This is a genomic window from Parvibaculum sp. MBR-TMA-1.3b-4.2 (genome assembly GCF_053628815.1).
On the sequence record NZ_JBRJHC010000001.1, the window covers coordinates 2134835 to 2192505 of the forward strand.

Genomic DNA, 57671 nt, shown 5'->3' on the forward strand with positions numbered 1-57671 from the left:
CATCGGTCGATGTGGGGCCTGACGGCTTGTCCACGATGACCCAGCCGGTGACGGGATCGCCCTTCTTGCGCCTGCCCATCGGGTTCTACTCCCCGCCGCCCTGCGCTTCATCGTCCTCTTCATCGTCATGCGACAGGTCGCGCGCGACTTCCGGCGAATGAAGCAGCTTGTCGACGGCGTCGGCCTGATCGAAAGAGGTATCGGGCTGAAAGGTCAGGTCGGGCGTGAATTTGAAGGTGACTTCCTTTGAAAGCTGGCCGCGCAGATAGCCCCGCACGCGGGTCAGCGCCTTTACCAGCGGTGCCGGATCCTGCGCGCCCAGCGGCGCCACATAGCAGGTGGCCTGACGCAGGTCGGGGCTCACGCGCACCTCGGTGATGGTGAAGCTGACGCCGGCAAGGTCCGGATCCTGGATATTGCCGCGCAAGACAATATCGGCCAGCGCGCGGCGCACGAGTTCGCCCGCTCTCAACTGGCGCTGGCTGGGGCCTTTCGCCCCGCCTTTATTGGTTTGGTGTCTGCGCATCGCTTTTCGAAGCCTGCCGGGAGCGTAAAGCTGAGCCCCCGCCGCTTCACGCGGCGAGGGCCAGGATGTTCTGGAAAAATGCGGAGGACGACCCCCGCTGTTCGAGCTCAATCAAGCGTGCGCTTGATCTCCTCGACATCGAAGCACTCGATGACATCGCCGGAGCGCATGTCCTGATAGTTCTCGAAGGCCATGCCGCATTCCTGACCGCTCTGCACTTCCTTCACTTCGTCCTTGAAGCGCTTGAGGGTGGACAGCTTGCCTTCGTGAACCACCACATCGTCGCGGATGAGGCGGACATGGGAGCCGCGGCGCACCACGCCTTCCGTGACACGGCAACCGGCGACCTTGCCGACCTTGGAGATGTGGAACACTTCCAAGATCTCGGCATTGCCGAGGAAGGTTTCGCGCAGTTCCGGCGTCAGCATGCCGGTCATGGCGGCCTTGATGTCGTCCACCAGGTCGTAGATCACCGAGTAGTAGCGGATTTCCACGTCTGCCTGACGGGCGGCTTCGCGGGCCTGCGCATTGGCGCGGACATTGAAGCCGATGATCGGCGCGCGCGAGGCGGTCGCCAGCGTCACGTCAGATTCGGTCACGCCACCCACACCCACATGGATCACACGGCAACGCACTTCGTCATTGCCGAGCTTCTCCACCGCCTGAACGATGGCTTCGGCAGAACCCTGCACGTCGGCCTTCACAAGGATCGGAACCTCCTTGAGGTCCTGCTCCTTGAGCTGGGAAAGCATCTGGTCGAGCGAGGTGCGCGCACCGGCGACCCGCTTGTCCTTCTCGACGCGCTGGCGGTAATCGGTGATCTCGCGCGCACGACCTTCGTTTTCGACGACGGAAAGCACGTCGCCCGCTTCCGGCGCGCCGCCAAGCCCCAGCACCTCGACGGGCTCGGAGGGACCGGCTTCATCGACATTCTCGCCACGGTCGTTGATGAGGGCGCGGACGCGGCCCCATTCACGGCCCGCCACGATCACATCGCCGACACGCAGCGTACCGCGCTGGATGAGCACGGTGCCCACGGGACCGCGGCCCTTGTCGAGCTTGGCTTCCACGATCACGCCTTCCGCGACGCGGTCGGGATTGGCCTTGAGGTCGAGCAGTTCGGCCTGAAGAAGGATCGTCTCTTCCAGCGTGTCGAGGCCGAGGCCGCTCTTTGCGGAAATTTCGACCGCCAGCACATCACCGCCGAAATCCTCGGTGATGACTTCATGCTGCAGCAGCTCGTTCTTCACGCGGCTCGGATCGGCTTCCGGCTTGTCCATCTTGTTGATGGCGACGATCATCGGCACGTTGGCCGCCTTGGCATGATCGATCGCTTCGATGGTCTGCGGCATGACGCCGTCATCGGCCGCCACCACCAGCACGACGATATCCGTCGCCTTGGCGCCACGGGCGCGCATGGAGGTAAAGGCGGCATGGCCGGGCGTATCGAGGAAGGTGATCTTCTTGCCCGATTCCATCTCGACCTGATAGGCGCCGATATGCTGCGTGATGCCGCCGGCCTCGCCAGCCGCGACGGCTTCCTTGCGCAGCGCATCCAGAAGCGAGGTCTTGCCGTGGTCGACGTGACCCATGACGGTCACGACCGGCGCACGCGGCCTCTTCATCTCTTCGGGATCGTCGTCGGTGACAAGACCTTCCTCGACGTCGGATTCGGCCACGCGGCGAACGGTATGACCCATTTCTTCCACGATGAGCTGGGCGGTATCGGCGTCCACCACATCGTTGATCTTCACCATCATGCCCTGCTTCATCAGGATCTTGATGACGTCCACGGCCCGTTCGGCCATGCGGTTCGCCAGTTCCTGAATGGTGATGGTTTCAGGCACGGTGACTTCGCGGAGGACCTTCTGCGGTGCCTCGCGCGGTCCGCCCTGGGCCTTCTTGCGCTCGCGCTCGGCGCGGCGGCGCATGGAGGCCATCGACCGCTGCCGCTCGCCGTCGTCGTTGAGCGCCTTGTTGATGGAGAGCTTGCCGGTACGCCGGCGCGGCTCGGTGCGCGTCGCGGCCGGCCGCTTGGTCGGCGCCGGCGCACCGGGACGCTTGGAGACGGTCTCCTCGTCCTGCTCGGGCTTTTCCTTCGCCTTGACCTTGGTCGCAGGCCGGGCCGCTTCGGCTTCGGCCTTGGCCACGTCGGGCTCGGCGGGCGCTGCCTCTTCGGCGGCGCGCTTGTTGCGCGTCGTCTGGTCCTTTTCAGCGCGCAGGGCTTCTTCCGCCGCGCGGGCCTCGGCTTCCTTGCGCTCGACTTCGCGCGCGGCTTCTTCCTCGGCACGCCGTTTGGCGTCGATCTCGGCCTGCTTGCGCTCTTCGACTTCGCGGATGCGCGCCTGGCCCAGCGCACGTTCGCGGGCCTGCTGTTCTTCGGCGGTGAGCGTGCGCAGGACGACGCCTGAGCGCGACTTGCCGCCGCCCTTTTGCGTATCGCGCGGTTCACGGGCTTCCCGGGGCGCTTCCTTCTTGGCGGGCGCCGCCGGCTTTTCAGCGGCGGGCGCGGGCGCGCTCTCGACTGCCGGTTTCTCGGCTGCCGGCTTCTGGGCGGGCTCCGCGGTTTTCGTCGTCGCAGCCGGCTTCTCGCCGGGCTTCACGACGCGGCGCTTCTTGCGCTCGACGACCACCGACTTGGAGCGTCCATGCGAAAAATTCTGGCGCACTTGCCCGGAATCCCCCGACCGCTTCAAGCTGAGCTTGCCGCCGGAGGTCTTCTTGCGTTCGCCTGTATCCGCCTGATCCGTCATTCCTGTCCTTCAATACCCGCGTGAGCCGCCCGAACCCGTATCCGGAACGGCCTCGTCCAGGCGATTTTGCCGCCCGAACATTTCCAGCCGGGCGAGATCCTGCCGCACCCGGTCTACCATAGGCCCCTGGAACAGGGCTGCATGTATCACATTTGCCCGTCCCAATGCCAAACTCATTTCATGCGCCCAAAGCGGCGCAAATACCGGCACGTCCTCATAAATGCCCGCTTCCACGGCCATTCTGACGCGTTGCTCCAGCTTCCGGCGGCCATCTTCGGCGCCGTCGCGCGCCTCGATCAGGCAGGCGGCGTCGCCGTCGGTGATGGTCGCCATGACCTTTTCAAAGCCGGCAACCAATGCGCCGGCCTTCTTTGCCAGGCCCAGCGCTTCGCCTGCGCGCCTGGCCAGCAAGTCCTCAACCCGGTCGGCCAAGTCGGGCGCGACCTCGAGCCGCATCCGCGCCGCTTTCGCGAAAAGGCCCTTCTTTACAGCCTTTTCCAACGCTTCCCGGCTGGCCGATACCCAGAGCCCGCGTCCCGGCAGCCTTCCGGCCAGATCCGGCACCACCTCGCCATCGGGACCGGCCACAAAGCGGATCAGCTCCGATTTCGGCCTGGTTTCACCGGTGACGATACACCGCCGCTCGGGCGTTTCCTCGCGTTTCAGAGCCTTGATCACTCAAATTTCTCCACGCGGGCCGCGCCCTCGGGCCGATGGGGTCGCCCCGATCAGGCCTGCGAGTCCTGCTCCACTTCGTTTTCGTCGACCGGATTGTCGACGCTGTCATCCTCTTCTTCGCCCTCTTCCGCCTCATGCGGCTTCACAAGGTCTTCCTCGGTGAGCCAGCCGGCCGTGACACGAGCGCGCATCACGATTTCCTCGGCTTCCTCGGCGGAAATGTCGAAACCTTCGAGAATGCCGTCCTCGTGGCGGCGCTCGCCATTCACCGTTTCGTTCCATCCCATGAGGTCGTCGGTGGCGCAGCCCGCCAGATCCTCGACGGTCTTCACATCGTTTTCGCCGAACGCCACCAGCATGCGCGGCGTCACGCCCGGCACTTCGCCCAGCTCGTCGGCCACGCCCAATTCGCGACGCTTCTCGTCATATTCGGCGTTCTGCTTCTCGATAGCCTCGACGGCGCGGGTCTGGATTTCCTGCGCGGTCTCCTCGTCGAAGCCTTCGATTTCGGCAATTTCGTCGAGATCGACATAGGCCACTTCCTCGATGGAGGAGAAACCTTCCGAGGCCAGAAGCTGGGCGATCATCTCGTCGACATCGAGCGCATCGGCAAACATCGTGCTGCGGCTCTGGAATTCGGCCTGGCGGCGTTCGCTTTCTTCCGCCTCGGTCAGGATGTCGATGTCCCAATGCGTCAGCTGCGAAGCCAGACGCACATTCTGGCCGCGACGGCCGATCGCAAGAGAGAGTTGGTCATCGGGAACCACAACTTCAATACGCTGCGCGTCTTCGTCCATCACGACCTTGACCACCTCGGCAGGCGCCAGCGCGTTCACGATGAAGCTCGCATTGTCGGGCGACCACTGGATGATATCGATCTTTTCGCCCTGCAGTTCGTTCACTACGGCCTGCACGCGGCTGCCGCGCATACCGACGCAGGCGCCGACGGGATCGATGGAGCTGTCGTTCGACAGCACGGCGATCTTGGCGCGGCTGCCCGGATCGCGCGCAACTTCGCGGATCTCGATGATGCCGTCATAGATTTCCGGCACTTCCTGCGCGAAGAGCTTGGCCATGAACTGCGGATGGCTGCGCGACAGGAAGATCTGCGGCCCGCGCTGTTCGCGGCGGACATCGTAGATATAGGCGCGGATCCGGTCGCCATTGCGGAAGGTTTCGCGCGGCAGCAATTCATCGCGGCGAACGATGGCCTCGCCCCGGCCGAGATCGACGATCACATTGCCGTATTCGACACGCTTGACGATGCCGTTCACGACTTCGCCGATGCGGTCCTTATATTCCTCATACTGACGTTCACGCTCGGCATCGCGCACCTTCTGCACGATGACCTGCTTGGCGGTCTGCGCGGCGATACGTCCGAAATCGACCGGCGGCAGTTCGTCTTCGATCAGGTCGCCGACGGCGGCGGCGGGATTGCGGCGCTGCGCCGATTTCAGGTCGATCTGCACGGCGTCGTTTTCGACGGCCTCGACGATCTCCAGAAGACGCACAAGACGGATGTCACCGGTCTTCGGGTCGATGCGGGCGCGAATTTCGTTTTCCTGGCCGTAGCGCGAACGCGCCGCCTTCTGAATGGCTTCCGCCATCGCTTCCAGCACCACTTCGCGATCGATCGACTTTTCCCGGGCCACCGCATCCGCGATCTGCAGAAGTTCAAGCCGGTTGGCGCTCACTGCCGTTGCCATGTCTTTTTCTCCGTCGGGGGGTCCGCGATCAGCCGCGGCCCTGCCTTTTCAGACTTTCCTTGATGAGATCGTCGTTCATGACGAGCTTAGCGTCTGCGACCTGCTCGAAAGCAAAGCCCAGAGTTTGCGGCTCGCTGAAACCTTCCACTTCGCAGGCCACGAGAACCTCATCGCTCTCGAAGCCCTGCAATTCTCCCCGGAACCGCTTGCGGCCATCCACCGGCTCGCCCAGTTCCAGCTTCACCTCGAAGCCTTCCCAGCGCTCGAAATCCTTCGGCCGCGTCAGCGGACGGTCGATGCCGGGAGAGGAAAGCTCGAGGTTGTATTCCGTCGAAATCGGGTCTTCCACGTCGAGCAAGGCAGACACGGCGCGGGACAGGTCTTCGCAATCCTGCACCACCATCGTGCCGTCGGGACGTTCGGCCATGATCTGCAGCGTGTGCCCGTCCTGCAGGCCGTAGCGCACGCGCACGATCTCATAGCCCATATCGGCCGCGGTGGGTCGGATCAGCTCGAAGATCCGCCGCGGAATGCCCGGCGCGGCAATGAGATGGGTGTCGAGACGCGGATCGTCCGTCCCGTTTTCGCCCTCTGCGTCGCCTGCTGCCGAATTGGCGGCTGTCGCGTTCATCCCGGCTCCAATTGCCAAAACGGGGCTCTAAAAACAAAAAAAGCGGGCCCCCGTTTCCGGAGACGACCCACTCTGTAAGAGCGCCATCAATTGGGCTCTTTATAGGCCCAAAAACCTTGCTCTGGCAAGGGCGGCCTACAAGGCCTCCAATCGGTGCAAAGCGCGGCGGTCCTGGTAGAACGCAACGATTTCCTCCGGGGAGAGTTCCCGGTCCGATTTGCTGCCGATGAAATATACGCCGCTTGCCCCATCGGCATTCATGCCGAAATCACCCAATCCATCGAAAAATCTCAGCCAGAAGAAGGCAAATCCGGTCAATTTCGCCAGTTTCTCACTCCGCGTGAGAGCCCGGATGAAATAGCGCAGCGACCAGTTGAGGCTGGTACCGACACCCTTTACCGGCCCGGCAGCAATGAGGTCGAACCGCCTGAAGAGCCAGCGATGGCCGCTCAACGTGAAACGCGAAAAGTCATAAGCGCCCTCGTGAACCTGCTGCATGAAGGGCGTATCGGCATAGACAAGGCCTTCCGGCTTCAAAACCCGGTGGATTTCCGCGACCACCATATGAGGCTCGAGGACATGCTCGAGAACCGCCTGAATCCAGACCCCGTCAAAACTCGCATCGGGGAAGGGCAGACGGTGGGCATCGGCAACGAGTAGCGTGTCGGGAGAGGCATAGACATCCGTACCGACGACATGAAAGCCGGGATCGGTGTAAAGCGCTTCCATACCGCTGCCGATCGTGCCGCCGCCAATCACAAGCAGCTTCGCATCAGGTCTGGATTTCAGCCGCCGGGAAAAATAGGCGGCGGCCTGATGAGCCACCTGATTGACACCCAGCAGCCGGGATTTCACCCGGTTCGGCAGGCTCCGGGGCCCCGAAACCCGCCGATCGTCGAGACCGCCTGCGGTCGAACTCACATCTTCGCGCGAGAAAATACTGTTCTCAAAATCGACCAGCACGGGTTGCCCACCCGTCTCCGGAAAACCTTCCCGACTCAGGGCGCAACCCGCATCGGTGCAGAAAATCCCGCCATCCCGGCGTTCGACACGCGAATGGCAGCGTGGACAGACCGCGAGGTTCAAAATGTCCATCTTGCTACTCCAAAGATCGCGATCACGGGCCCGAACAGACTGGCGCGGCGGCTAAAGTCTAGCGACAGGGCCGTAATCCACCAACCTGATAAGCGCGCGAAAGGCGGGTCATCGGTCTAAAGCGGAGATTGTTATGTGTGGCGCCGGAGCTAAAGGCGAATGAAGTCCAGATAGGCGGGCGTCCGGCCTTCGCGGACCGCTTTTTCCTCGTATCGGGTGCCTGGCCAGTCTTCCGGCGCGGTGCGCCAGTCCGCCGGACGCTCGGCCTGCCACTCGAAGGACCCCTGCCCGTTTTCCCTCTCCCGGTTGTGACGCAGGATGCGCGCGAGCGTCCAGCCGACATAGTCGGGAATATCGCTGGCGAAGCGCAAACGCCCGCCCGGCTTCAGCGCACGGGCGAGAAGGGACAGCGTTTCAGGATTGATAAAGCGGCGCTTGTTGTGGCGCTTTTTCGGCCAAGGGTCGGGATAAAGGATGAAGATGCGCGACAGGCTTTCCGGCTTCAACCTTTCGAGAAGAAAGCGGGCGTCGTCGCTCAGGACACGCACATTGGAAAGCTCTTGCGCCTCGATCTCGGCCAGCAGCTTGGCCACGCCATTGATGAAGGGTTCGCAGCCGATAATCCCGGCATCGCGGTTCCGCCCGGCCTGAAAGACCAGATGCTCGCCGCCCCCGAACCCGATTTCGAGCCAGATCTCCTTCGTCGCCGGCTCGAAAAGCGTTGCCGGATCGAGCGGCGCCTTGTCATCGAGCGGCACCGAAACGCGCGGCAGCAACGTTTCCATCAGATCGTTCTGATGCTCACGTAAACGTTTGCCCCGCCGCCGCCCGTAGACATGACGTCTCTCGGGCGAGGGGCGGGGCAAATCTTTCATATCGCGGTCGGCGCTTTTCATGGGCGCCGTAATGGCTCAATCGCCGGTCGCGATCAACCGCTTACTTAATGGCGGCTGCGATCTTGTCGGCAATGTCCGTCTTCTCCCAGGAGAAGCCGCCATCGCTGTCGGGCTTGCGGCCGAAGTGACCGTAAGCGGCGCTGCGCGCATAGATCGGCTTGTTGAGCTCGAGATGCTCGCGAATGCCGCGGGGGCTGAGGTCCATGCATTCGGCAACGGCCTTTTCGACCGCTTCCTCACCGACCTTGCCCGTGCCGTGCAGATCGCAATAGATCGACAGCGGCTTGGACACGCCGATCGCATAGGCGAGCTGGATGGTGCAGCGATCGGCCAGGCCGGCCGCGACCACGTTCTTCGCCAGATAGCGCGCCGCATAGGCCGCCGAGCGGTCAACCTTCGTCGGATCCTTACCGGAGAAGGCACCGCCGCCATGGGGCGCCCAGCCGCCATAGGTGTCGACGATGATCTTGCGGCCCGTAAGGCCCGCGTCGCCGTCGGGTCCGCCAATGACGAACTTGCCCGTGGGGTTCACGTAGAACTCGTCTTCCGGCGGGAACCAGCCATCGGGCAGAACCTTCTGGACGTGCTGACGCACGACTTCGCGAAGCTCTTCCTGCTTGGCTTCTTCCTTGTGCTGGGTCGACACGACCACGGAACGCACGCCAACCGGCTTGTTGTTCTCGTAGGTCATGGTGACCTGGCTCTTCGCATCCGGCTCCAGAAGCGTGCCGCCGGCGTGACGCGCCTCGGCCATGCTTTTCAGGATCTTGTGCGAATAGTCGATCGGCGCCGGCATCAGATCCGGCGTCTCGGTGCAGGCATACCCGAACATGATGCCCTGGTCGCCAGCGCCTTCGTCCTTGTTTCCGGCAGCGTCCACGCCCTGCGCGATATGGGCGGACTGCTCATGCAGCAGGACTTCGACGTCGGCGGTCTTCCAGTGGAAGCCCTCCTGCTCGTATCCGATGTCCTTGATCGCCTGGCGAGCCGTTTCCTCGATCTGCTCCTTGGTGATCGATTCCGGGCCACGCACTTCGCCGGCCAGCACCACCTTGTTGGTGGTGGTCAGGCATTCGCAGGCCACACGGGAATAAGGATCACCCGAAAGGTAAAGATCGAGCACGGAATCGGAAATCCTGTCGCAAACCTTATCGGGATGCCCTTCGGAAACTGATTCACTGGTGAACAGGAAATTTGACCGTGCCAAATTTATCTCCCTCGTTTCGAGATGAGTGTCATGCAGCGCAGGGGAAATGGCTCCGCCCGGCGCGCTCAGACCCGCTTCCGCGCCCATCCACTAGGATGGCCGCCGGGGGTACGGGCGTTATTGGTTCTTTCGATGCGGCCGGCGCAGCCAGATGCAGCGCCAGACACGCCATAGGTTCTTGCAAGGATCGCCTGCCGGGTCAACATCTGTGTAAAAAGATATGCACATAAGTGCATATCGATTTTGTGTCAGTCGCTCGCCAGAGCCGACGCCTGCTCAAGGGGAGAATCGATTTCTTCCCTATTTGCCAATAGCTTAATCAGGTCCAGCAGCCTTTTTCGCAGGCTCGGATCACTGATCGAAAAGAAAGCAGCGTTGAGCTGAATGCCCTCAGTCGTGGAGAGCAATTCAAAGTCGAAGCCCGTATCCGGGCCTTTATCGGCGGCGGATGCGGCCTCGAGCCCCTCGTAAAAATAGGAAACGGGGACGCCCAGAACCTGAGCGATCTGATAGAGGCGACTGGCTCCTACCCGGTTGGAGCCTTTCTCATATTTCTGGACTTGCTGAAAGGTGAGCTCCAGGGATTCGCCCAGCTTTTCCTGGCTCATGCCAATCAGCATGCGACGCATTCGTATTCTTCCGCCGACATGAATATCGACAGGATTCGGCGGTTTTCTGCTCACACAAGCCCCCAGATACCTTGCCTACATCCGTGTGCCCCACCCGGCCACGCTACAACCGATAGCACTGGGAAGTTGCGTCACGCAACTGGGGGTGGGGATAGACAGCGGCAAAGGGGGCTTTCATCACGCCTTTAAAGACGGACTCCGCCATGCGGAAAGCAGGAACAGCAAAATGCCTAGAAACAGGACAAATCCATCGCCGAGCCGGGCGTAGAGCGTTGGCGGCAAGGCCGCGGGCAAACGCGCATCGATGACGCCCTGCGTGTCCAGCGGCAGCGTATCGAGCAACCGCCCATAGGGGTCGATCATGGCCGAAACCCCGTTATTGGCCGACCGCGCCAGCGGCAACCCCTGTTCCACCGCCCGGAGGCGGGCCTGCGCGAGATGCTGATAGGGACCGCTCGTCGTGCCGAACCAGGTGTCGATCGTGATGTTCACCAGCCAGTCGGGACGGTCCCCCGGCACGACCGCTTCACGCGGAAAGATGACTTCGTAGCAAATCAACGGGCCGACCGGCGGCATGCCCTTCACATGAAGCGTGGCCGGGCCCGGCCCGGTATCGAAGCTGCCCCTGAAATGGGAGAGCTTCTCGAAACCGATCTTCGCCATGAAATGACGGAAGGGAACATATTCGCCGAACGGCACCAGGTGATGTTTGTCATAGACCGCCCGCACCTTGCCGTCGGAACCCACGACATAAAGGCTGTTGTAGAAACGGCGAAGCCTGTCGGGGGGACCGTCCGGCGCGGGCTCACCGCGATTGGCGCCGGTAATGAGCAGGGCGCCGGGCGGCAGCATGCGGGCAATGGCCGAGAGGACATAAGGCTCGCGCGCCAGCAGCACTTCCACGGCGTCTTCCGGCCAGACGACGATCGTGTCGCCATCGGGCCCGAGCGGGCGTTTGCGGGTCGCCTCAGCACTCATGCGCAAAAGCTTGCCGATGATCGAGACGATACGCTCGTTGCGGTTGTCCTTGCTGGTAGCAAAGGGCGTGTTGGGCTGCACGATGCGGATCGAATAATTGCCGTTATAGGCGGTGTCGGCGGAGGCGAGACGCACCGCACCGCCTACCCAGACAAGTGCCAGCACCACCCCGGCCACAACGAGCGGGGCGAAATGCTCCGCCCCGTTATGCGGCTTTGCGCCGACGCGCCTTGCCGGCATGCGCGTATCGAAGGCGGCAAGCGAACCCGCCGCCAGCATGACGATCAGGCTCAGTCCGGCCGCACCGACAAGGGCCGCTGCCTGCATCATGGCATCCGAGGCGACGAGGCTTTCGCCGACCCGGTTCCAGGGAAAACCCGTGAAGAGGATGCCGCGCAACCACTCGAAAGCGGTCCAGCTCACCGCCAGCACCGCGACGCGCCGATAACCCGCGAACCAGAAAAGCCGGGCGGTCATCGCCGCCAGCCCGACATAGATCGCCATGCCTGCCGGCAGGAGCGTGACCGCGAAAGGCAGGAAGACGGCAAACTTATCAGCTTGAACGAGAAAGGCCTCGCCAACCCAGTAGAGACCGAAAAAGAAATAGCCGAAGCCGAAGAACCAGCCCGTGAAGAAGGCCTTGCCGAGGACTTTGCGACGGCGGGCGCGGACCGGCTCCCCCACCCCGTCGAGCAACCAGACCAGCACGGGAACCGTCAACAGAAGGATCGGCCAGAACCCGAATGGCTGAAGAGCGAGGACACTCAGCGCGCCCGCGAGAAAGGCCGTCCCGAGACGGTGCCAGCGGCGCATTTCCGACAACCTGTCGGCAATCCGTTCGACATGGCGTGCCGCCCAGTCCAGACGTTCCTCGATCTTCATGAACCCGGCTCAGCCTTCCTGAAGCGGTTCGCCCGCGGCCCCGGGCGATGCGTTTTCCGGCTTGCCCGCCTCCGCCTCGGCAAGGCTCTTTTCCGTCGACCGGCGCGAGGCGAGATGGATGCGCAGTTTCTTGATGCGGCGCGGGTCGGCATCCTTCACTTCGAATTCGAGCCCGGCGGGATGGCTGATGAGTTCGCCGCGCAGCGGAACCCGGCCGACAAGCGAGAAGACGAGGCCGCCCAGCGTATCGACGTCGTTTTCCTCTTCCTCGTCGGTAAGCTTGAGGCCCAGCATTTCCTCAAGCTCCTCCACCTCGCAGCGTGCATCGGCGTCGATGGTGCCGTCGGGACGTTTGGTCAGCGTGGGCCCTGCTTCGATGTCATGCTCGTCCTCGATGTCGCCGACGATTTCCTCGACGAGGTCCTCGATCGAGACGAGGCCGTCCGTGCCGCCATATTCGTCGATGACCAGCGCCATATGGATATGCGTCGCCTGCATCTTCAGCAGAAGATCAAGCGCGGGCATGGAGGGCGGCACGAAGATCACGTTCCGCCTGATGTCGCGCAGCGCGAACCGGTTGCCGGAAAGAGCGATGGCCTTGTCGTTTCCGGCGCCGATCCCCTCGTCGTCCCCGGTCTCTCCATTGCCGTCCGCGGAGGTCGCGTTTCCTGTTCCGGGCCTCTCCGCGCAGGGCACGGCGAGATAGGCCATCACATCCTTGATGTGGACCATGCCGATCGGGTCGTCCAGCGTCTCGCGATAGATGGGCATGCGCGAATGGCTGGACTGGGTATAGAGCTGAAAAAGTTCCTCCAGCGACGCGCCTTCTTCCACCGCAACCACGTCGGCGCGCGGCACCATCACATCCTCCACCCGGAGTTCGCCGAAGCTCAGAATGTTGATGAGCATATGGCGCTCTTCTTCGGTCAGGCTGCGCCTTGTGTCGTCATGCTCTTCGATAACTTCTTCCAGGCTATCGCGCAGCGTATGGTCGCCATTGCCGCCCAGGCCGAAAAGCGCCATCAGCCAGGAGCGGAACTTCGCCCGGGAGGGTTTGCGCTCGGAGCTATCGTGCCTTGCGGATGCGGACTGGGAGGATTCGGGTCTGTCGGTGGTGTCAGCCATTGGATTTGCGAAAGAGAGAGCCGTTCCGGGTTTCAATGCTGGGAGGCATAGGGATCGGCGATGCCCAGATCTTCGAGAATGTCGCGTTCCAGGGCCTCCATCTCCTCGGCCTCTTCGTCTTCCATATGGTCATGGCCAAGAAGATGCAGCACGCCATGCACGACAAGATGGGTGAGATGGTCGGAGAGGCTCTTGTGCTGCTCCACGGCTTCGCGCGCAATGGTTTCGCGGGCGAGCACTACATCGCCGAGCAAGGCGCTCTCTTCAGGCAGAAGGGGCTCGCCGCCGGCCATGCCGGGCATTTCCATGGAGGGAAAGGAGAGCACGTTAGTCGGGGCATCCTTGCCGCGATAGGTCCGGTTCAGGGCCTGGACAAGCTTGTCGTCGCCCAGCACCACGCAAAGCTCCGCGCCCTCGGTGTCGCCTGCGACCACATAGGCGTGCTCCGCCGCCCGCCTGACGATTTCGGCGGTGCCGCCGTCCCAGTCACCTGCTTCGCGAACGATATCGATGGTCAGTCCGGAAACCGGACTTCGCGCCGGGGTGGAGCGTTTCGGACGGGTATGATCGCCCGATGGCGGCGCGTCGCCGGAGCCGCCTCCCGAATGTCCGTTCCCGCGTGGGGGGTCACCCGCGCTCATTTGCCATCCTTTCGGTGTCCCTGCTCGCCCGGCTTCGGGCCGTCATTTCCATGATTCGACGTGTCGAGCAGACCGCGTTCATGAAAGTTATAGGCCTTGACGATCCGTGTCACGAGCGGATGACGCACCACGTCCACATCGGAAAACCGCACCGTGGCCGTGCCTTGCACGCCGTCGAGAACATCCAGCGCATCCTTGAGGCCGGACTTGGCCCCCAGAGGCAGGTCCACCTGGCTCGGGTCGCCGGTGATGGCCATGCGGCTGTTCTCGCCCAGACGGGTCAGGAACATCTTCATCTGCACAGGCGTACAGTTCTGCGCCTCGTCCAGAATGACATAGGAATTGGCAAGCGTCCGGCCGCGCATGAAGGCCAGCGGCGCCACTTCGATCTCGCCGGACTCGATCCCCTTCATCGCTTCCACGCCCGGCAGCGTGTCGTAAAGCGCGTCGTAAAGGGGGCGCAGATAGGGGTCGATCTTCTCTTTCAGGTCGCCGGGCAGGAAACCCAGACGTTCGCCCGCCTCGACCGCGGGACGCGACAGGATGATCCGGTCCACGCGTTTCTGGAGCAGCATGGAAACGGCGACGGCAACGGCGAGATAGGTCTTGCCCGTGCCCGCCGGACCGACGCCGAAGACGAGCTCGTTGTTGAAGAGCGCATCGATATAGGCGGCCTGCGTCTGTGAGCGCGGCGTAATCGTCCGCCGTTTGGTGACGACCTGAAGACGACCGCCCGGCTCGCGCGCCTCGGCCGCGGCTTCGACATTGCTGGACTGCGCCATGCGGATCGCGCCGTCCACTTCGCCCGCATTCACATCCTGACCGGATTTCAAACGGGCATAGAGATCCTTGAACACGCGGCCTGCCTGGTCGCGCGCTTCCGCCGTGCCGGTGATGACCAGCTTGTTGCCCCGCGAGGTCGCGACAATATCGAGACCCTGTTCGATGCGGGCCAGATGCCGGTCATTGGCACCGAAGAGTTCGGTCAGGAGGGAATTGTCGTCGAACGCAAGGACGAGGCTTTCGCCGCCACCCGATGCGCTGGAGACACTTGTCATTCCTCCGGTCTCGTTCCGTCGTCCACCCGTTGCACTCAAATGCGCTCATCCCTGGTGGCCATGTTGCGGGAGGTCCCGCTCAGGCGGTCAGCACTGCCTTCTCAACGATGCGGCCGCGCAAACTGTTGGCGTGACCTTCATCGATTACGACTTCGGCCAGACGGCCGAACAATTCTTCCGGCGCATCGTCGACATGCACCGATTGCAGATAGGGGCTGCGGCCCACGAGCTGCGCCTCGCCCCGGCCGCGCCGGTCGAAAAGCACCGGCATGGACCGGCCCGCGCAGGCGCGGTTGAAGGCGAGCTGCTGTTCGTTCAGCAGCGCCTGCAGACGCTGCAGCCTTTCCGACTTCACCTCTTCGGCAAGCTGGTCTTCCTCCGTCGCCGCGGGCGTGCCGGGGCGCGGGGAATATTTGAAGGAATAGGCCTGCGCGTATTTCACCTCGCTCACGAGGTCGAGCGTCGCCTGGAAGTCCTCTTCCGTCTCGCCGGGGAAGCCGACGATGAAATCGCCGGACATGGCGATGTCGGGGCGCGCGGCGCGAATGCGCTCGATAAGTCGCAGATAGCTTTCCGCCGTATGCTTGCGGTTCATCGCCTTCAGGATGCGGTCGGAGCCCGCCTGAACCGGCAGGTGCAGATAGGGCATCAGCTTGTCGACTTCCGCATGGGCGGCAATCAGTTCGTCATCCATGTCGCGGGGATGGCTGGTCGTGTAGCGAATGCGTTCAAGACCCGAAATTTCCGCCAGCCGCCGGATCAGACCGCCCAGCGTGGTGTCGCGGCCGGCATCGTCTTCGCCGTGATAGGCGTTCACGTTCTGACCAAGCAGCGTGATTTCGCGCACGCCCGCATCGGCCAGTGCCTTCGCTTCATCGAGGAGACGCGTCACCGGACGAGAATACTCGCCGCCGCGCGTATAGGGCACGACGCAGAAGGCGCAGAACTTGTCGCAACCTTCCTGCACGGTGAGGAAAGCGGTCGCCCCCCGCGCAAGCGTCTTGCGCGTTTCGGCCATGGAAAGGCTCTCGAATTTCGCCTCGACGGGAAACTCGGTTTCGACGATGCCGGGCGAGCCGTTGTCGAGACGGGCCACATATTCGGGCAGGCGGTGATAGGTCTGGGGGCCGACCACGAGATCGACGGCGGGCGCGCGGCGACGCATCTCCTCGCCCTCGGCTTGGGCGACGCACCCGGCGACGCCGATCATCAGGCGCTCGCCCCTTGCCGCCTTCTCCTCCTTGAGCAATCGCAGACGGCCCAGTTCCGAATAGACCTTCTCGGCAGCCTTTTCGCGGATATGGCAGGTGTTGAGGAGGATGAAATCGGCCTCCTCCGGCGTATCGACTTCGGCATAGCCTTTCGGCGCCATGACATCGGCCATGCGGGCGCTGTCATAGACGTTCATCTGGCAGCCATAGGTCTTGATGAAAATCTTGCGGGCGGGCGCACCGGTGGGGCGGTCACTGCTTTCGGGGCCGGTGCCTTCCAGATGCGTTGGCTGTTCGGACGCTGAAGTGTCAGACAATGGGTGCTCGTTTCCTCATACCGTTGAGCAACTCTTCGGGACCGCCCTCTTCTTCCATGCATGGCCGGTCGGCCCGCATATGATCTGTAGACCCAAACGCTATCACGTTCGCGACAGCAGCGGGAGAGGGGGTTCGCCGGATGCGATGTTGCGGAGGTGCCGTCCTTCCGGGCGCCGCCATTATCGGGCGAGAGCCGCCGCGGGGGCGGGCCGGGCCGACGGCTGGTCGGCTGCGGCCTCCTCCGGACCGGGAACATGACGGCCCGTCAGCGCGCGCGCAAGCCCGATCCGGCAACAGGCCTCGCAATAATTGGCCAGCGCCTTGCGGTTGCCGATTTCCCGGATCGTAACCGGGCGGTGATATTCCATCACCACGTCGATCGGGCCCTTCTTGAAGGCCGCCCAGAGATGGGGCACCAGCTCCATATCGCCATACCAGGCGAAGAAGGGCCGGTTGTGGCGCCCCATGGGCAATCCATGAAGGTTGGTATAGGCGACCGAAATCGGCTGAACGACGAGATCGTCCTCGCGATCGTCCTCGCCATTCACGACCGCAAGCTGCGCCACGCTCATCAGCGCGCTCTTGAAGGTCAGGACGCGATTGCCGTCGCTGGAGGTTCCTTCGGGGAAAAGCACGAGATTGTCGCCCTCGGCGATGCGCGAATGGATGAGGTTGCGCGATTCAGCGGTGCGGGTCCGGCGTTCGCGCTCCACGAACACCGTGTTCTGGAGGCGTGCCAGCGTGCCGAAAAAGGGCCAGCCCGCGACCTCGCTCTTGGCGACGAAGGAGATCGGCAGGACCGAACTCATGATCGGGATGTCGAGCCAGGAGGTGTGATTGGCGGTAAACAGGCAGGCGCCTTCTTTATGCGGCTCGCCACGCACGATCACTCGGATGCCGATGAGACGGCACAGGAAGCGGTGATAATGGAGCGGGATCGTCTTCGCAGCGGGAAGGCGGAGCTTGCGGGCCACCGCCTGAACCGGCATCAGAACGAGCGCGGACAGGATGAAACCCGTCAGTAGTGTTGTCGCGCGCAAGGTACCCATAGCGTCATTCCGGCTCCCTGCCACTGGCGGCGGGGGCGCCGTCCCTTTCCCTGTTGAGCGCGACGTGCCGTCATCGACCGCCGCTAATCCTGCTTCTTGTCCTGAGACTTGTCTTTCAGGGGCGTTCCATAAAGCTCGAGGCGGTGGTCCACAAGGTCGTAACCCAGTTCACGCGCCACGATTCGCTGCAGGCGTTCGATCTCGTCGTTCTGAAACTCGACGACCCGGCCCGTCGAGACATCGATCAGGTGGTCGTGATGATCTTCCGTCACCTGTTCGTAGCGCGAGCGGCCGTCGCGGAAATCATGCCGCTCGAGGATACCGGCTTCCTCGAACAGGCGAACCGTCCGGTAGACGGTGGCAATCGAAATCTTGTCATCGACCTTGGATGCCCGGCGATAGACCTCTTCCACGTCGGGATGGTCGGTCGCGATGGACAGAACCTGCGCAATGACCCGCCGCTGATCGGTCATGCGCATGCCGGCCTTGATGCACAGATTTTCGATCCTGTGCGGATCAGAAGGATGATCTTCCGGACGGATGGTTTCCGTCGATGTGTTCATGTCACTCATGGCGCCATATTAGGTGATCGCAACCTGCCTTGTCACCAAGAGGTGATCGGCTTTCGCTATCGCAAAAACCCCGGCAAAAACAGGGGTATAGATGGGTTTTCCCGGGCAGCCAAGCCCGTCCGAGGCGCATTGTCACGCCTGAATAGACATCAATCCTGCAACGATTTCGCGACGCATCGGTGACCGGGCCCGCTCAACCGGGCAGATCGAGCCTCATGGAGATGGCGGCAATCCTGCCGCCGGGCCTGTCGTAATAGGCCGGGCGACGGCCCACGGGCGCAAAGCCCAGCCGCTCGTAAAGCCCGATGGCGGGGGCATTGTCCTCCGCCACTTCCAGAAACACGACCTCCGCGCCCCTGGCCAGCGCTTCCGCACCCGCGCGGTTCATCAGGGCCCGGCCAAGCCCTTTGCGGCGGCAATCGGGGTCGACAGCGATGGTGATGATCTCCGCCTCGCCGCCGCCGAGCCGGACCAGCACGAAGCCCGACGGGGTGCCTTCCTCATGCGCAAGGAGCGCGAAGGCCCCCGGCATGGCGAGGAGGCGGGCGAAGGAGGCCGCGTCCCAGGCCTCGTCGAAGGCGCGGGAATGAAGTGCCGCCAATGCCGCCATTTCTCCAGCCTTCGCCGGACGTATGTCAGCCACGGATCCGGCCCTGCGCCTGCGCTTCTTCCAGCGTGAGACCGCCGGGCAGTTTTGCATCGGGCGCCCTGATATAGAGCGGCGCGGGCGGTACGCGGAAAGCATCCAGCCCCTGCGCGCGAATGCGGCGGATCGCGATCTTCCCCACGGCGCGCGCATCGGGCTCGGGCCGCGTTTCCGCAGGCAGCGTCTCCACGCCCAGGGGCAGAAGACGCTCGGCCAGAAGCGGTCCGCCGGTGCCTGCGAGGAAGAGTTTTGCTGCAGCTTTATGCTGCGCAGCATTTTCCGCAGCAATTTCCAGCGGCAACAAGGCCGGCTCCGTCACAGCCCCTTGATTTTGTTCAAAGATCTGGAAATAGACTTCTTCCCGCCGCGCATCGAAGGAAACCGCCAGACGTTCGTTTCCATGCAGCTCGACAGGCGCTGCAACGGCCTCCAGCGTGGTGACGCCGACGCAAGGCAGCTTGCGCGCCAACGCGATGCCGCGCGCGGCGGCAAGGCCGACCCTGAGGCCTGTGAACGTCCCCGGCCCCACCGTCACCGCCAGCGCATCGAGATCGGCAAAGCCCGTTCCCGCTTCCGCCAGCACCTCTTCCAGCACGGGAAGAAGGCGCTCGGCATGACCGCGCGCACGGACCTCGAAGAAATGTGAGAGGAGAACCGGCTCACCCTCCCCGCCCGCATCGAAGAGAGCGGCGGAAAGAGCGCCTTGCGCGGTATCGAATGCAAGCAGGATCAAAAGCCGGGTCCGCCGTCAGACGATCTTGCAGGCGTCGTCGAAGGGCAGCCGCGGGCTGCGCTCGAAGAGGCCGGCCGGATCGCCATAGCCGATATTGCAGATGAAGTTCACCTTCACATCGGTGCCCTTGAAATAGAGCTCGTTGACGGCATCCATGTCGAAGCCCGACATGGGGCCGCAATCGAGGCCCAGCGCGCGGGCCGCGATCATGAAATAGGCGCCCTGCAGCGAGCCATTGCGGAAGGCGTTCATCTCGGCCCATTCGTCGGACCAGTTGAACCAGGTCTTTGCGTCCGGCGCATGGGGAAAGAGTTCAGGCAGGCGCTCATAGAATTTCACGTCATGACCGATAATGGCGGTGGCGGGCGCCTGACGCGTTTTCTCCCGATTGCCTTCCATCAGGGCGGGCAGGAGGCGCTCCTTCTCCTCGTCCGATTTCACAAAGACGATACGGGCGGGCGACATGTTGGCGCTTGTCGGGCCCCATTTGAAGAGATCGTAGATTTCCTTGAGCTGCTCGTCGGTGACGGGCTTGTCCTGCCACGCATTATGCGTGCGGGCTTCACGGAAAATGAGATCGAGCGCTTCGTCGTTCAGCTTGCCGCTCATCGGCTTCCCCCTGCTGTAACTGGTGTGGATCGGCGGCTATTCGGACCGCCTGAAAGAAAAGCCCCGGACGGTTGCCCGGGGCGAAAGATCAGACCTGCCGGACTTCGGTCACTTCCGGCACATAATGGCGCAGCATGTTTTCCACGCCGCGCTTCAAGGTGATGGTGGAAGAGGGGCAGCCGGCACAGGCGCCCTGCATGTTCAGATAGACAATACCATTGTCATATCCCTGGAAGGTGATGTCGCCGCCATCCTGCGCCACGGCGGGGCGCACGCGCGTATCGAGCAGATCCTTGATCTGGTCGACGATTTCCCCGTCATCGCCTTCATGCGCGGCATGAACGTCCGCCCCGTTCCCGCCTTCGTGAAGGATCGGCGCGCCGGAGGTGAAATGCTCCATGATCGCGCCGAGAAGCGCGGGCTTCAGATGCTGCCACTCGCCCTCGGCCTTGGTCACGGTGACGAAATCCGAGCCGAGAAAGACGCCCGTCACGCCCTCGACCTCGAACAGGCGGCGCGCCAGCGGCGAGGCGGCGGCGGCCTCGGCGTCTGCGAAGTCGGCCACGCGGCCTTCGCCCATCACGTCCCGGCCCGGCAGGAACTTCAATGTCGCGGGATTGGGGGTCGCTTCGGTCTGGATGAACATGGTTTTGCGCTCCGGATTGGCCGCGTCGTGAGGGGGGTCGTTCAAAACCCCTTGTCTCGTCGCGGTTTAGCAAAGTTTTCCTGCGTCTTAAATGGCGCTGCGAGGGATTTGAATCAAGGAAAAAGCCCGACTGTGACGCTTGGTCATATCTCGTCTCCGGAAACCGGGGAGACGACCCTTGGACAAACGCTCATCAGGTCAGGGCGCGCAATTCCTCTTCGGAGAGATCCCCCGGGACGACGGTGACGGGGATGTTGAAGGCCTTGTCGCTGCCGCCGGCGACCAGGGTGACAAGCGGGCCGGGGCCCTCCTTGCTGGTGCCCGCCGCCAGAACGAGGATTGCGATATCCTTGTCCTCCTCGATCAGCGCCTTGACCTGTTCGGCACGGCGCCCCTCGCGGATGATGAGTTCGGCGCGGATGCCCGCATATTCGTTCACATGCGAGGCGAGGCGATGGAGGAGCTGCTCGGCTTCCTCGCGCGCTTCCTCCTTCATGATGTTCTGAACCCCCAGCCATTGCTGGGAGGCATCGCCCGGCTCCAGCACGGCCAGCAGCGTCACCACGCCATCGGTGTGCCGGGCGCGAAGGCTGGCGAAGTGGATCGCCACTTCCGACTCAGGCGTGCCGTCTACGACGACGAGGAATTTGCGGCGCTTGGCGCCTTCGGGTCTGGTCATGGGGCGGATGCTGCCACCGGGCGGGGAATCCGGCAAGCCGGACTTTTCCCCCGCACCGTGGCCTCTATTTCAGCAGGATGTCGGTGATTTCGCGCAACTGAACGCGGGCGCGGAGAAGATAGAAGCCCTGCGCTGCAAGATGGCTCGGCTGGAACTGCGCATCCGGGGCGCCGTTGACCACCACCCAGGGTTCGAGTTCGACGCCCTGGCGCAGGCTGGCCAGCATCTGCCCCCAGGCATTTTCGAGATTGCGTTCCTTGATGACCTGGCTGAAATCATCGCCGAGCGCCTTCATGATAACGTAGTAGGCGTAGAGCCGGCCCTTGTTGAAATAGAAGAGATCGTCTGCCCGGGTGTCGATCCAGACGCCCGCATTCTTTTCGATATGTTCGTCGGTGGCGGCGGAAGCAGAGCCCATATCGGCAGCGAAGCGGTCCAGCGTCGCCATCAGATTGTCGGCACGGCGGTCGAAGATCGCATCGCCCTTCGACAGACGCTGATTATAGGCGAGCAGGTGTTCGCGCGCTTCACGGTACTGCGATTCCGAACTCGATTTGAGCGCCAGCGATTTCGACGGGTTCCAGAGCCAGACATCGCCGGGATATTGCAGGCGGCCATTGGCGGCGGCGAGGTCGGGATCGGCCTCGGAAGAGCCCCGCAGGCGGCCGAGCTGATCCATCAGTTCGAAGCTGAAGCGCCCAAGCGCCGTGATGATGCCCTGCTGGAAGTTGGGCATGTTGTCGAGCGCCCAGCCGGGTTGGAAGAAGGGATCGTTCGCGGTCCAGCTATGCTGATTGACCTCACGGTCGACAAGCGCGGCGGCCACCGCCACCGCTTCCGACCCGCCCTTGGGAATATCCGCTGCCGGGACGGTGAAATCCGGGTTGTCATCGACATTGTGAACGATCGCCATCCCGACGGCGTAATAGGCGACAATCGCCAGCGGGATCAGAATGATGACGGGTTTCAGCCAGCCCAGCATGCTGCGCGAGGAAGAAGGCGAAGCCGCGGCGCCCGCGCTGCCGGAGGTCCCAGCCGATGCCGCGCCCGGCGCTTCCCCGCCGCCGCCTTTCCGGTACATCCATTTGTGACGGAGCCAGTCGCGCATCGCATCGAGGCGGTCGCTGAAGGCCATGAGCTTTGTCTCCTTCCCCGGGATCAGGCAGGCGTTCGTTCGAGCGCATCAGTCGCCGGAACAGAGTTTAGATGGGGTCGGGCTCCCCCGGATCAAGCGGCGTGGCCCGTTCCGAAAACCGCAACTCAGATGAAGCCGACGATTTCCTTCACGCGCTTCAGCACCGGATCGGCGATGGCGCGGGCTCGCTCCGCGCCCTTTTCCAACTCGCCGTCGATATAGGCCGGGTCGGCCAGCAGATGCTTCATCTCGCCGGTGATGGGCGCAAGCTTGTCCACGGCGAGGTCGGCGAGCGCGGGCTTGAACTCGGAGAACATCTTGCCGCCGAACTCTTTCAGCACCTCTTCGGTCGTGGTGTCGGAAAGTGCGGCATAGATGTTGACGAGGTTCGCCGCCTCGGGCCGCTCGGCAAGGCCGTCCTTCGCTTCCGGCAGCGGCTCGGGGTCGGTGCGGGCCTTGCGGATTTTCTGGGCGATCTCGTCGGCATTGTCCGACAGCGTGATGCGCGAATAGGCGGAAGGGTCGGATTTCGACATCTTCTTGGTGCCGTCCCGCAGGGACATGACGCGCGTCGCCGCGCCCATAATAAGCGGCTCGGGCAGGGGGAAAAAATCCTCTGCCCCATAGTCGTTATTGAATTTCTGCGCCGTATCGCGCGACAGTTCCAGATGCTGCTTCTGATCCTCGCCGACCGGCACATGGGTCGCGCGATAGGCCAGAATATCGGCCGCCATCAGCACCGGATAATCATAGAGGCCGACGGAGGCCTTTTCCCGATCCTTGCCCGCCTTGTCCTTGAACTGGGTCATGCGATTGAGCCAGCCGATGCGGACCACGCAGTTCAGGATCCAGGCAAGCTCGGCATGGGCCGACACCTTGGACTGGTTGAAGATGATATGCGTTTCCGGGTTGATGCCCGCCGCGATATAGGCCGCCGCCACCTCGCGTGTATTGGCCGTCAGTTCCTTCGGATCCTGCCAGACCGTGATCGCATGCATGTCCACCACGCAGTAGAGGCATTCATGCGTGTCCTGCAGACCAACGAAATTGCGGATGGCGCCGAGATAGTTCCCCAGATGCAGGTTGCCGGTGGGCTGCACGCCGGAGAAGACGCGATTGGTGGGCTTTTCCATGGATTTTGGGCCTTGTGAACGCTTTGCACCGGCGTTATGCGGCGAGGAGCGACACTTTGCAATCCCCCCACCATGCCGCAGCCATTGGCTTTTGCAGCCGGTTCAGCCTCATTTGCGCATGAAGGAACGCCGCAGCGTGGCCACGCTCACTGCGCCGGTCGCCTGAGCAAGACCGGCATAGGCAATGAGGCCGCCTGCGATGAGGGCGGCCAGCGCGGCGACGCTTTCAAGGAACGTCCCCTCGAACCAAGGGGCCGCGTAAAGCGCGCCATACCAGAGGCAGGCGCCCATCGCCGCCGAGGCGACGAGGATAAGCGGCAGGCGCTTCACAACCTGCGTATCGGGCACGAAGCCGCCGCGTCTGGCGAGCGTCGTTCCCAGCAGCGCGGCATTCACCCAGGCGGCGATGGTGGTGCCCGCCGCGATGCCTGCGAAGGCGTAAAACTGAAAGAGGGTGATGGAGGCGACGATATTCACCGCCACCGAGATCGCCGCATAGCGCAAAGGCGTCATCGTGTCTTCCCGCGCAAAGAAGCCGGGAGAGAAAACCTTGTTCAGCACGAAGGCGGGGAGACCGGCCGCATAGACGAGGAGCGCCAGCGAAGCGTTCTGCGTATCGGACGGCTGGAAAGCGCCGCGCTCGAACAACACCTGGATGATCGCATGCGGAATGACCATCAGCGCCACCGCTGCGGGAACCGTCAGCAGCATGGAAACCTCCAGAGCACGGTTCTGCGCCCAATGCGCGCCCGCTTCGTCGTCGGCCCGCAGACGGCGGGAGAGATCGGGTAACAGCACGACGCCGATAGCGATACCGATCACGGCAAGCGGCAGCTGATAGATCCGGTCGGCATAGTAAAGCCATGAGACGGCGCCCGCCTGCAGGGAGGCGATGATCGTGCCGACGGTCAGGTTGATCTGCATGATGCCGCCGGAAATGATGCCCGGCACACCCAGGCGCACGAGCTTTCGCATATCGGGGGTCAGGCGCGGCCTGCGCAGGCGCAGCACATAGCCCGCCCGCCAGCAGGAGATCGTCAGCCAGAGGAACTGCACGATGCCCGCCGCCATCACGCCCCATGAAAGCGCAAGGCCCGGATTGTCGAGCACAGGCACGAGGAAAAGGATTGCCAGAATGAGCGTGATGTTGAGCATCACCGGTGCAGCGGCGCCGGGGAAGAAGCGGCCCACCGAATTCAGGATACCCGCCTGAAGCGCCGTCAGCGAAATGAAGAGAAGATAGGGAAAGGCGATGCGGGTGAATTTCACCGCCATTTCCTGCTTGCCCGGATCGTCCGAAAAGCCCGGCGCAAAGCCGGAGATGATCCAGGGCATGAAAATCATGGCGAGGATCGTCATGACAAGGAGCGCGGAGAGCAGGAGCGCCAACGCATCCTCGGCGAAACGTCGCGCCGCCGCCTCGCCATCGCCTTCCAGATGTTTGGAAAAGAGCGGCACGAAGGCGGAGTTGAAAGCGCCTTCTGCAAAGATGGAGCGGAACATGTTGGGAAAGCGGAAGGCGACGAAGAACGCATCCGCCACCGGCCCCGTTCCCAGCACGGCGGCGACCATCATGTCGCGGATGAAGCCGAGTACGCGGCTCACCATGGTGGTCCCGCCGACCGTGGCGGCGGAGCGGACGAGGCTCATCGGACGAATCTCTTCAGGGCGGGGCTCATGCGGGCAGCATAGACCGGTTTTCGCGGCAGAAAGAGGGCCGCTTATTCAGCGGCCGCCACATCCTCGCGCTTGCGGGGTTTTTGCGGGCGCGCCTTCTTGACCGGGTCGGCCAGCGCCTCGAGCAGATGGCGTTCGACCGCCTTCTTCTTGTTGGCGTTGGTCACCTTGTGGCCGATCACATCCTTCACATAGAAGACGTCCACTGCGCGCTCGCCGAAGGTGGTGATATGCGCGGAGCCGATGGTGAGGCCCAGATGAAACAGGGCCCGCGTGATGGCATGGACAAGGCCGGGCCGGTCGAGCCCGTTCACCTCGATCACGGTGTAATCGTCCGACAGATCGTTATCGATGAAGACCTGCGGCGCGACCGAAAAGGCGTCGGCGCGGCGGCGGCGGCGGAAGCGCTGCTCGATCTCGTCGGGCGGCAACATCTCGCCGGCCAGCACCTGATGGATGGTCTCTTTCAGACGGGTCCGTCGGCGCTCCTCGCGCACGGCGCCGCCATCCTGTTCCTGCACCCAGATCATATCGAGGGCCATGCCGTCCCGCGTGGTGAAAATCTTGGAGTCCACGATGCTCATGCCGAGGATCGCGCAAGCGCCCGCGAAGCGCGAAAAGAGACCGGGATGGTCCTGCGTGTAGAGCGTGACCAGCGTCACGTCGCGCATCGGATCGGTTTCGGTGGCGATGATGAGCGGATCGTCCTTGCCCGCCTCGATCATCCGCGCATGGCGCTCATGCGTATCGGTATCCATGGCGAGCCAGTATTGCTCGGAATGGCGATTGAGATAGCGCTTGCGGGACGCCTCGCTCCAGTCCGACAGGCGCTCGGCCAGCGCCTCGCGCGCGGCCTTGATGCGTCCCTCGCGATTGACCGCGCTGTCGCCGCCCTGAAGCACGGAGGCGGTTTCGAAGTAGAGCTGGCGGAGAAGCTGTCCCTTCCAGCCATTCCACACGCCGGGGCCGACCGCCTTGATATCGGCGACGGTGAGGACATAGAGCATGCGCAGACGTTCCGGGCTCTGCACTTCGCTGGCGAAATCCTTCACCGTGCGTGGATCGGCGATGTCGCGCTTCTGCGCAACGTCGGACATGACGAGGTGGTTCTGCACGAGCCAGGCGACCGTTTCCGTTTCGCCGGGGCCCATGCCGAGACGCGGACAGAGCTTGCGCGCGATCGCAGCGCCCGCATCCGAATGATCTTCCGGGCGGCCCTTCGCGATGTCGTGCAGAAACATGGCGACATAGAGCGCGTTGCGGCTCTTCACCTTGGACATGAGTTCCGTCGCAAGGGGCGTGTCTTCGGGGTGCTCGCCCTTTTCGATTTCCGACAGAATGCCGATGGCACGCAGCAGATGCTCGTCCGCCGTGTAGTGGTGATACATGTTGAACTGCATCAGCGCGACGATGCGGCCGAAATCCGTAACGAAGCGGCCCAGCACGCCCGCCTCGTTCATCAGGCGCAGCGTGCCTTCCGGATTTTTCCGCGAGGCTGCGATCTTGAGGAAAAGGCTGTTGGCCTTTTCGTCCTTACGCAGCTTTGCGTCGATCAGCTTCAGCGAGCGCGTGATGAGTTTCAGCGCGTCGGGATGAATGTCGAGGCCGTGTTCGTCGGCAAGTTTGAAGATGCGGATCAGGTTCACCGGATCCTTCTCGAAGACCTCGCTGCCCGAAACCGTCAGGCGTCCCGCTTCCACGGTGAAGTCCTCGATCGCCTTCTTGCGCCGCAGGGCCTGCATGAAACGGCCGATGGACGGCTGCTTCTTGCGTTCCTGCTCTTCCAGCACGGCGCAGAAGATACGGGTGAGATCGCCCACATCCTTTGCGACAAGAAAGTAATGCTTCATGAAGCGTTCGACCGCTTTCAGACCCCGGTGGGGCTGGTAGCCGAGATGCTCGGCCATGGCAGTCTGGATATCGAAGGTGATGCGTTCTTCTGCACGGCCGGTGAGAAAATGCAGCTCACAGCGTACCGCCCAAAGGAAATCTTCGGCGCGGCGAAAGGTCTGGTATTCGTCCTTCGTGAACACGCCCGCCTTGACGAGGTCGGAGGGCTGCTTCACGCGGTAGACATATTTGCCGATCCAGAAAAGCGTATTGAGGTCGCGCAGACCCCCCTTGCCTTCCTTTACATTGGGCTCGACGAGATAGCGGCTCTCGCCGCTGCGCCGGTGGCGTTCGTCGCGCTCGGCAAGTTTGGCGTCCACGAACTCGTTGCCCGTGCCCTTCACCACTTCCTCGCCGAAACGTTCTTCCAGCTCGTCGTACAACGCCCTGTCGCCGTGAATGAAACGGGCTTCGAGGAGGGCGGTCCGGATGGTGAAATCCTCGCGGCCGAGCCTGATGCAATCCGCGATCGAGCGCGTGGCATGGCCGACCTTCTGGCCGAGATCCCAGAGCACATAGAGCATGTATTCGACCACGCTTTCGCCCCAGGGCGTCTGCTTGTAGGGAAGCAGGAAAAGGAGATCGATGTCGGAGCCCGGCGCCAGCAGGCCGCGGCCATAGCCGCCCACCGCCGCCACGGCAAGCCGTTCGGCCTCGCTCGGATTGTTGGCCGGGAAGACATAGGCCGTGGCGAAATCGTAAAGCTCCTTGATGAGCACATCTTCGAGATAGCAGATCGATTCCGCGCAGGCCCGCCCGCGATGGGCGCCCTGCTCCAGCCGCTCGCGCGCCTTGGCGCGGCCTTCATGCAGATTGCGCTTCAGCACCTCCACGACACCGCGCTGAAGCGCCGTATCGTTTCCCTTGTGCTCGCGATAGACCGCTTCGAGATCGGCCCGGATCTGATCGGGATCGGCGATCTCAAGCAGGCTGGGCATGGTACGGCCCATGAAAACTCCCATCGTCCTGAAAATTGTGTCGGCGCGAGGTGCCGCGGCATCCTGACCGAACGCAACTGCACCATAACATGTCATGCAGGAAATGGCGTCAGAGGGCGGCGCCTGCCATCCCCGCAGGCCGGAATTCTTTGCGGAGGGGACGAAGTCTGGCCTCCAGCGGGCCGGTGGCTGAAGATGTCCGACCTGTTAACCCGTTGTAATTATTAATATCTTTTCATTACGCGCCGTATTTTTGCCATGAAATCGTCCGGTTTCCGCCAAGCCTCGGGATCATATCCATAACGCGCCGGCGATAGAGGCGGTCTCTCATCCCCCCGCTCCCGGGACTGCCCGCCGGCGCACATTTCAATCAAGCGGGACTTTATTTGAATGGGGGGCCCGCACAGGACGAATGGGAGAGGATCAGATGCTTGACCGAACAAGAGCCGTCCTCACCGCCTCGGCGATGAGCCTGGCCATTGCGTCCGGTTTTGCGGTTTCCGCGCATGCGGCCGTGAATGCCAATATGTCCAAGGGCGACGCGCAGGATGCCTGCACGACCCTGACGAAACAGTTCAACTTTCTGGAGCCCACAAAGAAGGGGCTGCCCTACTGGAAAGACGCCCAGTCGAAATTCCAGGCCGGGAAAAAGGCCTGCGATAACGGCGATCCGGTGAAGGGCGCCATGGCGATGGATCAGTCGATCCGCGACATGTATGTGATCCCGGATACGGACCGGAAGAACGAAAACGGCTAACTGCTTCAACTGACGAAAAATGCGGTGAGGTCCCGGGCAGCTCCCCGGGCCTCATCGCTTTTTTTGTGCAAGTCATGGTTTGCTTGACAAGGAGACGCCGATCCCAACACTGGGCGCGAATTCGCCCCGGTCGGTATCGGGGCAGCCCACTCCATTTTCAGGTTTCAGCCCCCGTGTCACAGCAAGGCCAGCTCCCCCATCCGCCGCTCGACAAGCGCAAGATCTTCAGCCGTCTGTTGCAGGCCTGGTGGAAGGATCGCGGCCAGTTCTCGCGCAAGAAGATCGCCCGCAGCTGCCCGATCTGCGGCTATCACGGCACTTTCGTGAGTGTCGGGCGCCCGTCGCGCTGGGATACGCGATGCCCCAATTGCGGCTCGCGCGAGCGGCATCGGCTGATGTGGCTTTATATCCAGGATCACGGGATCGACCTGTCGGACAAGAAGATCCTTCATTTCGGCCCCGAGAAATGGCTGATGAAGCTGATGAAGGACAATGAGGGCTATGAGCCCGCGGACCTTTACGCCCCCATCGCCAAATTCCGCCTCGACATCACCGCGATCGACCGACCCGACAATTATTTCGACGTGGTGATCGCACATCACGTGTTCGAGCATATCGACGACGACCGCAAGGCGATGGAAGAGATGTACCGGGTGCTGAAGCCCGGCGGCTATGGCTTCTTCTCCGTGCCGATCAATCTGTCGCGCGACAAGACTTACGAGAACCCGCAGATCACCGATCCCGATCTGCGCTTCGTGCATTTCGGCGGCACCGACCACAAGCGCTTCTATGGACGCGACTTCCAGCAGAAGCTGAGCGAGGCCGGCTTCAAGGTGGAGCCCTATCGCCGCTCGCCCGACGAGGAAGTGAAGTGGGGCCTGTTGCGCGACGAATGCGTCTACGTCGCGCGGAAATAGGCTAGCTCCCGTCGCCCAGCGCCTTTAACCGGTAGAGCGCTTCGAGCGCCTGTTTGGGCGTCAGCTCATCGGGATCGATATCCTTGAGCGCTCTTTCCGCTTCGCTCTCTTTCGGCATGGCCGTGGGCGCAGGCGCCTTCGCGGCGGAGAAGAGCGGCAGTTCGTCCACCAGGGCCGCCGCCCTGGCGCCGCCGCCGGAACTCAACTCACCCTCTTCCAGCGCGGTCAGCACATCCTGCGCGCGCGCGATGACCGGCGCGGGAAGGCCTGCCAGCCTCGCCACCTGAATGCCATAGGACCGGTCCGCCGCGCCCGGCGCGACTTCATGCAGGAAGACCACGTCGCCCTCCCACTCTTTCACCCGCATGGTCGCGTTGGCGAGACCGGCGAGCCGTTCCGCCAGTGAAGTGAGTTCGTGGTAATGCGTCGCGAAGAGCGCGCGCGACCTGTTCACCTCATGCAGATGTTCGACCGCCGCCCAGGCGATGGAAAGCCCGTCGAAGGTCGCCGTACCGCGTCCGATCTCGTCGAGGATAACGAGGGAACGGGAACCCGCCTGATTGAGGATCGCCGCCGTCTCGACCATTTCCACCATGAAGGTGGAGCGCCCGCGCGCCAGATCGTCCGCCGCGCCGACACGTGAAAAGAGCCGGTCCACCACGCCGATATGCGCCGAGGCCGCCGGAACGAAACCGCCCATCTGCGCCATGATAGCAATCAGCGCGTTCTGCCGGAGAAAGGTCGATTTACCGGCCATGTTGGGACCGGTGAGGAGCCAGATATGTTTCGACGCTCCACTGTCCGCCGACAATGTGCAGTCGTTGGGCACGAAATCGCTGCCGCTCGCCTCGCGCCTGAGTGCCGCTTCGACCACCGGATGACGTCCGCCTTCGATATGAAAGGCGAGCGAGTTGTCGATAAGGGGCCGCGTATAGCGCTGCTCGGCGGCAAGTTCGGCCAGAGCCGAGGAGGCATCGAGCGCGGCAAGCGCCTCAGCCGCCGTCGCGATCACTTCATGCTCGGCCAGCACCTGCGCGGTGAGCGTATCGAACAGCTCTAGTTCCAGCGCGAGCGAACGGCCGCCCGCATCGGCGATACGGCTTGCCAGATCGGCAAGTTCGGCGGTCGTAAAGCGCATCGCATTCGCCATGGTCTGGCGATGTATGAATTCGTCCGAGGCGGTCAGCTTGTCGGCATGGCGCGGCGACACTTCGATGTAATAGCCAAGCACATTGTTGTGCCGGACCTTCAGGGCCGACACGCCGGTCTTTTCGGCATATTGCGTCTGAAGCCCGGCGATGAGACGGCGCGCGTCGTCGCGCAGCGTACGGGTCTCGTCGAGATCGGCGGAATAGCCTTTGGCAACGAAGCCGCCGTCGCGCGCCATAAGCGGCAACTCTTCGGCAAGCGCCTTGCCCAGCTCTTCGCAAAGCGGCAGCGCAGCGCCGTCGAGCGCAGCGGCGGCGGACGCGATGTCGTCAGGCAACGGCAGCAACGTCGGATGCGCATTGTTCAGAAGCGCCGCGATAGCGTGCGCCGCCGAAAGGCCGTTCTTCACGGTCGCCAGGTCGCGCGGGCCGCCGCGCCCCAGCGAAAGGCGCGAGAGCGCACGAGCCATGTCGGGTGCGGATTTCAGATGGTCGCGCAGCATGGCCCTCGGGTCCCGCGCGTCGAGAAACCATTCCACCGCGTCGAGGCGGGCATTGATGCGGGCGGGATCGGTGAGCGGCGCGGTGAGACGCGCCGCAAGTTCCCGCGCGCCCGCCGCCGTGACCGTCCGGTCGACGGTCGCCATCAGCGAGCCTTTGGTCTCACCGGAGAGCGTGCGCACCAGTTCGAGATTGGCGCGGGTCGCCGCGTCGATCGCCATGGTCTCGGTAACCGCGATGCGCCGGGGCGGTTTCAGCGCCGGCAGGCGGCCCACCTGTGTCAGCTCCACATAGTCGATCAGCGCGCCCATGGCCGCGATCTCGGCGCGGGCGAACTGGCCGAAACCTTCCAGCGCGCCGACATTCAGATGATCTTTCAGGCGCCGTTCGGCCTGGGTGCTGTCGAAACGGGGGGCGGGCAAAGGGGTCACCGCGCCGCCCGCGTGAAGCGGTCCTTCCAGCTCATCGGCTTCCAGCAGGTTTTCCGGCACGAGCAATTCGCCGGGCCTGAGACGGGCAAGCTCCGCGCCCAGCGCGGCCGCGTTGAGCGCCGTCACGGCAAGGTCGCCGGTTGAGACATCGACCCAGGCAAGGCCGTAATCGGCTTCCGAGCCGATGCGGGCGATGGCAGCGAGATAATTATGCACGCCCGGCGACAGCAGCGTGTCTTCGGTCAGCGTGCCGGGGGTGACGAGACGGACCACCTCGCGGCGGACCACGGATTTGGCGCCGCGTTTCTTTGCTTCGGCGGGGTCTTCCGTCTGCTCGCAGACGGCGACCTTGAAGCCCTTGCGGATCAGCCGCTCCAGATAGGTGTCATGACTGTGCACCGGCACGCCGCACATCGGGATGTCCTCGCCCAGATGCTTGCCGCGCTTGGTCAGCGCGATATCGAGCGCCCCTGCCGCCGACACGGCATCGTCGAAGAACAGCTCGTAGAAATCCCCCATCCGGTAGAACAGAAGCGCGCCGGGATGGCTCGCCTTGATCTCCAGATATTGCGCCATCATCGGCGTCACGCCCGGATCGGCCTTGCCGGATTGCCGGGCGGGCTGTTTTTCGGGGGGCTCTGATATTTCGGTGGGTTCGGACATGGAGAGGGAAATTAGCAGAACGGACGGCCGCGGATAGGGCATCCGGCGTCGAAAATCCTGAAATTTTCAACGCCCAAACGACTATTACCAGCAAGTTACCGTCACGGAAACGAAAGAAAATTACCGCCTTAAGGCAAAAATAATAAAAAAATAATCAGAATGACCTTGTTTCCGGTTATTTCAACGCCTACAAAGCGGGCTGTTTTTCACCATCCGGGGCGGATGCGCCCGTCTTTCGCAGGCCCCGGCCAGATACCGATCCATACGCCCATGAGCAAGAAGCGCCGTCAGTTTACCGACGAAGAGGCCCTGCTGTTTCACAGCGAGGGCAAGCCCGGCAAACTCGAAATCCACGCCACAAAGCCGATGGCCACGCAGCGCGACCTGTCGCTGGCCTACAGCCCCGGCGTGGCGGTACCGGTACGCGCCATCGCGGAAAACCCCGACTGCGCCTACGACTTCACCGCCAAGGGCAATATGGTGGCGGTCGTTTCCAACGGCACGGCCATTCTGGGGCTCGGCAATCTGGGGGCGCTCGCCTCCAAGCCGGTGATGGAAGGCAAGGCGGTGCTTTTCAAGCGCTTTGCCGATGTGGATTCGATCGACCTGGAAATCGATTCCGAAGACGCCGACGCAGTGGTCAACGCGGTGCGCTATCTGGGGCCGTCCTTCGGCGGCATCAACCTTGAGGACATCAAGGCGCCGGAATGCTTCATGATCGAGAGCCGCCTGCGCGAGCTGATGGACATTCCCGTCTTTCATGACGACCAGCACGGCACGGCGATCATCACGGCCGCGGGCCTCATCAACGCGCTCTATCTTACCGACCGCAAGATCGAAAACATCAAGGTGGTCGTGAACGGCGCGGGCTCGGCGGGCATCGCCTGCCTGGAGCTGATCAAGGCCATGGGCCTGCCGCATGACAATGCGCTGCTCTGCGACACCAAGGGTGTGATCTATGCGGGCCGCGAAGAAGGCATGAACCAGTGGAAGTCGGCACATGCCGCGAAGACGGATGCACGTACGCTGGAAGAGGCCGTCGCAGGCGCCGACGTGTTTCTCGGCCTGTCGGTGAAAGGCGCGCTCACGCCGAAGATGGTGGAGAGCATGGCCGCCAAGCCGATCATCTTCGCCATGGCCAATCCCGATCCGGAGATCACGCCGGAAGATGTCGCACAGGTCCGCGACGACGCCATCATGGCGACGGGCAGGTCGGACTATCCCAACCAGGTGAACAACGTCCTCGGCTTTCCCTATATCTTCCGCGGCGCGCTGGATGTGCGCGCGACCTCGATCAACGAGGATATGAAGATCGCCTGCGCCGAGGCGCTCGCCGCGCTGGCGCGTGAAGACGTGCCGGACGAGGTGGCCGCCGCCTATCAGAGCGAGCGTCCCCGCTTCGGCCCGCAATACATCATTCCGGTGCCTTTCGACCCGCGCCTCATCCGCGAAATTCCGCCCGCCGTCGCCAAGGCGGCGATGGATAGCGGCGTGGCACGCCAGCCCATCGTGGATATGGAAGGCTACAAGAACCGGCTTTCCGCGCGCCTGAACCCGACCGCGGGCACGCTGCAGGTCATCATGGACAAGGTGCAGCGCGACCCCAAGCGCGTCGTCTTCGCCGAGGGCGAGGAAGAGCGCGTGATCCGGGCCGCCATCGCCTTCCGCGATTCAGGTCTCGGCCATCCGATTCTCGTCGGACGCGAAGACCAGATCCGCGAGACGATGAAGCAGACCGGTCTCGATCCGAACACGCAGCTCGACATCCGCAATGCGCGGACCTGGCCGAAAAGCGATGCCTATACCGACTTCCTGTACGAGAAGCTGCAGCGCAAGGGCTATCTCTATCGCGACTGCTACCGGCTCGCGACCAACGACCGCAACGTCTTCTCCGCGCTGATGGTGCAGGAAGGCGATGCCGATGCGATGGTGACCGGCGTCACGCGCACCTATTCGGTGGCGCTCGAAGACGTGCGCCGCGTGATCGACGATCAGGACGGGCGCGGCCCCATCGGAGTGACGCTCGTCGTCGCCGGCGGCCGCACGGTGATCGTCTCCGATACCAATGTGCATGAAATGCCGACGCCGGAGGATCTCGCCAATGTGGCCGAGCAGACGGCTGAGGTGGCGCGCCGTCTCGGCTACGAGCCCCGTGTGGCGCTGCTGGCCAATTCGAGTTTCGGCACGCACACACATGAACGGCCCCGCACGGTGCGCGACGCAGTGCGCATTCTCGACGAGCGGCGGGTGGATTTCGAATATGACGGCGAAATGGCCGCCGACGTCGCGCTCAGCGGCGAGACGCAGGCGCTTTATCCGTTCTGCCGCCTGACGGAACCGGCCAATGTGCTCATCATGCCCGCGATCCACGCCGCGTCGATTTCCACGAAGCTCCTGCGGGTGCTGGGCGGCTCCACGCTGATCGGTCCGCTGCTGGTGGGGCTCAAAAAGCCCGTGCAGATCGTCCCGATGACGGCGACGGTGTCGGACCTCGTCAATATGGCGGCGCTGGCGGCCTATAATCTGGACAAATAATCCCGGCTTGCGAAGACGGGCACGCCCGCGCCATGATGAGAGCCATTCCCATTATGACTGCGGAGCTTTTTGATGGCCTCCATCGCCCAGACGATCCGATCCTGCGCCCTTGCCGCCTCGCTGGCGCTTCCCGCCACCTATGCGCTCCATCCGGTTGCCGCACAGGCGCAAGACGGCGCCTACTGGCCGGAAGATGCGACGCTCTACATCATCTCGCCCGAAGACGGGGCAACGGTTGCGAGCCCCGTCACGGTCCGCTTCGGCCTCAAGGGGATGGGCGTTGCGCCTGCCGGTGTCGACAAGACCAGGACCGGGCATCATCACCTGCTGATCGATACGGATGCGCCGACGGGCGAGGATCTTGCCATGCCGCTCCCGGCGGACGAAAACCATGTGCATTTCGGCGGCGGGCAGACCGAGACCACCATCGACCTCGCCCCCGGCACGCATACGCTGCAGCTCATCATGGGCGACATGAACCATGTGCCGCACGACCCGCCGCTGGTTTCGAAGAAAATCACGATTACGGTCGAATAGGCAGAAGAGGCTCCGGCCTCAGGCCTTCCCGTTTTTCCGTATACCGAATACCCGATAGGCAAGTTCGATCAGGAAGGCGAGGCCGACCAGCAGCGCCAGCACCCACAGCTGCTCGGGGTGCTTTTCGCCCGTCTGCCAGAGAAGGGCGGCAAGCGCGCCGAGACAGAGCGCCACGCCGAGGCCCGGCAACCATTTGACGGCGCCGATCCGCGCGCTCAGATGGAAGGCGGCGGCATTGACCGCGGCGAAAATCAGCAAAAAGCCCGTCGAGCCCATGGTCGAGATGCTTTGCAGGTTGAAGAAATTCGCCGTGAGCAGGGTGACGCCGCAGGTGATGAGAAGACCGCTCACCGGACGGTTCCAGATTTTCCGCTCCAGGAATTTCGGCAGCTCGCCATCCGTCGCGATCACATAGGAAAGCCGGGCGGCGCCATAAAGTGTCGCATTAATGGCCGACATGGTGGAGAGGAGCGCAGCGAGCGTAATCGCGCCATAGCCGGCCTGACCGAGAAAGGGCTTGGCCGCGGCAGCCAGCGCATAATCGCGCGCAGCGGTCACCTCTGAGGGCGCGAGGTTGCCGATCGTCACCGCCGCCACGGCCACATAAAGCAGGATCACGAAGCCGACGGAAAAGTAGAAGGCGCGCGGCAGGTTTCGCTTCGGGTCGCGCACGTCCTGCGCGGTATTGGCGATCAGTTCGAAGCCTTCATATGCGACAAAGATGATCATGCCGCCCGCAATCAGGGAAATCGGCGGCGCCCATTGCGAGGGCGCCATGCGCGCCGCATCCACCGACATCATCCCGAAGCCGACAAAGACAAGCAGGATCGCGATCTTCACGCCAACGATCAATTCCTCCGCATTGCCGACCGATTTCACGCTCATCAGGTTCAGGCCGGTCATAGCGATGATGACGAAGGAAATAAGGCCGTGCCTTGCGATCCCGTCCCACATGGGCGGGAAGAGCTGCGCGCCATAGCTGCCAAAGGCATAGGCGTAGAGCGAGAGCATGATGACGTAGCTCAGCCACAAGAGAATATTCGCCGCCCCGGTCAGGAGGCCCGAGCCGAACGCATTGTCGAGAAAGGAAACCGTACCGCCCTGCTCGGGCATGGCGACGGAAAGCTTCACATAGGCGTAGGAGGTGACGAGCGCGACAATCCCGGCAAGCATAAAGGCGACCGGCGCACCGCCCTGGGCCAGTTCGACCGACAGGCCCAGCACGGCGAAGATCCCGCCGCCGACCATGCCGCCGATCCCGATAGCGGCGGCGCTCCAGAACCCTATGCTGTCGTCAGATCCCTTCGCCACTGCGAGCGCTCTCCCGGTTTGCCAGAGAAGGAGACGCGCTCAGCGCTGTCCCGAAGGTATCTTCTCCTTGCCGCCGAATTTCGACATGTAGCGATCCGAAATCTGCGCCACGGGAAAGATGATGAGAACGTCGGTGGTGCCGAACTGATAGTCGATCACCGCGCCTTCGCCGATATAGCAGCCAGCCCTGAGATAGCCCTTGATCATGGGCGGCAGCAGACGCGCGGCCTGACGGGGATTGAGCTCCTCCTCGGACACGCGGTTCATCTCGACATAGAGGTCGGGAAGGGCGCGCACATGCCATTCCGGCGGCGCGGCGTGATTATGGTGCAGGAAGGAGAGCGGGATCGCCAGCTCATCCGGGTCGGTGCCCTCGAAGCTGGCGCAGCCGAACATCACGTCGAGGTCATGTTCGGTCACATACTGCATGACGCCGTGCCACAGCAGTTCGACGGTGGGCTTGGTGCGATAGGGCGGCAAGACGCAGGAACGGCCGAGCTCGAGGAATTTCAGATCGGAGAAGCGCTCCAGCATCGGGCCGATGTCGTATTCATTGGCCGTGTAGAAGCCGCCATGCTTTTCGGCCACATCCTGGCGCAGCAGGCGGTAGCACCCGACTACCGCGTCGCGCGGGATCTCGCCATCCGCATCGAGCTTGCCGGTGATGCGGTCGTGATCGATCACCAGAAGGTGGTCGCAAATCTCGTCATAGCGGTCGGCATCGCGCTTGCTGGCAAGCGTCGCCGCGTCCGGCTTGGCCGACATCTCCTCATAGAAGACGTGGTAGCGCACCGACTGGGCGGCATCGATCTCGGTGGCGGTTCGGGCAAGCCGCACTTCGAGCTGACCCCGCCGGCCATAGCTGAGCGGGTCCGCGGCCGCCTCGTCTTCCGTCGAGACCGCATCGGTGCCCGCATTCGCAGATGTCATGCTTCCCGACTCCATACCACCTTCAGGGGCCGCCACAGGGACCCCCTGCCCGGCTGTGTCGACCATTTCGCGCATAGTTTCATCAACGGCCCTCGCTGCCAAGTCCGCATAAAGACCGACAGGGCCATAGCGCAAGCATAGGCACAAGGCAACGTGTTGATTTAATTATAATTCCGTCATCAATCTGCCGCTTCCGCCGGGACCGAACGGCGGCGCGCATAGAGCAGATAAAGGATCAGAAGGATCGCCGGAAGGCCCATCAGCCCGGTGGTTGCGAAGAAGGGCACATAGCCCACCGTCTTGGCGGTGAGGCCGGGCGCGGCGGCCAGAAGCGTATCGTGCAGCCCGCCCGGTGCGGACCAGCTATCCACCATGTAGCCGGAAAGACCGCCCAGCAATTTGCCCGGCAGCGCATAGACCGAGCTGAACAGCGCATATTGCGTGGCGGTGAATTCGTGATTGGTCAGGCTCGACATATAGGCAATGAGACAGGTGCCCGCGAAACCGCCGGAGAGGTTTTCCGCACTGATGGTCACCGTCAGGCCGAACAGGTCATGCCCGCGCATGGCAAGCCAGATGAACATGAAATTGGTAAGCGAGGCCGCCAGCGCCCCGAGAAGAAGCGCCCGCAGCGTGCCGAGGCCTGCGATGGCGAGACCGCCGACAATGGCGCCGAGGATCGTCATCCAGACGCCGAACAGCTTCACCACGCCCGCGATCTCGGTTTTGTCGAAGCCGATATCGATATAAAGCGGGTTCGCCATCACGCCCATCACGAAGTCCGGCACCCGGTAGAGGCCGATCAGCGCCAGCACGATCAGCGCCTGCCAGCCGAAGCGGCTGAAGAAATCGATGAAGGGTGCGAATACCGCCCGATAGATCCATTCGAACGCGCTGCCCGCCTCGCTGCTCAGATGCAGGCGGCGGGCGAGACGCTCGATCGTCTCCTCGCCCACGACGGGCGCTTCGGATTCCGCGACGCGGGGCGCCACGAGCGCGGCGCCAACCCCGACGCTCATCAGCGCCGCCATGGCGAGATACGCCATGTGCCAGGACACGGCCTCGGCGATGAGCAGCGCACCTGCGCCCGACGCGATAATGGCGACGCGGTAGCCGAGCTGATAGGCGGCGGCGAGCGCGCCCTGTTTTTCATCCTCGGCCGCCTCGATACGCCAGGCATCGATGGCGATGTCCTGCGTCGCGGAAGAAAAGGCGAGCATGAGTGCGAAAATGGCGATGGGCGTCAGCGAGACATGAGGGTCGCAGAAGGACATGATGACGAGCGAGAGCGCCACACCGGCCTGAGCCACCAGCATCCAGGCGCGGCGTTTGCCGAGCAGGTTGCCGAGGACCGGCACACGCAGCTGATCGAGCACCGGCGCCCAGATGAATTTGATCGTGTAGGCGAGGCCGACATAGCTCATCAGACCGATTTCGGTGCGGGAGACCCCCGCCTCGCGCAGCCAGAGCGAAAGGGTGGAAAAGACGAGCAGGAACGGAAGGCCGGAAGAAAAGCCGAGCAGCAGCATGATGAATGTGCGCCGCTCGGTATAGACGGTCCAGGCATGGGCAAGCTTTTCGCCCATGCTTCTTTGCTCGTTCGGTTCGCTCATGCCACCCTCTCTCGTCCCTCGCCGGCCAGCTGCGATCCAGCTAGGCCGGAAGGGTCAGAGAAGCATGTCAGCCCAGATTCGCCAAGCTGCCGCCCTCGTCCTCGGACAAGGCATGCGGGGAGTGGCGGCCCGCCCAGTTGGTGAGCGTGGACGCAAGCGCGCCATGGCTCACGGGCTTGGAGAGATAGTCGTCCATGCCCGCATCGAGGCAGGCCTGCCGGTCTTCCGACAGCGCGTTCGCCGTCAGCGCGATGATGGGCAGGCGCGCGGCCTCCATATGCAGTTCGCGAATTCGGGCGGTGGCCGCAAAGCCATCCATGCCCGGCATATGCAGATCCATCAGGATGACGTCATAGGGCGGCGCGCCCGCCAGTCCGAGGGCCGCCACCGCTTCTTCGCCATTGCCGACGATTTCCACGCTATGGCCCGCATGCTCCAGCAAGGTACGGGTCAGCAGCGCGTTGATTTCATTGTCCTCGGCGACCAGCACGCGCAGTCCGCCGGCGGCGGTTTCAGCGTCGGGCTCTTCGTCGAGGCCCGCGTCGAAGCTGCCGGTGCCATGCCCTGCGCCATCGACATCGGCGGCGGCGCGCAGCGCGGCGAGACGCGCCAGCAGCGAGGAAGTTCTTACGGGGCGCACGAGATAGGCGTCGAAAGGCGGCTTCTCGGCGGTGGTTTCGGCACCGGCGCCGGTCAGCTCACCGAGCCTGTTGCGCTCGCGTGGCTGCAGCAGCACCATCGTCCGCAGGTCCGGATTGCGGCGGCGCGCGGCGCGCGCAAACGCCACGCCGTCCGTCCCGTCCGCCGTGCGGGACATGCAGACAAAAACATCCGCCTGTTTCGCCGCTTCCATCAACTCCGCTTCGTCCGCGACGCAACGCACCTGCGCACCGGAATGGCGGGCCGCATTGGCCAGCGCCTCTGCAACCAGCGGACGGTCGTGGTGAATGACGACCGAGAGACCGTCCAGGCGGGGCATGTCGCGCGGAGCTTCTTCCTCGGTGGACGGCGTGAGCGGCAGGCGGACGCGGAAAATCGAGCCCCTGCCCTCCTCGCTTTCGACTTCGATGCGGCCGCCCATCGCGGTGACGAGGCGGCGCGTGATGGCGAGGCCGAGGCCCGTCCCCTCGAAGCGCCGCGCATGCCCTTCCTCGCCTTGCGCAAACTCCTCGAAGATGCGGTCCAGCGCCAGCGGGCTCATGCCGATCCCGGTATCCTCGATTTCCAGAACGATACCGTCCTCATTATCCGCGCGATGGAGGCGCAGCGCCACGCCGCCCTCTTCGGTGAACTTGATCGCATTGCCCGCAAGGTTCAGCAGGATCTGCCGGATGCGTGGCTCGTCGCCTTCCAGCGTGCGCGAAACGGCGGGCGAAATCTCGGTGACGATTTCGAGCCCCTTTTCATAGGCGCGCGGCGCCAGAAGCTCGGCCACGCTTTCAAGCGCGGCGGAGGCGTCGAAAGGCGCGGGATGGAGCGTGACCTTGCCCGCCTCGATTTTCGAATAGTCGAGAATATCGTTGATGATCGCCAACAGCGCCTCCCCGGAGCTGCGAACCGCATCCGCGTAGGACCGCTGGGCGGGGTCGAGTTTGGTGGAGAGCAGAAGATCCGTCATGCCGATAACGCCGTTCATGGGCGTCCGGATTTCATGGCTCATCGTGGCAAGGAACAGGCTCTTGGCGCGGCTTGCGTCCTTGGCCTCGTCGAGCGCCTCCGCAAGACGCTGTTCCACTTCCTTGCGGTCCTCGATGTCGCGGCCGACCAGCTGTACTTCGCAGAGAGATCCGGCCTCGTCGCGGATCGTCGTTTCCTCCCAGACGAACCAGCGCGGGCCGTGAGCGGTCATGACTTTCTGGTCGTAGCGGACGCGTTGCCCGGTCGCGCCGAACCCGGCCAGCGCGCCCAGCATGCGGGGGCTTTCGCCCTCGGGCAGCTCGGGCATGAAGGGGCGGCCAATGGTTTCGGCGCGCGTGAGATCGAATGTTTCGCAGAACACGTCGTTCACATAGGAGACGCGCCCTTCGAGATCCTTGCGGATGATGACGTCACCCTGGGTGCGCACGAGGTCGCGGTAGCGGGCCTCGCGTTCGGCCAGTTCCCAGTTCTCGTCGCGCAGCTTTTCGATCCGCGCCTCGAGGTCATCCACCTTGTCGGCATGGGCGCGGGCGCGGGCTGCGGCACGACGCCAGACTTCGGCCCCCAGCAGCAGCACGACGGCCAGGCCGAGCAGCAAAAGCGGCGTGTTATCGGGAGAGGAGAAGACCATTGGGCACCCGGTTGAAAAGCAACATCACTCGAAATGTCGCAGAAGCCTGCGCCGAACAGGCTTTCAATCCGGTTAGGAATGATGGTTAACGGTCGTAAAATGCGCCGATCTGGCTCAACTGGCCCAAGAAGGCCCCCTCAACTCACTCACGCGGCAGCGCCGAGGCGGGCACCGACAGGCTCGCGATAAGAGAGCGCCTCGGCGATATGAAGGCGGGTGATGCCCGGGGCGCCCTCCAGATCGGCGAGCGTCCGGGCGACGCGGATGACACGGTGATAGCCGCGCGCGGTGAGCCCCATGCGCTCCGCGGCCTCCGTCAGCAGGGTCCGGCCGGCATCGTCGGGCGTGGCGATTTTCTCCAGCAATTCGCCTTCGGCATGCGCGTTGAGGCTCAGATGTTTCGCGCCCAGCGACGCGAAGCGGTCGGCCTGCACGTCCCGCGCCCGGGCAATGCGGGCCGCGACCTCCGCCGAACCTTCGGCAGGCGGCGGCAGGGATAGGTCGGCGGCCGAGACCGGCGGCACTTCCACGTGAATGTCGAAACGGTCGAGCAGGGGTCCGGAGAGCTTGGCCTGATAATCCGCCACGCAGCGGGGCACCCGCGGGCAGGCGCGGGCGGCATCGCCCGCATGGCCGCAGCGGCACGGGTTCATTGCCGCGACGAGCTGGAAGCGGGCGGGATAGCTGACATGCGCATTGACGCGGGAGACGACGGCCTCGCCGGTTTCGAGGGGCTGGCGCAGCGAATCCAGCACCTGACGGGGAAATTCGGGCAGTTCGTCCAGAAAGAGCACGCCGCGATGGGCAAGCGAGACCTCGCCGGGCTTTGCCCGCAGACCGCCGCCGATCAGCGCGGGCATGGAGGCGGAATGATGCGGCGCGCGATAAGGCCTGCGCCTGCCCATGCCGTGGGCCATGAGTTCGCCCGCGATGGAGGCGATCATCGAGACCTCCAGCATTTCGCGCGGGGAGAGATGGGGCAAGATACCGGGCAGGCGCGCGGCCAGCATGGACTTGCCGGAGCCGGGCGGGCCGACCATGAGCATGTTGTGACCGCCGGCGGCGGCCAGTTCCAGCGCGCGCTTGGCGGAGGCCTGGCCCTTGATGTCGCGCAGGTCCGGCGCGTTGGGCTCTTCGGCGGCCTTCATCGGGGCCGGTTCGGACAGGATCTGCGTGCCTTTGACATGGTTCACGAGCTGGATGATAGAGCGCGGCGCGAGGATGCCGCCGGGATTGTCCCCATCCATGCCGGCCCAGGCCGCTTCCGGGCCGCAGGCTTCCGGACAGATGAGACCGCGCCCGCGCGCATTGGCCGCCATGGCGGCGGGCAGCGCGCCGGCGACCGCGTTCACCGCGCCGTCGAGCGACAATTCGCCGATGACCACGAATTTTTCCATTTCCTGCGCAGGCAGCACGCCCATGGCGACGAGCAGGCCCAGCGCGATGGGGAGGTCGTAATGCGAGCCTTCCTTGGGCAGGTCGGCGGGTGCGAGATTGACGGTGATGCGCTTGGGGGGAAGCCCCAGGCCGATGGCCGACAGCGCGGCACGGACGCGCTCGCGGCTCTCACCCACCGCCTTGTCGGCAAGACCCACAATGGTGAAGGCCGGCATGCCGGCCGCGATCTGCACCTGCACGTCGACGGGGCGCGCATCCACGCCCTGAAAGGCCACCGTCTCGATATGCGCAACCATGAAAAGCCCCCACCCGCCCTGATCGATCGCCCGGTTCGGCGCTCGACGTCCGGTTATGGAGAAAGCTTCGCGTGAATCCGCTGCGCCCGTCAAGAACGAAAAGGGAACGATTTAATCCCCAATGTTATCAATTGGCGCCAATATCTTTGTTGATTGCAAAGCCCCAAACTCGAGAAGACAGATAAAAACTGATTGACTCCTGATAGGGCTTTACGTATGGCAACCGACTCAAATAGGCTAATTTTTACCTTGACAACCGATTCGAGGAACTTATCCGCTATGCAACTAATTGGCAGCTACATTGCCCTTTTCACTGGAATTTTTCTAAGCATAGTGTCTTTTAGAATTATGATTAAGCTTATATTTGCTGACAAAATTGAGAGCAGTAAAAGCGCGAACCGGGTTAATTCAATTAAGGATGCAATTCTAGGGCGTGCGAGGACCCATGACGACTGGATACCTGATGCTAGAATTCAGGGTGGCCTAGTTTATAATGAAAGAAAAAATCGTATAGAAGTAACAGGCAGAAACTCCGATAGCGCATTTCGTCGTGTCTTCAGACTCAATAGACCTTACTGATATTTCAGCTTTTCCCTACGCGGGGTGGTTGCCGACTGCGAATGGACGTCTGTCGTTTCGCCATGTCGGAGAAGCAAAGCATCCTTCAGTTTCTATCTACGCTAACGTAGTAACCGACGACAAACGTATAATACTTGGTTACCAGGAACGAGATTTTGGCGATGTCTTATTTCCATCTCTTTTAAAACTTGTTGGTATATCTGGACGCTTTTGGTTTGCTCTCACTGCCACATCCAATGATCTGCCAACAGAATCAGATGCGCTAAGTGGCACAATATACATTTATAAATCCAAAGAAGATTGGCGAAAAAAGGGGGAAGTAGCGATACGGCCCAATTTGAAGGAAATCAATGCAGCATCACGCGTTGAAACGTTTGCATCCTATGATGAAAAAGTAGAACACCTTTTCAAGGCTGCAGAAACAGGGCTAAAAATCACTGCTGATATAAAAACTAATTTTTTTCTTAGTAGGAATGGAGAAGTATATTTTTCTCATCCAACATTTTTAGAGCCCAAACTGCAAGAAGCTTCGGAATTATACGCCAGTGGCCTAAATCATGACTTCATAAAATGGATATCAGACCAATCATATTTTTTTCTTCGGGACATTACACATCAACATCGGCACCATGAAGCGAGCGAAGATACTATTTTGATTCTTCAAAATAGAGACAATGATGAAAACTCTTGGCGCAGAAAAATACTCTACTCTCTACACTATCAAGTAATTCGAACGAAAAGATTTTCTACCACCTATTCATTAGCTCAAGCGATGGGTATTCTCGCTTACGCCAACTCATTTTACAAAATCTGCACGCGCTCAGCCCAAGAAAACCCATCTTTTCCAAAATTCAATACCGACGAAATGTTAGGTTCTATTCAGGCACAAATTTATCAGAATCAGTCTCAGCAATCGGAAAAAGAATACAACGCTTCCCGTCGGATGAGTTTGGCGACCAACATCAGAAGCTTATCCCTTTCGGTAACGGCAATATTTATTTCTTTCATGATTGCATTCATGCAACCAAGTATAAATGATGGATACTTTAATAAAGAGACGATAGCAATAAGGGACAATATTCTGCAGCTATCTCTCGCAGCCTTTATGATACTTTTATTTATTTGGACCGCCACAACCGAGCGAGTTTACAACTGGTTTTGGTCTAGCGATATTATGGAGCTAGCAAACGTAAGAAGAAAAAAATCGATATTATTTATTGGACTATTTTCTTTTTTAATCGCATTGGGAGCCTTATATTTAGGAGGCCCTGCAATTTTGAATATGTTAGAAGCATTTGAGAAAGTTCTTTGATGTAAATTTCCAGATTTACATAACGCGTTTTTGAAAAAATATATAGGATTAGCAACCCTCACCGTTCAAAATTTCGAACAAAAAGGAACTTGTGGACAAAGAGTAGCATTGCCGGCGTTGTTTGAGGCTTGTCGATGCTCCGCCGCGGTGTCATTTGTGGATGCTCCGACCGAGAAAGGTTTTTCTTCATGCCGATCCGCCGCGCTACTTTGATGGCAATTATGTTGTCACTCTTTGTCATCTCTCCCGCATCGGCGGAGCAGATCGGCGATGTGGGCTATTACCGGGTGGCGCATGTAGCCGATGACGACATGCTCATGGTGCGTGCAAAGCCTTCGGCGGCGGCCGACCAGATAGGCAGTTTCGGACCTCACTCCAAGCCGATTGAGGTTTTCGAGACACAGAACGGCTGGGCGAAGGTTTCGATCAACGGCCGGACAGGCTGGGTCTCCATGGCTCATCTCGCGCCCTTCGCGCCGCGCAAGATCGAGAGGCTCGGCCTGCCGCAGGGCCTGCAATGCCTCGGCACGGAGCCCTTCTGGAATGCGGATTTCTCCGAAGGCGAGATGACGCTGTCAGGTGTCGAAACGGCATCGGGCGGAACGATGGCGATCAAGAGTTCTCGGACGGCAAAAGGCAGGAACTGGCCGCTGCATATCCTGCTCGACGACGGCAAGAGTTCCGTCCTCGTCACCCCCAAAAGCTGTTCGGACGGGATGAGCGATGCGCATTATGGCTGGCGTGCGACCTTCATGCTGCATAAGGCCAAGGGTGTCGATGTGCTGAGCGGCTGCTGCCATGTGCGGCCGGAGAGCGAGTGACCCACCTCACGCGCCGCTGATTTCGACCCCTGTGACCGGCGTCCAGATTTCCTGCCACCGCCCCACCTTTTCATCCCGGCCGAGCTGCTGCGGCGAGACTGTCCGACGCTCGCCGAACGCGACGTCGCCATCGATGCAGCGGGCATTCACCGTGCCGATGGTTTGTCCCGCATCCTCGAAGATCGCGCCGACATAGACGCCGCAGTTGCGGCAGATGAGACATTCCACGGCGCCGGAACCCTGCCGGTAACGAGAGAGCACGTCCTCGCCCTTCACGCGGAAAGCGAGCGCCCCTTGCGGGTCGGAGATATAGGCGGCGTCATGCTTCACGCAGAAGGAACAGTCGCAGGCGCGGGGATGATAGTCGGCGGGCGCGATGGCGGTTTCGAAGCGGAGCGACAGCCGCCCGCAGTGACAGCTTCCGTTGAGGACATGCCGGCCTGTCATCTGTACCTCCCGCTCACTGCGCCCCGATCACCGCATCCTTCGCAAGCCAGGGCGCGAGATCCTTCCAGGGCGTCGTCACCGTGTGGTCGCCCATGGCATAAGGGCCGACCGAATAGACGGGGAAATTGACGCCCAGCCCCTCGCGCGTCACGACCCAGTTTTTCGGATCGCCGACCATCTCCGCAATCGTCTCCTCCGCGCCGTCGAACAGGCCGTTATCTTCACCGACAATCTTGTGGAGGCCATCGAGCGCGTGCCGGGCGAGCGTTTTCTGCCAACCGTCTTTTTCGGCGAAGATATCCTTCACCTGCAGCGGACGCGCCTCGTCGAGGCGATAATTCAGATGCTTTGCCGCGCCGAAGCCATGGGCCGCACCGACATGAAACTCCCAGCGGAAGATATCGAGGCTTGCGAAATTCTCCGTCGCCTCGTTGAGCTTGAACCAGGTGGAGCGCTGCACCTCGCCGTCGAAACCGTTCCAGAGGTCGGACTGTTTGGCTACAAGCGCGTTGAAGGCTCGTTCGCCGTCGCTTGCCGGCTTGTCGATGGCGAAGCTCACATCCTCGCGATATCGCATCTGGTTGGCGCCGGGCATTTCCTCCTCGCCCTTTTTTTCGGGCGCGATGAATGTCCACTCATCCAGCGTCAGGAAAGTGCGGCCCGCTTTTTCCGTCACCGTGTGGCTGAGAAATTTCAGCCGCTCGCGGTAATAGGGTTTCAGACATGCCGCCTGCTTCTCCACATCTTTCTGCGGGCAGGCCTTGTCGAGAAAGCGCAGCCATGAAACCTGGCTGTCGCGCAGCTCTTTGACGGCGTCTGCGGAGATGCGCGCCCGGGCGCCTGCGTAGAGCGCGGCCATGATCTCGTCATCCGCCGAGAGATCGTCGGTCTTGCAGATCGCGGTTTCGCGCGGGCCGGACGCCTTGTCGCAATCGAAACTCGCGGCGTGCGCCGATCCGGCCGTCAGAAAGAGTGCCGCCAGAATGGCCGCCATGCCCGTCGCGAATTTCATGTCATCCCTCTCGTCTGTCTCAGTTGCGCGCCGGCAGAAGGTCGGAGGCGGCCAGTTCATATGCCTTGCCGAACCCGCCATTGAGGCTGCCGCGCAAAGGCGTCAGGCGGAAAAAGGCAAAGTCGGGAAAATCGATATAGAGCTTCGACTTCGGATGCCGGGCGAGCCAGCGCTCGCGCAGCCTGCGATGGACATCGTTGTCGCGGTCCACGCGCAATGCTTCCGCGATCACCGTGAGGCGCGGATGGGTCAACGGATCGCCTTTTGCTTCCTTGATCATGCCGGGCTCGCCGACCAGCAGCGAGCAGCGCTTGTCCGCCTCGATGGCGGGCGTATGCGCGGCCAGTTTCGAGGTCAGGATCGCGGGCACGCCGTCTTCATCCAGCGCCAGCGCCACACGGCTTGCCAGCGGATGGCCGGTTGCCGGGTCGAGAACGGCTACCGCCGCATAGTCGGCCCGTGCAAGCAGCGCATGGGCAAGCGCGCGGGCCTCGTCGTCGGTGGGTTGAAGGATGTCTTCTTTCTTCTTTGCCGCTTCGCTCATGCCGCCTGTTCCGTTCCCTTTACGCTGTTCGCTACCCGGCGAGACTTACGCCGACGAGACTACCGATACCATAGGTGACGCCCGCCGCCGCGAAGCCGATGGCAAGCTGGCGGAAGGCGGAGAAGAGCGCGCCGCGCCCGGTGAAAAGCGAGGTGCCGGCACCGATCACCGCCAACGCCACACCCGCCGAGGCCAGGCTGGCCAACAACGCCGACCAGCCGGAGAAAAAGAAGTAGGGAGCGACGGGAAAGATCGCGCCGATGGAGAAAAGCAGGAAGGAGGTGCCCGCGGCACCCCAGGCGGATCCGCCCAGTTCGTTCGGGTCTATACCGAGTTCCTCGCGTACGAGCGTGTCGAGCGCGGTGTCCTTGTCCGACAAGAGCTTGTCTGCCAATGCGCGCGCTTCGGACTCCGACAGTCCCTTGGCCTGATAGATAAGGACGAGTTCTTCCTTCTCTTCCTCCGGCACTTCTTCCAGTTCCATCGCTTCGGTACGGATCTGCTTCTGGTAAAGCTCGCGCGAGGAATTGACCGACAGCCATTCGCCCATCGCCATGGAGCAGGCGCCCGCGACGAGACCGGCAAGACCCGTCAGCAGGATGGTCGCATTGCCCACTGCCGCACCCGCCACGCCCATCACCAGGGAGAGGTTCGAGACGAGCCCGTCATTCGCGCCCAGCACGGCGGCGCGCAGCGCATTGCCGCCCATCGCGCGGTGGCGGCCTTCGAGGCGCGCAATCGTGCCGCCTTCCATCCCCGATCGCGGGTTCGCAATCGCGGAGAGGATGCGCGCATGGCTGCGTTCGGCGTTCGGCAGACCGCCGGCCACGGCTTCGGGCTGCTTGTCGTAAACGCCGCTATCGGCCTGTTCGAGCGTGTTGATGACGGGCAACACGAAAGCCGGGCCGAAGCGCCGCGCCAGAAACGCCAGCGCCCGGGTGCGGAAGCCCGGTTTCAACGATGGGATGCGCGCGCCCAGACGCCCGAGCTGCTTCTTCCAGTATTCGGCATGGCTCTCTTCCACGGCCGCGAGACGGCGATAGACCTCGGCAAGTTTCGGGTCGGACTCGACGTCCGCCAGGGCGCGATAAAGGCTCGCACCGTCTATCTCGCCTTGCAGGTTTTCGAGGTAACGCTCGGTGTTTTTGGCGTCCATCTTCACTCCGCCTGCATGGAGGTCTGCTTTCGTGCCGCTTCGACCTCGTCCATCACACGCAGGATATTGCCGCCCCAGAGCTTTGCAATCTCGGCTTCCGAATAACCGCGCCGCACGAGTTCCAGTGTGACGTTGAACGTCTCGCCCGCATCGCGCCAGCCCTGAATGCCGCCGCCGCCCTGAAAGTCCGACGCAATGCCGACATGGTCGATGCCGACAAGCTTCACCGCATAATCGATATGGTCGACCAGATCGGAGACGGTGGCGCGGGGATATTTCGTATCGAGTTCGTCGGAGATTTTCTGGAACTCGGCTTTCGTTTCATCGCTCGCATTGAAGAAGGCTTCGAGGCTCGTCAGGCCCAGGCGTTTCGCCGCCTCTCCCCGTGCCTTGTGTTTTGCCTTTGGCACTTCGTGCAGATAGTCGTCGAATGCAACGATCTGGATGACGCCGCCTTTCGCGGCCAGCGCCTTCATGGTCTCGTCGTCCATGTTGCGCGGATGTGCGCGCAGCGCATAGACGGAAGAATGCGACGCGATGACGGGTGCACGCGACAATGCGATCGCTGCAAGCGTGGTCGATTTCGCCGCATGGCTGACATCCACCATGATGCCGAGATCGTTGCAGCGGCGAACCACGGCCTCGCCCATCGGGCTCAACCCGTGATGCTCGCCGCCTTCGTCATTGGGCTTGTCGCCGAGGCTTTCCTTCGGCTGCGCGCTGTCGGCAAGATCGTTATGGCCGTTGTGAACGAGGCCGAAATAGCGCGCGCCGAGTTCGTAATAGATATCGAGAAGCTCCGGATGGTGATCCACCACAAAGCCGTTCTCGATACCGATCAGCGCGATCTTCCTGCCCTCATCGTTGAGGCGGCGCACATCGGCGGCGCTGGTGGCCAGCCCAATACGATCCGTATCCTGATCGTCTGTCATGCGGTGGATGGCGGCGAACTTCGCAAAGGCCTTGGAAATTGCAGCGGACTCGCCTGCCGGACCGCGCTTCGTCTGCGGCACATAGACGATGAAGAAGACGCCGTCGAGGCCACCCTTCTCCATCTTGGGAATATCGACCAGCACGGGCGGCGCATTGTCCTTGCCGGGATCGTAGGCGGGGGAGGCAAAGCTCGTCGGAATGTCGACATGGGTGTCGATGGCGATAACGCGATCATGGATTGCCTGCGCCCTGTCACGCAGAGCCGCGTCGTCATCCGCGCGCACGGGCATCGCTGCGCCCAGCAGGACAACCGCTCCCAAAACGAAACCGCTTATCGCCTTCCCATACATGACATGCCTTTCCCGCCTTGCTGCAAGCAAGTCAGTCTAGAGTGTGAGAGCCAAATGGGAAATGTCAGCTCTTGCGCGCCTCGATCGCGTCCCAGACCAGCGCGGAGAGATTGGCGTTGTCGAAGCGGTCGATTTCCTGGATGCCGGTGGGCGAGGTCACGTTGATCTCGGTGAGGTACTCGCCGATCACGTCGATGCCGACAAAGATGAGGCCGCGTTTTTTCAGTTCCGGGCCGATGGCGTCGCAGATCTCGCGCTCGCGCGGCGTAAGCGACCATTTCTCGGCAACACCACCCACATGCATGTTGGATCGCGCTTCGCCCTTTGCCGGGATGCGGTTGATGGCCCCCACGGGTTCGCCTTCCACGAGAATGATGCGCTTGTCGCCTTGCCGCACTTCCGGGAGATATTTCTGCACGATCACCGGTTCGCGGTTCATCTGGCCGAACATTTCCAGAAGCGAGTTCAGGTTCTGGTCCTCTTCGGTCAGGCGGAAGACGCCCGCACCGCCATTGCCGAAAAGCGGCTTTACGATGATGTCCTTGAATTCCTCTCGGAAGGCACGGATTTCGCCGGGATCGCGGGTAATAAGCGTCGGCGGCAGGAGGCCCTTGAAGCGGACCGCGAAGAGTTTTTCCGGGGCGTTGCGCACTTCAGCCGGGTCGTTCACCACGAGCGTCTTCGGATGAACCGTCTCCAGCATGTGGGTGAGGGTGATGTAGCTCATGTCGAAGGGCGGATCCTGGCGCATCAGCACCACATCGATGTCGTCGAGAAAGCGTTTCTCGCCGCTTCCCAGCGTCGAATGATTGCCGACCTCGCGCCGCAGCGTCATGGGCCGCATATGGGCAAAGACGCGCCCGTCGCGCATGGAAAGCTCATGCGGCTCGTAGTAGAAAAGCTCGTGGCCGCGCGCCTGCGCCTCCAGCCCCAGCGCGAAAGTGCTGTCGGCATTGATGTTGATGGTGTGGATCGGATCCATCTGGATCGCGACGGAGAGGGGTCTGCGGGCGGTCATTCGATATCCTCGCACGGGGTCTTCACATCAATCGCGTGAAGATGGGGCTTTCGGCGGGAAAAGACCAGAGGTGGCTTGCAAGCGCCGGCCGCGGGCGCAATATAGGCGCATGCTTGAAGATAATATCGCCTTTGCCGCCACCTGCCTTGCCGGTTATTTCGCCATCGCCAATCCGATCGCGAACACGCCGGTTTTCATTGCCTTGACGGCCGGCGACAGCCGCCGTGTGAAGCTGCAGATCGCCCGGCAAAGTGTTCTCATTTCCCTGGCCGTGGTCGTGCTTTTCAGCGTGGCGGGCAAGCTCATTTTCGAGCTTTTCGGCGTCACCATCGCCGCGTTGCGCATTACAGGTGGCATTCTGGTGGCGATCATCGGCTTTCAGATGCTGCAGGGTCATTCCTCTTCCGCCCATGTGCCGGAAGAGGTGGAGGATGAAGACGTTCCCGCCGATGTCATGGAAGCGCAGCTCTCCGTTGCCGTGTCGCCGCTCGCCGTACCGATGATCGCCGGCCCCGGCACGATCGCCACGGCGGTCGGCTTCTCTGCTCATCCGGGCTTCCTGTCGAGCATCATTTCCATCAGCGCCTTCGCCGTCATTGCCGCCATCACATATTTCTCTTTCCAGCAGGCGCGGCGCATCGTCCATTACATGGGCACGACGAATCTCACCGTCGTCACACGGCTGATGGGACTGATCGTGGCGACCATCGGCGTCGAAATGGCAATGACGGGTCTCGATGAGGCGCTCATCAAATATATGGATACGATCCGCAGCCTGCCCCTGCCGCCGCCGACCGGCTAGGCATCGCCAGATCAGTTGAGGCGGGGCTTCAACTCGCGCAGGGCCTGTTCCGCCATCTCCGCGATGCGGTCTTCGCCAAGATCGACGGCCTTTTCGTAGCAGGAGGCAAACGCGTCGATGGCAGCACCCATCCGTCCGTCATGCACTTCGAGACGGCCCAGCTCGAAGAGGAGGCCCGCGCGCTCAGGCGCGATCCAGATCATGCGTGTCACCACATCGCGCGCCCGGGCGAAATCATTGCTGCGCACGGCGCGCATTAGAATGTTGTTCTGGAGCCTCAGCAGAATGTCGCGCGGCGAGACTTCCGCATAGGCATCCGGCGAGAGGGCGGCGTCGGGGCCCTCCACCTGCCGGATCATCGAGAGAAGATCGGCGCTTGTCAGAAGCTGGCCGCCATTGAACGGGTCGACAATCGCCGCGTCGCGCGGGCCGCTTCCTTCTGTTCTCAACCGCAGCACGAAATGGCCGGGGAAGTTGAGCCCGGCCAGGTCGAGCCCCAGACGCGCCGCCACATGAAGCCAGACGATGCCCAGCGCCACGGGCAGGCCCTTGCGCCGGTCGATCACCTCCATGAGGTTTGCATTGCGCGGATCGTCATATGTCTCCGCATCGCCGCGATAGCCGTGAAGGCCCGAAATGACGCCGCCCAGAAGCTCAGCGAGTTCATGCGCGTCGCATTGGGAGGCACGGTCCATTGCCTCGCGGACCGCGCCGCAAAGAAGCGCCAGATGGTCCCGGTAATTGCCCAGGGACAGATCCGGCCGGTCGCAGGCCGCCAGCAGCAGCGCGGTTTCGGCAATATCGATATCGCCCTCCCCGGCCGTGCCCGCCGCGCGCAGGCGGCGTTCGATTTCGTCGTCAGTTTGCTGAAGAGGCCGTCCCATGCCCGGTATCATGGCGCGGCGGGAACGAGATGCGCAAGGCGCGGCTCGCCCGGGCGTCGTCAATCGCGCCAGGCGTCGGGCAGATGGCGCGGCCAGCCGCCCGGAAAACCGAAGGGCAAGGGCGAGGGCGTGACCAGCACGAGGTCGAAGCGCATATCGCAGCCCGCAAGGTCCGGCCGGAGCGCGAACAGCTGCTCGCCCGCCCGCCAGAGCCGCGCCTGCTGGTGCGGCCGCAGGGCTTCGCGGGCCGCGCCCTCCCCCGTCCTGGCCTTCACTTCGACGATGGCAAGCGTTCTGCCGCGTCGCGCGAGAATATCGATCTCGCCCGCGCGGGTCTTGAGGCGGCGCTCCAGAATCCGGTAGCCCTTGAGGCGCAGCAAGAGCGCGGCGAGCGCCTCGGCGCGCAGCCCTCTGGCATGGGACGCCTTGCCCCTCACCTGTCGGTCGAGGGTCTTTCGGGCCCGGATGCCGCCGCCGCGGCGCTTGCGTTCCACCTCATTGCTCTTTGGAAAGGTCGAGGGCGCGCTGATAGACCTCGCGCCTCGGCAGCCCGGTAATCGAGACGACCTCCGCCACCGCGTCCTTGAGGCTCGTCCGGCGCAGCGCGTTCTCGATCATCGCATCGACTTCATGGGCGCAGAGCGCGGCGCGCGGCGCGGGCGGTCCGACCACAATCACGATCTCGCCTTTGGGCGCGCCGGCTTCCACGTAATGCTGCGCAATATCGGCCAGCGTGCCCTTGCGCACTTCCTCGAATTTCTTGGTGAGTTCACGGGCGACCGCCACCTCGCGCTCGCCCAGCAAGTCGGCCATATCGGCCAGCACGGCGGCCAGCCGGTTGGCGCTTTCCAGAAAGACCATGGTCGAGGGAATCGTGGAAAGCTCGGTCAGGTCCTTGCGCCTCGCCTCCTGTTTTGCGGGCAGGAAGCCGCCGAAAAAGAATCGGTCCGTGGGCAGGCCCGCCAGCACAAGCGCGGCCAGAAGCGACGAGGCGCCGGGCAGCGCCGTCACGTTGAACCCTTCATCCAGCGCCTCGCGCACCAGCTTGAAACCGGGGTCGGAGACCATCGGCGTCCCGGCGTCGGAAACCAGCGCGATCGCCTCCCCCGCGCCCAGCCGTTTCAGAACGCGCGGACGCATTTCCTCGGCATTATGGTCGTGATAGGGCGCGGTTTTTGCCTGAATATTGTGAATGGCGAAGAGCTTCGACGTCACCCGCGTATCCTCGCACAGCACGAGATCGGCGCGGGACAGAACGTCCAGCGCGCGCAGGGTGATGTCGGAGGCATTGCCGATGGGCGTCGCCGTCACGTAGAGGCCGGGCTCCAGGCGGCCCGTTACGGTCGTTTTTCCGGTCATGATGCGCAGACCATGCGCCCGCCATATTTGTTTGGCAATTGGTTGCGGTTAGAACACGCTGCGTTTGTTTACTTGAGGGGCGGCGCAGCCTAGGCTTTCCGCACTGCAAATCCGGCAGGACATATCCCGTGCATTTCAAGATTTCCGCTTATCTTTCTTCCGCCCGACACGCTTTGCGTCCGGCCCTGTTCGTTCTCGGCGCCCTCGTTCTGGCGGGCTGCAGCTCCAGCCCCAAGCCGGTGGTGCAGGCCCCTGTCCAGCCGCAACCGCAGGTACAGCAGCCCGTCCAGCAACAGCCCGAGCATCTGGTCGAACGCAATCCGGCGAACTATTACAGCCCGCCCTTCCTGCCGCCCAATGCGAACCCGGTGCGCATCGCGGTCATCCTGCCCTTCAACAATTCGCGCGCGCAGGATCTGGCGAATGCGCTCTATAACGCCGCGCAGCTCGCGCTTTTCGAGTTCGATCGGCCGAATGTGTTGATGATGCCCAAGGCGACCGACGGCTCGGCCGGCAGCGCCGAACGGGCCGCGCGTCAGGCGCTTGAAGAAGGCGCGGATATCATTCTGGGGCCGCTCTTTTCCGCCGAAGTACAGGCGGTGAAACCGCTTGCCGCCGATACGCATGTGCCGGTGTTGGCCTTCTCCTCCGATCTCGATGTGGCGGGCGACGGCGTGCACCTGCTCTCTTTCCCGCCCTCGCTCGAGGTCGACCGGATCGTCGATTACACGGTCCTGCAGGGCAAGACGCGCTTTGCCGCGCTCTATCCGCAATCCGCTTTCGGGGATCGTGTCCGGACCGCCTTCAATCAGGCCGTGGCCGCGCGGGCCGGCACCGTGGTGGCCAGCGCCGTCTATCCGCGAAATGCGCAAGGCATGTATGCACCGGTCAAGCAGATCGCCCGGGCCTATGATGGCGGCAACGGGTTCGACGCGGTTTTCATGCCGGAGGGCGGCTCGGTCATCAAATCGCTGGCGCCGCTTCTGCCCTATAACGATGTCGATCCGCGACAGGTCCAGTTCATCGGGACCGGCCAGTGGGACGACCCCTCGCTCACCCGCGAGCCACCGCTGCAGGGGGGGCTTTTCGCCGCGCCGCCGCTGGAAGCGCATAAACGGTTCGTAGAGCGGTATCGCCGGGCCTATGGCGCCACCCCGCCCCGGCTCGCGAGCCTCGCCTATGATGCGGCGGGACTTGCCATCGCGCTTTCCGCGCGGGGCGGCGGCAACCCCTATTCCGAAGATGTGCTGACGGATCCGGAAGGCTTTTCCGGCGTCGATGGCGTGTTCCGCTTCCTGCCCGATGGCGGGATCGAACGCGGGCTCGCCGTGATGCAGATCACGGCCTCGGGCCTCAAGCAGGTCGATCCGGCCCCGACAGGTTTTGCCCCTGCCCCGGCGTTCTGAGCGATGGGCTTCCGGCTCTACACCTTCTTCCGAAACTCGGCGGGCCACCGTGTCCGCACGGTGCTCAATCTCAAGGGGATCGAGTACGACTACGTCTCTATCGACACGCGGCCGCCGAAAGAAGCCCATCTTTCGGCGGAATATCTCAAGATCAATCCGCTGGGCCTGATCCCGGCGCTCGATCATGACGGGACGATCCTCACCCAGTCGATGGCGATCCTGGAATACCTGGAAGAGCTTTATCCAGAGCCTTCCATTCTGCCGAGCGATCCGGCAATCCGCGCGCAGGCCCGGGCCTTTGCCAATACGGTTGCAGGCGAAATGCACGCGCTGCTCAATCTGAGCATCTTCAAATTTCTCGGCACGGATCTGGCGCTGCCACCGCAGGCGCAGGCCGACTGGTACAAGCGCTGGGCCGTTCGCGGGTGCCACGCGCTGGAGGAGATGCTGAAAGGCGCTCCCGATACGCGCTTTGCCTATGCCGACTATCCCACGGTCGCGGACATCGCGCTGGTGCCGCAATATGGCAATCTCCGCCGTATGAATGTCGATCTGACGCCCTATCCACGGCTGGCCGAGATCGTCGAACGCTGCGAGACGCTTCCCGCGTTCCAGAAAGCCGCGCCCGAAGCCCAGCCCGACTACGAAGAAGGCTAGGCCAGCAATTCGCCCAGCAGCGCGTCCAGCACCATGCGGCCGTCCGGCGTCGCGATGAGGCGGGTGTCGTTGCCGCGCTGCTCGCGGGCAATCATGTGCTGCGCCTCCAGCCGGGCAAGCCTTTCTTCGGGAAGCGCCCTGCCGGTCAGCGCCTCGTAGCGGGCGAGCGAGACGCCCTCTTCCAGCCTGAGGCCCATCAGGGCCATCTCGTCGCCCTGCCCCGACGGGCTCACCTCTTCGGTGCCCTGCGTGCCATCGCCCGTCTCTTCCACCGCCTCGATCCAGTCGCCGGGCATGCGGCGCGCCGTGGTGGCGATCCGCTTGCCGTTCAGGCTCAACCGGCCATGCGCGCCGGGGCCGACGCCGACATAATCGCCATATCGCCAGTAAACGAGATTATGGGCGCATTCCGCGCCGGGCACGGCGTAGTTCGAGACCTCATAGGCCGTCATCCCCTTTTCCGCGCAGATATCGGCCGTCAGCGCGTAAAGCGCCGCCGCCGCATCCTCGTCCGGCAGGCGGAAGGCCCCCTTTTCATACAGGCGCTCGAAGGCCGTCCCTTCCTCGATGGTGAGCTGGTAGAGCGAGAGGTGATCGGCCGCATGGGACAGCGCCTTCCGCAACTCGGTTGTCCAGCTCTGCGGTGTCTGGCCGGGGCGCGCATAAATGAGGTCGAATGACAGACGTGGAAAAATTTCCCGGGCAAGCGCAATAGCGGCCATCGCCTCCTGCGCACTGTGAAGACGCCCAAGGAATTTCAGCTGCTCATCATCGAGGGACTGCACGCCCAGCGACAGGCGGTTGATGCCCGCCGCCCGGTATCCGCGGAAATTTTCCGCCTCCACGCTGGTCGGATTGGCCTCCAGCGTCGCCTCCACGCCCTGCGGCACATGCCAGAGCCGGGCGATGGTCTCCATCACCGTTCCCACCGTCTCCGGCGTCATGAGGGACGGTGTGCCGCCGCCGAAAAAGATCGAGGTCACCTCGCGCGGACCCGTCAGCTCGCGGTAGCGGGCAAGCTCGCCCGCCAGCGCGCGGGCCCAG

50 protein-coding genes and 1 pseudogene (2 of these 51 running past the window's edge) are annotated in these 57671 nt (G+C 62.7%); 9 read left to right on the forward strand and 42 right to left on the reverse strand.

What is annotated here, in order from left to right; all coding sequences use genetic code 11:
- The 26 genes from truB to ACSSVQ_RS10350 all read right to left on the reverse strand — a co-directional run.
- A protein-coding gene (truB, locus tag ACSSVQ_RS10225; RefSeq protein ID WP_293328561.1) for a tRNA pseudouridine(55) synthase TruB crosses the window boundary here: on the reverse strand, positions 1 to 79 show its beginning. 845 nt of this gene lie to the left of the window's left edge; the window shows 79 of its 924 coding nt (coding positions 1–79); its start codon is at positions 77 to 79; its stop codon lies off the left edge, out of view.
- 6 nt (positions 80 to 85) lie between these two features.
- A complete protein-coding gene (gene rbfA / locus ACSSVQ_RS10230; RefSeq protein WP_454182802.1) occupies positions 86 to 526 on the reverse strand; it encodes a 30S ribosome-binding factor RbfA in 441 nt (146 codons plus the stop codon).
- Positions 527 to 633: 107 nt separating this feature from the next.
- Complete coding sequence (gene infB / locus ACSSVQ_RS10235; protein ID WP_454182804.1) at positions 634 to 3279, reverse strand: translation initiation factor IF-2; 2646 nt, start codon at positions 3277 to 3279, stop codon at positions 634 to 636.
- A gap of 9 nt (positions 3280 to 3288) precedes the next feature.
- Complete coding sequence (locus tag ACSSVQ_RS10240) at positions 3289 to 3957, reverse strand: RNA-binding protein (protein WP_454182806.1); 669 nt, start codon at positions 3955 to 3957, stop codon at positions 3289 to 3291.
- A 50-nt stretch (positions 3958 to 4007) separates the two neighbouring features.
- The gene (gene nusA, locus ACSSVQ_RS10245) at positions 4008 to 5663 is read right to left on the reverse strand and encodes a transcription termination factor NusA (RefSeq protein ID WP_454182808.1); all 1656 of its coding nucleotides are present in this window, start codon (positions 5661 to 5663) and stop codon (positions 4008 to 4010) included.
- A gap of 28 nt (positions 5664 to 5691) precedes the next feature.
- Positions 5692 to 6294 carry a ribosome maturation factor RimP gene (gene rimP / locus ACSSVQ_RS10250; protein WP_454182810.1) on the reverse strand — a complete coding sequence of 201 codons (603 nt, stop codon included), beginning with the start codon at positions 6292 to 6294 and terminating at the stop codon, positions 5692 to 5694.
- Between the two features lie 135 nt (positions 6295 to 6429).
- Positions 6430 to 7389: a class I SAM-dependent methyltransferase gene (locus ACSSVQ_RS10255; RefSeq protein WP_454182812.1), complete on the reverse strand. Its 960-nt coding sequence runs from the start codon at positions 7387 to 7389 to the stop codon at positions 6430 to 6432.
- A gap of 149 nt (positions 7390 to 7538) precedes the next feature.
- Positions 7539 to 8264 carry a tRNA (guanosine(46)-N7)-methyltransferase TrmB gene (gene trmB, locus ACSSVQ_RS10260; RefSeq protein ID WP_454182814.1) on the reverse strand — a complete coding sequence of 242 codons (726 nt, stop codon included), beginning with the start codon at positions 8262 to 8264 and terminating at the stop codon, positions 7539 to 7541.
- 61 nt (positions 8265 to 8325) lie between these two features.
- The gene (gene metK, locus ACSSVQ_RS10265) at positions 8326 to 9492 is read right to left on the reverse strand and encodes a methionine adenosyltransferase (RefSeq protein ID WP_293329365.1); all 1167 of its coding nucleotides are present in this window, start codon (positions 9490 to 9492) and stop codon (positions 8326 to 8328) included.
- Positions 9493 to 9740: 248 nt separating this feature from the next.
- Complete coding sequence (locus ACSSVQ_RS10270; RefSeq protein ID WP_454182817.1) at positions 9741 to 10121, reverse strand: helix-turn-helix domain-containing protein; 381 nt, start codon at positions 10119 to 10121, stop codon at positions 9741 to 9743.
- A 177-nt stretch (positions 10122 to 10298) separates the two neighbouring features.
- Positions 10299 to 11981 (reverse strand): apolipoprotein N-acyltransferase, encoded by a 1683-nt coding sequence (gene lnt, locus ACSSVQ_RS10275; RefSeq protein ID WP_454182819.1) that lies wholly within the window; start codon positions 11979 to 11981, stop codon positions 10299 to 10301.
- A gap of 9 nt (positions 11982 to 11990) precedes the next feature.
- The gene (locus tag ACSSVQ_RS10280; RefSeq protein WP_454182821.1) at positions 11991 to 13106 is read right to left on the reverse strand and encodes a hemolysin family protein; all 1116 of its coding nucleotides are present in this window, start codon (positions 13104 to 13106) and stop codon (positions 11991 to 11993) included.
- 32 nt (positions 13107 to 13138) lie between these two features.
- On the reverse strand, positions 13139 to 13747 hold the full coding sequence (gene ybeY / locus ACSSVQ_RS10285) for an rRNA maturation RNase YbeY (RefSeq protein WP_454182823.1): 609 nt from the start codon (positions 13745 to 13747) through the stop codon (positions 13139 to 13141).
- Positions 13744 to 14805, reverse strand: coding sequence for a PhoH family protein (locus ACSSVQ_RS10290; RefSeq protein ID WP_293329360.1), 1062 nt, complete (start codon positions 14803 to 14805; stop codon positions 13744 to 13746). Before ACSSVQ_RS10290 ends, ybeY begins: the two co-directional genes overlap by 4 nt.
- 79 nt (positions 14806 to 14884) lie before the next feature.
- Positions 14885 to 16297, reverse strand: a complete 1413-nt coding sequence (gene miaB, locus ACSSVQ_RS10295) for a tRNA (N6-isopentenyl adenosine(37)-C2)-methylthiotransferase MiaB (RefSeq protein WP_454184680.1) — start codon at positions 16295 to 16297, stop codon at positions 14885 to 14887.
- 216 nt (positions 16298 to 16513) lie between these two features.
- Positions 16514 to 17383 (reverse strand): lysophospholipid acyltransferase family protein, encoded by an 870-nt coding sequence (locus ACSSVQ_RS10300; RefSeq protein ID WP_454182826.1) that lies wholly within the window; start codon positions 17381 to 17383, stop codon positions 16514 to 16516.
- Between the two features lie 83 nt (positions 17384 to 17466).
- On the reverse strand, positions 17467 to 17946 hold the full coding sequence (locus ACSSVQ_RS10305) for a Fur family transcriptional regulator (protein ID WP_454184681.1): 480 nt from the start codon (positions 17944 to 17946) through the stop codon (positions 17467 to 17469).
- 202 nt (positions 17947 to 18148) lie between these two features.
- Positions 18149 to 18565: a ribosomal protein S18-alanine N-acetyltransferase gene (rimI, locus tag ACSSVQ_RS10310; protein ID WP_454182828.1), complete on the reverse strand. Its 417-nt coding sequence runs from the start codon at positions 18563 to 18565 to the stop codon at positions 18149 to 18151.
- A 25-nt stretch (positions 18566 to 18590) separates the two neighbouring features.
- The gene (tsaB, locus tag ACSSVQ_RS10315) at positions 18591 to 19334 is read right to left on the reverse strand and encodes a tRNA (adenosine(37)-N6)-threonylcarbamoyltransferase complex dimerization subunit type 1 TsaB (RefSeq protein WP_454182830.1); all 744 of its coding nucleotides are present in this window, start codon (positions 19332 to 19334) and stop codon (positions 18591 to 18593) included.
- 15 nt (positions 19335 to 19349) lie between these two features.
- Entirely contained in the window at positions 19350 to 19943 is a 594-nt protein-coding gene (locus tag ACSSVQ_RS10320; protein ID WP_454182832.1) for a malonic semialdehyde reductase, read from the reverse strand.
- 88 nt (positions 19944 to 20031) lie between these two features.
- Positions 20032 to 20589, reverse strand: a complete 558-nt coding sequence (locus tag ACSSVQ_RS10325; RefSeq protein ID WP_293329052.1) for a NifU family protein — start codon at positions 20587 to 20589, stop codon at positions 20032 to 20034.
- A gap of 193 nt (positions 20590 to 20782) precedes the next feature.
- Complete coding sequence (locus ACSSVQ_RS10330) at positions 20783 to 21268, reverse strand: universal stress protein (RefSeq protein ID WP_293329053.1); 486 nt, start codon at positions 21266 to 21268, stop codon at positions 20783 to 20785.
- Positions 21269 to 21332: 64 nt separating this feature from the next.
- The gene (locus tag ACSSVQ_RS10335; protein WP_454182835.1) at positions 21333 to 22403 is read right to left on the reverse strand and encodes a DUF2333 family protein; all 1071 of its coding nucleotides are present in this window, start codon (positions 22401 to 22403) and stop codon (positions 21333 to 21335) included.
- A gap of 125 nt (positions 22404 to 22528) precedes the next feature.
- Positions 22529 to 23536, reverse strand: coding sequence for a tryptophan--tRNA ligase (gene trpS, locus ACSSVQ_RS10340; protein WP_454182837.1), 1008 nt, complete (start codon positions 23534 to 23536; stop codon positions 22529 to 22531).
- A gap of 108 nt (positions 23537 to 23644) precedes the next feature.
- On the reverse strand, positions 23645 to 25186 hold the full coding sequence (murJ, locus tag ACSSVQ_RS10345; RefSeq protein WP_454182839.1) for a murein biosynthesis integral membrane protein MurJ: 1542 nt from the start codon (positions 25184 to 25186) through the stop codon (positions 23645 to 23647).
- A 71-nt stretch (positions 25187 to 25257) separates the two neighbouring features.
- Positions 25258 to 28053 (reverse strand): [protein-PII] uridylyltransferase, encoded by a 2796-nt coding sequence (locus ACSSVQ_RS10350; RefSeq protein ID WP_454182841.1) that lies wholly within the window; start codon positions 28051 to 28053, stop codon positions 25258 to 25260.
- A gap of 415 nt (positions 28054 to 28468) precedes the next feature.
- Between ACSSVQ_RS10350 and ACSSVQ_RS10355 the strand changes: the two genes are divergently transcribed.
- Both ACSSVQ_RS10355 and ACSSVQ_RS10360 read left to right on the forward strand, forming a co-directional pair.
- On the forward strand, positions 28469 to 28798 hold the full coding sequence (locus ACSSVQ_RS10355) for a hypothetical protein (protein WP_454182843.1): 330 nt from the start codon (positions 28469 to 28471) through the stop codon (positions 28796 to 28798).
- Positions 28799 to 28971: 173 nt separating this feature from the next.
- Positions 28972 to 29715, forward strand: coding sequence for a class I SAM-dependent methyltransferase (locus ACSSVQ_RS10360; RefSeq protein WP_454182845.1), 744 nt, complete (start codon positions 28972 to 28974; stop codon positions 29713 to 29715).
- A 1-nt stretch (position 29716) separates the two neighbouring features.
- Here the strand turns inward: ACSSVQ_RS10360 and mutS are convergent, their stop codons facing one another.
- Complete coding sequence (mutS, locus tag ACSSVQ_RS10365; RefSeq protein WP_454184682.1) at positions 29717 to 32374, reverse strand: DNA mismatch repair protein MutS; 2658 nt, start codon at positions 32372 to 32374, stop codon at positions 29717 to 29719.
- Between the two features lie 354 nt (positions 32375 to 32728).
- Between mutS and ACSSVQ_RS10370 the strand changes: the two genes are divergently transcribed.
- On the forward strand, positions 32729 to 34993 hold the full coding sequence (locus ACSSVQ_RS10370) for an NADP-dependent malic enzyme (RefSeq protein ID WP_454182847.1): 2265 nt from the start codon (positions 32729 to 32731) through the stop codon (positions 34991 to 34993).
- Between the two features lie 72 nt (positions 34994 to 35065).
- Positions 35066 to 35530: a DUF4399 domain-containing protein gene (locus tag ACSSVQ_RS10375; protein ID WP_454182849.1), complete on the forward strand. Its 465-nt coding sequence runs from the start codon at positions 35066 to 35068 to the stop codon at positions 35528 to 35530.
- Between the two features lie 18 nt (positions 35531 to 35548).
- Here the strand turns inward: ACSSVQ_RS10375 and ACSSVQ_RS10380 are convergent, their stop codons facing one another.
- From ACSSVQ_RS10380 to ACSSVQ_RS10400, 5 genes are all read right to left on the reverse strand, one after another.
- Positions 35549 to 36841 carry an APC family permease gene (locus ACSSVQ_RS10380; protein WP_454182851.1) on the reverse strand — a complete coding sequence of 431 codons (1293 nt, stop codon included), beginning with the start codon at positions 36839 to 36841 and terminating at the stop codon, positions 35549 to 35551.
- Between the two features lie 39 nt (positions 36842 to 36880).
- Positions 36881 to 37771 (reverse strand): GNAT family N-acetyltransferase, encoded by an 891-nt coding sequence (locus ACSSVQ_RS10385; RefSeq protein ID WP_454182853.1) that lies wholly within the window; start codon positions 37769 to 37771, stop codon positions 36881 to 36883.
- A gap of 179 nt (positions 37772 to 37950) precedes the next feature.
- Complete coding sequence (locus ACSSVQ_RS10390) at positions 37951 to 39384, reverse strand: AmpG family muropeptide MFS transporter (RefSeq protein WP_454182855.1); 1434 nt, start codon at positions 39382 to 39384, stop codon at positions 37951 to 37953.
- A gap of 67 nt (positions 39385 to 39451) precedes the next feature.
- Positions 39452 to 41653, reverse strand: a complete 2202-nt coding sequence (locus ACSSVQ_RS10395; protein ID WP_454182857.1) for an ATP-binding protein — start codon at positions 41651 to 41653, stop codon at positions 39452 to 39454.
- 146 nt (positions 41654 to 41799) lie between these two features.
- Positions 41800 to 43347 (reverse strand): YifB family Mg chelatase-like AAA ATPase, encoded by a 1548-nt coding sequence (locus ACSSVQ_RS10400; protein ID WP_454182859.1) that lies wholly within the window; start codon positions 43345 to 43347, stop codon positions 41800 to 41802.
- A 550-nt stretch (positions 43348 to 43897) separates the two neighbouring features.
- On the opposite strand from ACSSVQ_RS10400, the gene ACSSVQ_RS10405 reads away from it, so the two are divergent.
- Together ACSSVQ_RS10405 and ACSSVQ_RS10410 are read left to right on the forward strand one after the other, a co-directional pair.
- Positions 43898 to 45238 (forward strand): hypothetical protein, encoded by a 1341-nt coding sequence (locus tag ACSSVQ_RS10405; RefSeq protein ID WP_454182861.1) that lies wholly within the window; start codon positions 43898 to 43900, stop codon positions 45236 to 45238.
- A gap of 221 nt (positions 45239 to 45459) precedes the next feature.
- A complete protein-coding gene (locus ACSSVQ_RS10410; RefSeq protein ID WP_454182863.1) occupies positions 45460 to 46059 on the forward strand; it encodes an SH3 domain-containing protein in 600 nt (199 codons plus the stop codon).
- A 6-nt stretch (positions 46060 to 46065) separates the two neighbouring features.
- On the opposite strand, the gene ACSSVQ_RS10415 is transcribed toward ACSSVQ_RS10410, so the two are convergent.
- The 6 genes and pseudogenes from ACSSVQ_RS10415 to gshB form a co-directional block, all read right to left on the reverse strand.
- Positions 46066 to 46506, reverse strand: a complete 441-nt coding sequence (locus ACSSVQ_RS10415) for a GFA family protein (RefSeq protein ID WP_454182865.1) — start codon at positions 46504 to 46506, stop codon at positions 46066 to 46068.
- A 13-nt stretch (positions 46507 to 46519) separates the two neighbouring features.
- A complete protein-coding gene (locus ACSSVQ_RS10420) occupies positions 46520 to 47518 on the reverse strand; it encodes a DUF3298 domain-containing protein (RefSeq protein WP_454182867.1) in 999 nt (332 codons plus the stop codon).
- Between the two features lie 37 nt (positions 47519 to 47555).
- A pseudogene (locus ACSSVQ_RS10425) lies at positions 47556 to 48062 on the reverse strand (HugZ family pyridoxamine 5'-phosphate oxidase); the annotation flags it as partial.
- A 31-nt stretch (positions 48063 to 48093) separates the two neighbouring features.
- Entirely contained in the window at positions 48094 to 49218 is a 1125-nt protein-coding gene (locus tag ACSSVQ_RS10430) for a VIT1/CCC1 transporter family protein (RefSeq protein WP_454182869.1), read from the reverse strand.
- Positions 49219 to 49220: 2 nt separating this feature from the next.
- On the reverse strand, positions 49221 to 50501 hold the full coding sequence (locus ACSSVQ_RS10435) for a dipeptidase (RefSeq protein ID WP_454182871.1): 1281 nt from the start codon (positions 50499 to 50501) through the stop codon (positions 49221 to 49223).
- A 64-nt stretch (positions 50502 to 50565) separates the two neighbouring features.
- Positions 50566 to 51519, reverse strand: coding sequence for a glutathione synthase (gene gshB / locus ACSSVQ_RS10440; RefSeq protein ID WP_454182873.1), 954 nt, complete (start codon positions 51517 to 51519; stop codon positions 50566 to 50568).
- A gap of 109 nt (positions 51520 to 51628) precedes the next feature.
- On the opposite strand from gshB, the gene ACSSVQ_RS10445 reads away from it, so the two are divergent.
- Complete coding sequence (locus ACSSVQ_RS10445) at positions 51629 to 52321, forward strand: MarC family protein (RefSeq protein WP_454182875.1); 693 nt, start codon at positions 51629 to 51631, stop codon at positions 52319 to 52321.
- 11 nt (positions 52322 to 52332) lie between these two features.
- Here the strand turns inward: ACSSVQ_RS10445 and ACSSVQ_RS10450 are convergent, their stop codons facing one another.
- Genes ACSSVQ_RS10450 through rsmI form a run of 3 tightly spaced genes read right to left on the reverse strand, consistent with a single transcriptional unit; the run spans position 52333 to position 54564 of the window.
- Positions 52333 to 53205 (reverse strand): SirB1 family protein, encoded by an 873-nt coding sequence (locus ACSSVQ_RS10450; protein WP_454182877.1) that lies wholly within the window; start codon positions 53203 to 53205, stop codon positions 52333 to 52335.
- Between the two features lie 59 nt (positions 53206 to 53264).
- Entirely contained in the window at positions 53265 to 53699 is a 435-nt protein-coding gene (locus tag ACSSVQ_RS10455; protein ID WP_454182879.1) for a YraN family protein, read from the reverse strand.
- 1 nt (position 53700) lies between these two features.
- Positions 53701 to 54564 (reverse strand): 16S rRNA (cytidine(1402)-2'-O)-methyltransferase, encoded by an 864-nt coding sequence (gene rsmI, locus ACSSVQ_RS10460; protein WP_454182881.1) that lies wholly within the window; start codon positions 54562 to 54564, stop codon positions 53701 to 53703.
- Between the two features lie 128 nt (positions 54565 to 54692).
- On the opposite strand from rsmI, the gene ACSSVQ_RS10465 reads away from it, so the two are divergent.
- Together ACSSVQ_RS10465 and maiA are read left to right on the forward strand one after the other, a co-directional pair.
- Positions 54693 to 55970, forward strand: coding sequence for a penicillin-binding protein activator (locus tag ACSSVQ_RS10465; protein ID WP_454182883.1), 1278 nt, complete (start codon positions 54693 to 54695; stop codon positions 55968 to 55970).
- A gap of 3 nt (positions 55971 to 55973) precedes the next feature.
- Positions 55974 to 56627, forward strand: coding sequence for a maleylacetoacetate isomerase (gene maiA, locus ACSSVQ_RS10470; protein ID WP_454182885.1), 654 nt, complete (start codon positions 55974 to 55976; stop codon positions 56625 to 56627).
- On the opposite strand, the gene hemW is transcribed toward maiA, so the two are convergent.
- Positions 56624 to 57671, reverse strand: the 3' portion of a protein-coding gene (gene hemW, locus ACSSVQ_RS10475; protein WP_454182886.1) for a radical SAM family heme chaperone HemW. Its footprint extends 152 nt past the window's final position; 1048 of the gene's 1200 nt are visible here — the last part of the coding sequence; its start codon lies beyond the right edge, outside the window; the stop codon is at positions 56624 to 56626. The two genes, maiA and hemW, sit on opposite strands and share 4 nt — an antisense overlap.

Coding starts and splice junctions, on each gene's coding strand:
- rbfA (WP_454182802.1), bottom strand. CDS start 526: ATGCGCAGACACCAAACCAATAAAGGCGGGGCGAAAGGCCCCAGCCAG.
- infB (WP_454182804.1), bottom strand. CDS start 3,279: ATGACGGATCAGGCGGATACAGGCGAACGCAAGAAGACCTCCGGCGGC.
- nusA (WP_454182808.1), bottom strand. CDS start 5,663: ATGGCAACGGCAGTGAGCGCCAACCGGCTTGAACTTCTGCAGATCGCG.
- rimP (WP_454182810.1), bottom strand. CDS start 6,294: ATGAACGCGACAGCCGCCAATTCGGCAGCAGGCGACGCAGAGGGCGAA.
- ACSSVQ_RS10255 (WP_454182812.1), bottom strand. CDS start 7,389: ATGGACATTTTGAACCTCGCGGTCTGTCCACGCTGCCATTCGCGTGTC.
- trmB (WP_454182814.1), bottom strand. CDS start 8,264: ATGAAAGATTTGCCCCGCCCCTCGCCCGAGAGACGTCATGTCTACGGG.
- ACSSVQ_RS10270 (WP_454182817.1), bottom strand. CDS start 10,121: ATGCGTCGCATGCTGATTGGCATGAGCCAGGAAAAGCTGGGCGAATCC.
- lnt (WP_454182819.1), bottom strand. CDS start 11,981: ATGAAGATCGAGGAACGTCTGGACTGGGCGGCACGCCATGTCGAACGG.
- ACSSVQ_RS10280 (WP_454182821.1), bottom strand. CDS start 13,106: ATGGCTGACACCACCGACAGACCCGAATCCTCCCAGTCCGCATCCGCA.
- ybeY (WP_454182823.1), bottom strand. CDS start 13,747: ATGAGCGCGGGTGACCCCCCACGCGGGAACGGACATTCGGGAGGCGGC.
- ACSSVQ_RS10290 (WP_293329360.1), bottom strand. CDS start 14,805: ATGACAAGTGTCTCCAGCGCATCGGGTGGCGGCGAAAGCCTCGTCCTT.
- ACSSVQ_RS10300 (WP_454182826.1), bottom strand. CDS start 17,383: ATGGGTACCTTGCGCGCGACAACACTACTGACGGGTTTCATCCTGTCC.
- ACSSVQ_RS10305 (WP_454184681.1), bottom strand. CDS start 17,946: ATGAACACATCGACGGAAACCATCCGTCCGGAAGATCATCCTTCTGAT.
- rimI (WP_454182828.1), bottom strand. CDS start 18,565: ATGGCGGCATTGGCGGCACTTCATTCCCGCGCCTTCGACGAGGCCTGG.
- ACSSVQ_RS10320 (WP_454182832.1), bottom strand. CDS start 19,943: ATGAGCGGCAAGCTGAACGACGAAGCGCTCGATCTCATTTTCCGTGAA.
- ACSSVQ_RS10325 (WP_293329052.1), bottom strand. CDS start 20,589: ATGTTCATCCAGACCGAAGCGACCCCCAATCCCGCGACATTGAAGTTC.
- ACSSVQ_RS10330 (WP_293329053.1), bottom strand. CDS start 21,268: ATGACCAGACCCGAAGGCGCCAAGCGCCGCAAATTCCTCGTCGTCGTA.
- ACSSVQ_RS10335 (WP_454182835.1), bottom strand. CDS start 22,403: ATGGCCTTCAGCGACCGCCTCGATGCGATGCGCGACTGGCTCCGTCAC.
- trpS (WP_454182837.1), bottom strand. CDS start 23,536: ATGGAAAAGCCCACCAATCGCGTCTTCTCCGGCGTGCAGCCCACCGGC.
- murJ (WP_454182839.1), bottom strand. CDS start 25,186: ATGAGCCTCGTCCGCTCCGCCGCCACGGTCGGCGGGACCACCATGGTG.
- ACSSVQ_RS10350 (WP_454182841.1), bottom strand. CDS start 28,053: ATGGGCCGTACCATGCCCAGCCTGCTTGAGATCGCCGATCCCGATCAG.
- ACSSVQ_RS10355 (WP_454182843.1), top strand. CDS start 28,469: ATGCTTGACCGAACAAGAGCCGTCCTCACCGCCTCGGCGATGAGCCTG.
- mutS (WP_454184682.1), bottom strand. CDS start 32,374: ATGATGGCGCAATATCTGGAGATCAAGGCGAGCCATCCCGGCGCGCTT.
- ACSSVQ_RS10370 (WP_454182847.1), top strand. CDS start 32,729: ATGAGCAAGAAGCGCCGTCAGTTTACCGACGAAGAGGCCCTGCTGTTT.
- ACSSVQ_RS10375 (WP_454182849.1), top strand. CDS start 35,066: ATGGCCTCCATCGCCCAGACGATCCGATCCTGCGCCCTTGCCGCCTCG.
- ACSSVQ_RS10385 (WP_454182853.1), bottom strand. CDS start 37,771: ATGACATCTGCGAATGCGGGCACCGATGCGGTCTCGACGGAAGACGAG.
- ACSSVQ_RS10390 (WP_454182855.1), bottom strand. CDS start 39,384: ATGAGCGAACCGAACGAGCAAAGAAGCATGGGCGAAAAGCTTGCCCAT.
- ACSSVQ_RS10395 (WP_454182857.1), bottom strand. CDS start 41,653: ATGGTCTTCTCCTCTCCCGATAACACGCCGCTTTTGCTGCTCGGCCTG.
- ACSSVQ_RS10400 (WP_454182859.1), bottom strand. CDS start 43,347: ATGGTTGCGCATATCGAGACGGTGGCCTTTCAGGGCGTGGATGCGCGC.
- ACSSVQ_RS10410 (WP_454182863.1), top strand. CDS start 45,460: ATGTTGTCACTCTTTGTCATCTCTCCCGCATCGGCGGAGCAGATCGGC.
- ACSSVQ_RS10415 (WP_454182865.1), bottom strand. CDS start 46,506: ATGACAGGCCGGCATGTCCTCAACGGAAGCTGTCACTGCGGGCGGCTG.
- ACSSVQ_RS10420 (WP_454182867.1), bottom strand. CDS start 47,518: ATGAAATTCGCGACGGGCATGGCGGCCATTCTGGCGGCACTCTTTCTG.
- ACSSVQ_RS10430 (WP_454182869.1), bottom strand. CDS start 49,218: ATGGACGCCAAAAACACCGAGCGTTACCTCGAAAACCTGCAAGGCGAG.
- ACSSVQ_RS10435 (WP_454182871.1), bottom strand. CDS start 50,501: ATGTATGGGAAGGCGATAAGCGGTTTCGTTTTGGGAGCGGTTGTCCTG.
- gshB (WP_454182873.1), bottom strand. CDS start 51,519: ATGACCGCCCGCAGACCCCTCTCCGTCGCGATCCAGATGGATCCGATC.
- ACSSVQ_RS10445 (WP_454182875.1), top strand. CDS start 51,629: ATGCTTGAAGATAATATCGCCTTTGCCGCCACCTGCCTTGCCGGTTAT.
- ACSSVQ_RS10450 (WP_454182877.1), bottom strand. CDS start 53,205: ATGGGACGGCCTCTTCAGCAAACTGACGACGAAATCGAACGCCGCCTG.
- rsmI (WP_454182881.1), bottom strand. CDS start 54,564: ATGACCGGAAAAACGACCGTAACGGGCCGCCTGGAGCCCGGCCTCTAC.
- maiA (WP_454182885.1), top strand. CDS start 55,974: ATGGGCTTCCGGCTCTACACCTTCTTCCGAAACTCGGCGGGCCACCGT.